48 protein-coding genes (2 of these 48 cut by a window edge) are annotated in these 57,671 nt (G+C 68.2%); 24 read left to right on the forward strand and 24 right to left on the reverse strand.

Annotation, left to right across the window (positions count from 1 at the left end; genetic code table 11):
- Positions 1-256: the 3' end of a ribonuclease HI gene (gene rnhA / locus FV217_RS02385; protein ID WP_147813913.1), read on the forward strand. Its footprint begins 422 nt before the window's first position; the window shows 256 of its 678 coding nt (coding positions 423-678); its start codon lies off the left edge, out of view; its stop codon occupies positions 254-256.
- An 8-nt stretch (positions 257-264) separates the two neighbouring features.
- Positions 265-822, forward strand: a complete 558-nt coding sequence (locus tag FV217_RS02390; RefSeq protein ID WP_147813915.1) for a DNA-3-methyladenine glycosylase — start codon at positions 265-267, stop codon at positions 820-822.
- A gap of 3 nt (positions 823-825) precedes the next feature.
- Here the strand turns inward: FV217_RS02390 and FV217_RS02395 are convergent, their stop codons facing one another.
- The 3 genes from FV217_RS02395 to FV217_RS02405 form a co-directional block, all read right to left on the reverse strand.
- Positions 826-1,437, reverse strand: coding sequence for a hypothetical protein (locus FV217_RS02395; RefSeq protein WP_147813917.1), 612 nt, complete (start codon positions 1,435-1,437; stop codon positions 826-828).
- Between the two features lie 109 nt (positions 1,438-1,546).
- On the reverse strand, positions 1,547-2,164 hold the full coding sequence (locus FV217_RS02400) for a DUF1214 domain-containing protein (RefSeq protein ID WP_246682704.1): 618 nt from the start codon (positions 2,162-2,164) through the stop codon (positions 1,547-1,549).
- 101 nt (positions 2,165-2,265) lie between these two features.
- Entirely contained in the window at positions 2,266-4,542 is a 2,277-nt protein-coding gene (locus FV217_RS02405) for a PBP1A family penicillin-binding protein (protein WP_147813921.1), read from the reverse strand.
- Between the two features lie 273 nt (positions 4,543-4,815).
- On the opposite strand from FV217_RS02405, the gene FV217_RS02410 reads away from it, so the two are divergent.
- The gene (locus tag FV217_RS02410) at positions 4,816-5,280 is read left to right on the forward strand and encodes a YcgN family cysteine cluster protein (protein ID WP_147813922.1); all 465 of its coding nucleotides are present in this window, start codon (positions 4,816-4,818) and stop codon (positions 5,278-5,280) included.
- Here FV217_RS02410 and FV217_RS02415 read toward each other — a convergent pair.
- From FV217_RS02415 to FV217_RS02430, 4 genes are all read right to left on the reverse strand, one after another.
- Positions 5,172-5,885 (reverse strand): GNAT family N-acetyltransferase, encoded by a 714-nt coding sequence (locus FV217_RS02415; protein ID WP_246682701.1) that lies wholly within the window; start codon positions 5,883-5,885, stop codon positions 5,172-5,174. The genes FV217_RS02410 and FV217_RS02415 overlap by 109 nt on opposite strands.
- 202 nt (positions 5,886-6,087) lie before the next feature.
- Positions 6,088-6,960 (reverse strand): DUF937 domain-containing protein, encoded by an 873-nt coding sequence (locus tag FV217_RS02420; RefSeq protein WP_147813924.1) that lies wholly within the window; start codon positions 6,958-6,960, stop codon positions 6,088-6,090.
- A 138-nt stretch (positions 6,961-7,098) separates the two neighbouring features.
- Positions 7,099-8,583, reverse strand: coding sequence for an MATE family efflux transporter (locus tag FV217_RS02425; protein WP_147813926.1), 1,485 nt, complete (start codon positions 8,581-8,583; stop codon positions 7,099-7,101).
- Entirely contained in the window at positions 8,576-10,468 is a 1,893-nt protein-coding gene (locus tag FV217_RS02430; protein ID WP_147813928.1) for a monovalent cation:proton antiporter-2 (CPA2) family protein, read from the reverse strand. The genes FV217_RS02425 and FV217_RS02430 overlap by 8 nt, the downstream gene beginning before the upstream one ends.
- A gap of 207 nt (positions 10,469-10,675) precedes the next feature.
- Between FV217_RS02430 and ispH the strand changes: the two genes are divergently transcribed.
- A complete protein-coding gene (gene ispH, locus FV217_RS02435) occupies positions 10,676-11,698 on the forward strand; it encodes a 4-hydroxy-3-methylbut-2-enyl diphosphate reductase (RefSeq protein WP_147813930.1) in 1,023 nt (340 codons plus the stop codon).
- A gap of 81 nt (positions 11,699-11,779) precedes the next feature.
- Positions 11,780-12,745 carry a homoserine kinase gene (locus tag FV217_RS02440; RefSeq protein ID WP_147813932.1) on the forward strand — a complete coding sequence of 322 codons (966 nt, stop codon included), beginning with the start codon at positions 11,780-11,782 and terminating at the stop codon, positions 12,743-12,745.
- Positions 12,746-12,787: 42 nt separating this feature from the next.
- Here the strand turns inward: FV217_RS02440 and FV217_RS02445 are convergent, their stop codons facing one another.
- Together FV217_RS02445 and FV217_RS02450 are read right to left on the reverse strand one after the other, a co-directional pair.
- Positions 12,788-13,069: an HdeA/HdeB family chaperone gene (locus FV217_RS02445; protein ID WP_147813934.1), complete on the reverse strand. Its 282-nt coding sequence runs from the start codon at positions 13,067-13,069 to the stop codon at positions 12,788-12,790.
- 278 nt (positions 13,070-13,347) lie between these two features.
- Positions 13,348-13,830 (reverse strand): peroxiredoxin, encoded by a 483-nt coding sequence (locus FV217_RS02450; RefSeq protein ID WP_147813936.1) that lies wholly within the window; start codon positions 13,828-13,830, stop codon positions 13,348-13,350.
- A 138-nt stretch (positions 13,831-13,968) separates the two neighbouring features.
- Here FV217_RS02450 and FV217_RS02455 point away from each other — a divergent pair, with 138 nt between their 5' ends.
- The 6 genes from FV217_RS02455 to FV217_RS02480 all read left to right on the forward strand — a co-directional run bounded on the left by FV217_RS02455 (position 13,969) and on the right by FV217_RS02480 (position 19,617).
- Complete coding sequence (locus FV217_RS02455; protein WP_147813938.1) at positions 13,969-14,601, forward strand: YqgE/AlgH family protein; 633 nt, start codon at positions 13,969-13,971, stop codon at positions 14,599-14,601.
- A 523-nt stretch (positions 14,602-15,124) separates the two neighbouring features.
- Complete coding sequence (locus FV217_RS02460; protein ID WP_147813940.1) at positions 15,125-15,874, forward strand: ABC transporter ATP-binding protein; 750 nt, start codon at positions 15,125-15,127, stop codon at positions 15,872-15,874.
- Positions 15,875-15,892: 18 nt separating this feature from the next.
- Positions 15,893-17,119 (forward strand): ABC transporter substrate-binding protein, encoded by a 1,227-nt coding sequence (locus tag FV217_RS02465; protein ID WP_147813942.1) that lies wholly within the window; start codon positions 15,893-15,895, stop codon positions 17,117-17,119.
- 38 nt (positions 17,120-17,157) lie between these two features.
- Positions 17,158-17,970, forward strand: a complete 813-nt coding sequence (locus tag FV217_RS02470; RefSeq protein ID WP_246682705.1) for an ABC transporter permease — start codon at positions 17,158-17,160, stop codon at positions 17,968-17,970.
- Between the two features lie 17 nt (positions 17,971-17,987).
- Complete coding sequence (locus tag FV217_RS02475; protein ID WP_147813946.1) at positions 17,988-18,536, forward strand: OsmC family protein; 549 nt, start codon at positions 17,988-17,990, stop codon at positions 18,534-18,536.
- A gap of 4 nt (positions 18,537-18,540) precedes the next feature.
- On the forward strand, positions 18,541-19,617 hold the full coding sequence (locus FV217_RS02480) for an acyl-CoA dehydrogenase family protein (protein ID WP_147813948.1): 1,077 nt from the start codon (positions 18,541-18,543) through the stop codon (positions 19,615-19,617).
- Positions 19,618-19,854: 237 nt separating this feature from the next.
- Here the strand turns inward: FV217_RS02480 and dinB are convergent, their stop codons facing one another.
- The 4 genes from dinB to FV217_RS22655 all read right to left on the reverse strand — a co-directional run bounded on the left by dinB (position 19,855) and on the right by FV217_RS22655 (position 22,816).
- Positions 19,855-20,895 carry a DNA polymerase IV gene (dinB, locus tag FV217_RS02485; protein ID WP_246682702.1) on the reverse strand — a complete coding sequence of 347 codons (1,041 nt, stop codon included), beginning with the start codon at positions 20,893-20,895 and terminating at the stop codon, positions 19,855-19,857.
- A 66-nt stretch (positions 20,896-20,961) separates the two neighbouring features.
- Positions 20,962-21,249, reverse strand: a complete 288-nt coding sequence (locus FV217_RS02490) for an MTH1187 family thiamine-binding protein (protein WP_147813952.1) — start codon at positions 21,247-21,249, stop codon at positions 20,962-20,964.
- Positions 21,250-21,274: 25 nt separating this feature from the next.
- Positions 21,275-22,471, reverse strand: coding sequence for a DUF2252 family protein (locus FV217_RS02495; RefSeq protein ID WP_147813954.1), 1,197 nt, complete (start codon positions 22,469-22,471; stop codon positions 21,275-21,277).
- A 159-nt stretch (positions 22,472-22,630) separates the two neighbouring features.
- Positions 22,631-22,816, reverse strand: coding sequence for a hypothetical protein (locus FV217_RS22655; protein ID WP_187272402.1), 186 nt, complete (start codon positions 22,814-22,816; stop codon positions 22,631-22,633).
- Positions 22,817-23,095: 279 nt separating this feature from the next.
- Here FV217_RS22655 and FV217_RS02505 point away from each other — a divergent pair, with 279 nt between their 5' ends.
- From FV217_RS02505 to FV217_RS02515, 3 genes are read left to right on the forward strand one after another with little or no spacing between them, the layout of a single operon-like run.
- Positions 23,096-24,190: a glycosyltransferase family 4 protein gene (locus FV217_RS02505; protein WP_147813956.1), complete on the forward strand. Its 1,095-nt coding sequence runs from the start codon at positions 23,096-23,098 to the stop codon at positions 24,188-24,190.
- 5 nt (positions 24,191-24,195) lie between these two features.
- Positions 24,196-25,287, forward strand: coding sequence for a glycosyltransferase (locus tag FV217_RS02510; RefSeq protein ID WP_147813957.1), 1,092 nt, complete (start codon positions 24,196-24,198; stop codon positions 25,285-25,287).
- The gene (locus FV217_RS02515; RefSeq protein WP_147813959.1) at positions 25,284-26,381 is read left to right on the forward strand and encodes a glycosyltransferase; all 1,098 of its coding nucleotides are present in this window, start codon (positions 25,284-25,286) and stop codon (positions 26,379-26,381) included. Before FV217_RS02510 ends, FV217_RS02515 begins: the two co-directional genes overlap by 4 nt.
- Here the strand turns inward: FV217_RS02515 and FV217_RS02520 are convergent.
- Genes FV217_RS02520 through FV217_RS02540 form a run of 5 tightly spaced genes read right to left on the reverse strand, consistent with a single transcriptional unit; the run spans position 26,358 to position 29,999 of the window.
- A complete protein-coding gene (locus tag FV217_RS02520) occupies positions 26,358-27,209 on the reverse strand; it encodes a galactosyltransferase-related protein (RefSeq protein ID WP_147813961.1) in 852 nt (283 codons plus the stop codon). The two genes, FV217_RS02515 and FV217_RS02520, sit on opposite strands and share 24 nt — an antisense overlap.
- Positions 27,206-27,811, reverse strand: coding sequence for an SAM-dependent methyltransferase (locus FV217_RS02525; protein WP_147813963.1), 606 nt, complete (start codon positions 27,809-27,811; stop codon positions 27,206-27,208). The genes FV217_RS02520 and FV217_RS02525 overlap by 4 nt, the downstream gene beginning before the upstream one ends.
- Positions 27,808-28,545, reverse strand: coding sequence for a PIG-L family deacetylase (locus tag FV217_RS02530; protein ID WP_147813965.1), 738 nt, complete (start codon positions 28,543-28,545; stop codon positions 27,808-27,810). Before FV217_RS02530 ends, FV217_RS02525 begins: the two co-directional genes overlap by 4 nt.
- A 4-nt stretch (positions 28,546-28,549) precedes the next feature.
- Positions 28,550-29,776 (reverse strand): acyl-CoA dehydrogenase family protein, encoded by a 1,227-nt coding sequence (locus FV217_RS02535; protein WP_348641945.1) that lies wholly within the window; start codon positions 29,774-29,776, stop codon positions 28,550-28,552.
- The gene (locus tag FV217_RS02540) at positions 29,706-29,999 is read right to left on the reverse strand and encodes a hypothetical protein (protein WP_147813967.1); all 294 of its coding nucleotides are present in this window, start codon (positions 29,997-29,999) and stop codon (positions 29,706-29,708) included. Before FV217_RS02540 ends, FV217_RS02535 begins: the two co-directional genes overlap by 71 nt.
- A 164-nt stretch (positions 30,000-30,163) precedes the next feature.
- Here FV217_RS02540 and FV217_RS02545 point away from each other — a divergent pair, with 164 nt between their 5' ends.
- From FV217_RS02545 to FV217_RS02555, 3 genes are all read left to right on the forward strand, one after another.
- Positions 30,164-31,039, forward strand: coding sequence for an SDR family oxidoreductase (locus FV217_RS02545; protein WP_147813969.1), 876 nt, complete (start codon positions 30,164-30,166; stop codon positions 31,037-31,039).
- A 132-nt stretch (positions 31,040-31,171) separates the two neighbouring features.
- Positions 31,172-32,059 carry an SMP-30/gluconolactonase/LRE family protein gene (locus tag FV217_RS02550; RefSeq protein WP_147813971.1) on the forward strand — a complete coding sequence of 296 codons (888 nt, stop codon included), beginning with the start codon at positions 31,172-31,174 and terminating at the stop codon, positions 32,057-32,059.
- Between the two features lie 51 nt (positions 32,060-32,110).
- Entirely contained in the window at positions 32,111-33,928 is a 1,818-nt protein-coding gene (locus FV217_RS02555) for a glycoside hydrolase family 15 protein (protein WP_147813973.1), read from the forward strand.
- Positions 33,929-34,073: 145 nt separating this feature from the next.
- On the opposite strand, the gene FV217_RS02560 is transcribed toward FV217_RS02555, so the two are convergent.
- From FV217_RS02560 to FV217_RS02580, 5 genes are all read right to left on the reverse strand, one after another.
- On the reverse strand, positions 34,074-34,946 hold the full coding sequence (locus tag FV217_RS02560; protein ID WP_147813975.1) for an efflux RND transporter periplasmic adaptor subunit: 873 nt from the start codon (positions 34,944-34,946) through the stop codon (positions 34,074-34,076).
- Positions 34,947-34,988: 42 nt separating this feature from the next.
- A complete protein-coding gene (locus FV217_RS02565; protein ID WP_147813977.1) occupies positions 34,989-37,022 on the reverse strand; it encodes a preprotein translocase subunit SecA in 2,034 nt (677 codons plus the stop codon).
- Complete coding sequence (locus FV217_RS02570; protein ID WP_147813979.1) at positions 37,015-39,162, reverse strand: PqqD family peptide modification chaperone; 2,148 nt, start codon at positions 39,160-39,162, stop codon at positions 37,015-37,017. Before FV217_RS02570 ends, FV217_RS02565 begins: the two co-directional genes overlap by 8 nt.
- Before the next feature lie 11 nt (positions 39,163-39,173).
- A complete protein-coding gene (locus FV217_RS02575; protein WP_147813981.1) occupies positions 39,174-41,033 on the reverse strand; it encodes an efflux RND transporter periplasmic adaptor subunit in 1,860 nt (619 codons plus the stop codon).
- Between the two features lie 117 nt (positions 41,034-41,150).
- Entirely contained in the window at positions 41,151-41,453 is a 303-nt protein-coding gene (locus FV217_RS02580) for a DUF3467 domain-containing protein (RefSeq protein ID WP_147813983.1), read from the reverse strand.
- 399 nt (positions 41,454-41,852) lie between these two features.
- Between FV217_RS02580 and FV217_RS02585 the strand changes: the two genes are divergently transcribed.
- The 5 genes from FV217_RS02585 (at position 41,853) to FV217_RS02605 (ending at position 47,781) form a co-directional block, all read left to right on the forward strand.
- The gene (locus FV217_RS02585) at positions 41,853-42,890 is read left to right on the forward strand and encodes a methyltransferase (RefSeq protein WP_147813985.1); all 1,038 of its coding nucleotides are present in this window, start codon (positions 41,853-41,855) and stop codon (positions 42,888-42,890) included.
- Positions 42,887-43,540 (forward strand): AAA family ATPase, encoded by a 654-nt coding sequence (locus FV217_RS02590; RefSeq protein WP_147813987.1) that lies wholly within the window; start codon positions 42,887-42,889, stop codon positions 43,538-43,540. The genes FV217_RS02585 and FV217_RS02590 overlap by 4 nt, the downstream gene beginning before the upstream one ends.
- A complete protein-coding gene (locus FV217_RS02595) occupies positions 43,540-45,909 on the forward strand; it encodes a tryptophan 7-halogenase (protein ID WP_147813989.1) in 2,370 nt (789 codons plus the stop codon). Before FV217_RS02590 ends, FV217_RS02595 begins: the two co-directional genes overlap by 1 nt.
- On the forward strand, positions 45,906-46,781 hold the full coding sequence (locus tag FV217_RS02600; protein ID WP_147813991.1) for a hypothetical protein: 876 nt from the start codon (positions 45,906-45,908) through the stop codon (positions 46,779-46,781). The genes FV217_RS02595 and FV217_RS02600 overlap by 4 nt, the downstream gene beginning before the upstream one ends.
- Before the next feature lie 79 nt (positions 46,782-46,860).
- Entirely contained in the window at positions 46,861-47,781 is a 921-nt protein-coding gene (locus FV217_RS02605; protein ID WP_147813993.1) for a radical SAM protein, read from the forward strand.
- An 11-nt stretch (positions 47,782-47,792) separates the two neighbouring features.
- Here FV217_RS02605 and FV217_RS02610 read toward each other — a convergent pair whose 3' ends face one another.
- Positions 47,793-48,803, reverse strand: coding sequence for a helix-turn-helix domain-containing protein (locus tag FV217_RS02610; protein ID WP_187272403.1), 1,011 nt, complete (start codon positions 48,801-48,803; stop codon positions 47,793-47,795).
- Positions 48,804-49,673: 870 nt separating this feature from the next.
- Between FV217_RS02610 and FV217_RS02615 the strand changes: the two genes are divergently transcribed.
- Together FV217_RS02615 and FV217_RS02620 are read left to right on the forward strand one after the other, a co-directional pair.
- Complete coding sequence (locus tag FV217_RS02615) at positions 49,674-50,477, forward strand: SapC family protein (protein WP_147813995.1); 804 nt, start codon at positions 49,674-49,676, stop codon at positions 50,475-50,477.
- Positions 50,478-50,659: 182 nt separating this feature from the next.
- Positions 50,660-57,671: part of an LEPR-XLL domain-containing protein coding region (locus tag FV217_RS02620; RefSeq protein ID WP_147813997.1), annotated on the forward strand (this coding region is incomplete at its 3' end). Its footprint extends 7,483 nt past the window's final position; the window shows 7,012 of its 14,495 annotated nt.

Here is a 57,671-nt window from a genome sequence, read left to right on the forward strand (position 1 = left end):
GCTGGGCGAGCGGGCGAAGCCCGCAAGCGCGCCGGCCAAGGCTCCTTCGCCGGCAGCGCCTGCGACGATCCCGATGATGGTCGAGATCGGGCTTGCCGGCGAGATCGCGCGGGCGGCCAAGCGCCTGGGGCTGTCCCAAGGCGCCTTGGTCGAGGATGCGCTCCGGCTCGCCCTGGAACTCGGCCCGGAGGGCGTCGCCCGGACTAGGAAGGCGCTTGCGCTCGACAGCGCAAGAGCCCCGGCCCAGGCGTCCTGACGGCGTTCGTGAAGGCGAGCTTCTTCGCCAGGCACGCGGCCGAGGTCGCCGCCGACCTGATCGGACACACGCTGCTGGTCGGCGGCGTCGGCGGCATCATTGTCGAGACCGAGGCCTACGACCGGCAGGATCCGGCCTCGCGCAGCTTTTCTGGTCCGACGAAGCGCAATGCGAGCATGTTCGGGCCGCCGGGCCACGCCTGCGTCTATCGCTCCTACGGCTTGCACTGGTGCCTCGACCTCGTCTGCGAGCCGGGCAGCGCTGTATTGCTGCGCGCTCTCGAGCCGACCGACGTTTTGGACGCGATGCATGCGCGCCGCGGCCTGAGCGAGTCCCGCCTCCTCTGCGCCGGACCAGGCCGTCTGTCGCAGGCGCTCGCCATCACCGCCGCCTACGACGGCTTGCCGATCGAAGCGGCACCGTTCGGATGGCGTCCTCCTTCCGCGCCGGTACGCGTCGAGGCCGGCGCGCGCGTCGGCATCAGCCGTGGCGTCGAGACGCCGTGGCGGTTCCTGCTCGTAGGCTCGCGCTTCGTCAGCAAGTCGCTGCCGCGAAGGACGGTCTGACGCTCAGCCGCCGGGTTTGGTGTTCGCGTCCGTCGGTTCTTCAGGGGCATCGATGGAGCACGACACGGCGTCGACCGCATCGTTGGCCATGGCGCTCTGGCTCGGCAGGGCCGCGATAACGCGCACGACGGCGTAGCCCTCGCGCTCCGGAGCGACGATGCGGACGTCGCGGTTGACCTGGTTCTCGTCCTCCGACGCGAGGGCTTCGTCGTACTGGGCACGGGTCATGATGACGAGGTCGAGGGAGCCGCGTACGGCCGCCTGATCGGTGACGGCGTAGAAGGCGCCCTTTCGGCTATGCACGGCGATCGACAGGGTGAGTGCCCCGGTACGTGCCGAGACACGCATCGGGCCGTCGTCGAGATCGTAGGCGCAGACGCCGACCGCCACCGCCGGATCGGGGATCGGCAGCCAGGCCTCAGCCGGGGCGGGGACTCCTGCGACGGCGAGGCTGTGGATGCGCAGGGGATGATCGAGGCTCTCGCTGCTGCGGGCGAGCGAGAACGCGTCGCCCTGCGCGAAATACGGAATCGCACGGACCGTGACGATATGGACGATCCCGGCGAGCACGAGCCCGCACAGCGTCGCGAGGATGAGGCGTCCGCGCGTGCTCATGCCAGCGGCCCTCGATTTCGATGCATCGAGGGGAGTCCGCGGCATCGGCGTGCACGCGCGCCTGCCGTCGGCCGAATGCCGGAAAAGTCAAATTCGACGTCCGCCGGTATCATCGGCTGCATCCGAGGCGCGTGATCGCCGGTAGAGTGTTACGGTCGAGGCTTCCCACGCTCGCGGCGACGGGGGTGTCGTATAGCCGGAGCGCGAGCCGGACCGGTCCCCTGGGACGCGGCATCGGCAGCCAGTTGCCGCTCTGGACGTCCTGGCTGATCGCGATGACGAAGCGGTCATCGGTGCTGCGCAGGACTTCCGTGGACGTGAAGCCCTCGCGCAGCCGGGTTTTCGCCGGGTCGGCCGCGCCACGGCCGGCAATGGTGAGGGTCCAGGCACGGGCCGGCGGCACCACGCCACCGATGGCGTAGCTGCAGCCCGCCTCCAGGGTGCGACCGCTGTCGTCGACGGCGGCAGTCAGCAGGAGGCCCTCTCCGATGGCGAGCGGGATCTCGCCGCGGCGGGAATTCACGGCGCGCGAATACGGGTCGGCATCTGCCGAGCCGGTCCTCGGCCAAGCCGTCCAGGCACCGATCGTGGTGCCGCCGAACGGGTAGCCGCCGCGCGTGGCGAAGTCGGCGCTGGCGAGGCCGAGCAGCGCGCCGAGGGCGAGGGCATAGAGCACGAACCCCGTCCGCGACGTCCGCCGCAGGAAGCCGCCGAGCACGCCACCGATGCGGGCACCGCGTTCCCGAAACGACTTAGGATCGGACGCGGAGGTGTGCTCGCTCGTGGAGCCGGTTATGATCCGAGTGAATGCGTTCACGACACGCCGCCTCAACGCGTCCCGAAGCGGCCGCCCTCGGCCAGTTCGACGGGAACGAGGCCGGGAGGCCGGACCTGATCAGGCCGGACCGCCCCGGACTTGAGCGGATCCGGCTTGGCCTGCCCGGCCTTCGCCGCCGCCCCCGAATCGACCGAGCGGAACAGGCCGTTGAGGCTCGACATCACCTCGAAGGAGCGCTTCGACAGCTTTCCGGCTGCACTGGCCGTCAAGTTGACGGGAGCCAGGCCTGGAACCGCCTGCGCGACCGGCCCCGGCTTGGTCTTGTCGCTGAGGCCGGGCAGCGGCTTCACCTCGATGCCCTGGTGGGCCGGTTCCATGATCTCGTGCCAAGTCATCGCTGGCAGGGAGCCGCCTGTCATCTTGTTGGTCGTGCTGTGGTCGTCATTGCCGAACCAGACCGCGCCGACGAGGGCGCCGGTGTAGCCGACGAACCAGGCGTCGCGGTAATTGTTGGTGGTGCCGGTCTTGCCCGCGACTTTCCAGCCCTCGATCTGGGCTTTGCGGGCCGTGCCCTCCTCGACCACCTTGTTCAGCATGAAGTTCATGTCGGCGGTGACCTTGGTCGACAGCACCTGCGGGGCCGGGTCGTCGGTCCGGCGATAGATCACCTCGCCGCTCGAATTGCGGATCTCGGTCGCGGCGAAGGCGCGGGCGTAGCGGCCGCCATTGGCGAAGACGGCGAAGCCCGAGGCCTGGTCGAGCACGGTGATGTCGTCGGCGCCGATCGGCATCGAGACCGTGTCCGGCAGCGGCGAGAGCACGCCCATGGCCTTGGCCGTCTCGGTGATCTTGTCGCGTCCGGCCTTCGCGGCCTTCCACTCGTTGGTGATGCCGAGCCCCTTGCCCAGCGCGATCGAGATCTTGATCGGGATCGTGTTGATCGACTTGGCGACGGCGAGCCACATCGGCTGGCGGCCCGAATACGACCGCCCGTAGTTCTGCGGACACCAGTTGCCGACGCAGACCGGCGAGTCGGTCACGATCGTGTCCGGTTTGAACAACCCCGAGGACAGGGCGGCCGCATAGACGTAGGGCTTGAACGAGGAGCCGGGCTGGCGCAGCGCGTCCACCGCCCGGTTGAACTGGCTCTCGCCGTAATCGGCACCGCCGACCATGGCGCGGACGCCGCCGTCGGGATCGGCGATCACCACGCCGGCCTCGTCGACGTTGTAGCTGTCGCCGAAGCGGCGCAGCACGTTCTCGACGGCCTGGTCGGCACTCTTCTGGATGCGGATGTCGAGCGCGGTTTTTACCGTCAGCACGCGGTCGTTGCGGAGCTTGCCGGCATCGGCGAGGCGCTTCACCTCGGTGAAGGCCCAGTCGAGATAGTAGTCGGCGGTGACGTCCTTGGCCCGCACCACCGGCGTCGCCGGATTGCGCAACGCCGTCTGGATCTGGCCCTCGGTGACGAAGCCGGCCTCGACCATGTTGTGCAGCACGTCGACTGCCCGGCCACGGGCCGCGGGCAGGTTGACGTTCGGTGAGTATTTCGTCGGCGCCTTGAACAGGCCGGCGAGCATGGCGGCTTCGGCCAGGGTCACGTCCTGCAGGCGTTTGCCGAAATAATAGTCGGCCGCCGCAACCGCGCCGAAGGTGCCGCCGCCCATATAAGCGCGGTCGAGATAGAGCTTCAGGATCTCGTTCTTGGAGAGGTGGTTCTCGAGCCAGAAGGCCAGGAAGGCCTCGTTGATCTTACGCTCGATCGAACGTTCGTTGGACAGGAACAGGTTCTTGGCGAGCTGCTGCGTCAGGGTCGAGCCGCCCTGGGTGCCGCCCTTGCCGCTGGAATTCGAGACCAGCGCGCGCGCCGTGCCGATCGGGTCGATGCCCCAATGCTCGTAGAAGCGCCGGTCCTCGGTGGACAGCAGCGCCTTGATCATGAGTTCCGGGAAATCGTCGAGCTTGAGCGAATCGTCGTGCTTGATGCCGCGCCGCCCGACCTCGGTGCCGTAGCGGTCCAGGAAGGTGACGGCGAGATCCTGCTCCTTCAGCCAGCCCTGCTCGCTGGTGAGGTTGAAGGCGGACTGCGCGAGAAACAGCACCAGGAGGGCGCCGGCGGTGCCGATGGTGGCGGCCTCGCTCGTCAGGTCCAGCGCGAAGCGCTTCCAGCCGCGGAAGGAGAAGACGGCCATCCGCTCGCGGAAGCGCTCGTAGGCCTCTCCCGAGGAGCGGCCGCCCTCGAACATGCTCGCATTGACCCAGGCATCGAAGCCAAGGGCCGCGCGGCTGATCCGGGTCTTGATCGAAGTGAGGCTGGGCAGGCGCACGGCTTGGTCCGGTCCCTCGGATGACCCGGTTGCGAGCCGGTTCCTCGCCTCAGGGCGCGGTCCACCGATCCGAACGTCGATCTTGTATCAAGGCTCGCGAGCCTGCGCGAGGTTTGCGATCACCTCGGTAACGCCGGGAATCGCAACCTCACGGCGTATTGCCATCGAAAGCTCCCGTTAACCTTGATGCATGAATGGGGCGCCCGGGTGGCGTCGACCGCCGCCCGATCCCCAGCCCTTGCCTGCCGCCCGCCCGTGCTGCACGAGCAGGCGATGTCGCAGAACACGTACAACCCCTTCTGGCGGACCAAGAGCCTCGACGAGATGACCTCGGCCGAGTGGGAGAGCCTGTGCGACGGCTGCGGCCGGTGCTGCCTCCTGAAGCTCGAGGACGACGACACCGGCGAGATCCACCACACCGATGTCGGCTGCACGCTGCTCGATGCCCATTCCTGCACGTGCCGCGACTACCGCAACCGGGCCAAGCGCGTGCCCGATTGCGTGCGCCTGACGCCGGAAGCGGTCCGCACCATCCCGTGGCTCCCGCCGACCTGCGCCTACCGGCTCGTGCGGGAGGGCCAGGACTTGCGTTCCTGGCATCCACTCGTGTCAGGCCGCAGGGCCAGCGTTCACGAGGCGGGCATCTCGGTGCGCGGACGCGTCGCAGGCAATGAGGAGGAATTCACCGAGGACGAACTCGTCGACCGCATCGTGCCGTGGCCGGACGAGGCGGCCTGACACCGGCCAATCGCCGCAGTCGTCAGGGCAAGGCTGAGATCGAGCGCTTCGGCAACCCCCTGCGACCAGAAGGAGAACGGCGTCGGCCGGTCGAGGTGGATCGCGCCATCCATCTCCGAACCGGCCGGGTTCAGTTCGGCGCCGTGTCTCAAGGCGAGCCGGCGCATCGGGCCGTTGCCGTTGAGACATCGTACGTGCAGATCGCCGACACCCCGGCCTCGGGCCGCCTCGACGATCCGTCGAAACAGGGCCGAGCCGAGCCCCTCGCGTCGGAAGGGATGCTCGACGACGAAGGCCGCCTCCGCCAGCGGAGCGAGTAGACATCCCGGCGAAGGCCGGCCCGCGGGGCGCAGCTCGCCGAGACCGCGCAGGATGCCGTCGACGAAACCCCCGATGACCAACCCTTTCGTAACGAGGGCGCGCTCGGCGTAAGCTAGAGCGGCCGCATCGCTGACGGCAGCCAGGAATCGGTTGGCCCGCGTCTCGGAATCGAGCCGCAGCACGAAGGCACGGACGGTGTCGACATCGCTCGGCCAGAGACGGCGGCAGAACATGCTGGTGTCGTTGCGCCGGTTGCGACGCAGCTCGCTAAGAGAATCGCTCATGGCGTGATGGTCTCCGGTTGAGCGCGGGACACGCGTGGTTCCGGACGAGACCTCCCCAGTGGCTCTGTCAGCCCTTTCCCGACATGGTCATCGTTCTTCGCGTCATTCTCTGGGCAGCGAAGCAGATACCGTAACTGGCACATCGACGCGCTGCCCGTGGCCCTGGCCGAGCGCGGCCCCGGGACCATCCCGTCCTGCCGGTCTACGGCTCCTTGCGGCGAGCCGTGCGCTTGCTCACCGCTGGATCCTTCGGGGCAGGATTGTCGGAGACGCCGGATTCCGGCTTCCGCGTCATCGGTTGCTCAGGCGGCTCCGTCGAAGTCTGCGGATCGTTCGGCGGGCTCCAGAAGGCTTCGAAGATGTCCTGCATGGCCTTGGCGTTCTGCTCCTGCACCTGAACGCCGGTCTGGAACATCTGCTGGAAGGCCTCGAACGGAGCCTCGTCGCCGCCCTCCGTCTTTGCCGAAGTGTCCTGCCGCTTCGAAAAATCCGGCGATGGGGCTTGGGGAGCCGGTCTCGGCTCCGGCTCGCGCGGGTTCCGGGCAGGCGCTGCGGTGTCGGGCGCGGCGATGAACTGGTTCATCCAGTCGTTCCAGAATGCGGCAACCGGGAAGCCGGCATCGGGCGCCGGCGGCGGCGCGGCCTGCCTATGGAGTTGGGGGGCGGGGGGCGGCTGGTTCACCATGACGTGAACGATGCCGGCCACCACCATGCCCGCCATCACCGGCAGCATCTGGCGCAACGCCTGCTGGCCGATGCCGCTCGTCGTGGAAGCCTGCTGAAGCACGGCCTGGCTCAGCATCGACGAGCCGAAGATCTGCCCGAGCAGGTCGGGCTGCGGGGTGGGCTGCGGCTGTGGCGGGGCGCCGAAATACGGGTTGGCCCCGGCCATGCCGAGCATCCGGCCGAAGCCCATCGGGTCGCTCGCCGCACTGCGTTGCAGACCGGCGGCGAGCGCCGGCAGAAGCGCATTCATCGCGCTCCGGCTCTGTTCCGGCGTCAGGCCGAATTGCTGTCCGATCGACTGCATGCCGGGGCCGGCTTGGCTCTGCAGGATATCGAACAGGTTGAACATGATACGATACTCTGGCTCGGACGCTCCGCTTCGGATCCGGAGGTTTCTCACCCGAATCTGTCGCATCCGCCGGCAATGTTCCAGCGTGAACGCTCGGCGTTGGTGATTATGTGCGGGAATTCTACCTCAGATGGCCACTCACACGAACATATCGTTCGCTTCGGCTGTCTCGACCGGCGACGTAGGGCCAGGAATCGACGCCGCTGGTTGAGGTTCCGCCGTCGCGGCGCGGCGTTCTAGCGTACCGATCGTGCGGATGGCCAGCGTGATGCCGACGAGTCCGAAGGCGAGGGACCCGATCCCGATTCCGGCGATGACGCCGCGCGGGCCATAGAGCGCCCCGCCGAGGAGGGCAGGTGGCATGGTCCCGAGTGTCGCCCGACCCCAATTCAGACCCGTCGACAGCAGCGGAAAGCCGAGATTGTTGAACGAGGCGTTCCCGAGGAAGAGCAGCCCGTTGCAGAACCAGATCGGGCCGCTGAGGAAGCAGAAGAAGACGAGAAGATCCGCGGCGACGCCGTCGAGTTCGAACAGGCGGGTCAGCGGCCAGGCACAGAGCGCCAGCGTCAGCCAGACCACCAGCACGTAGCCGGCGCCAACGACGGCGCCGTCGCGCAGCACGCCACGCATCCGGTCGAAGCGGCGGGCGCCCCAGTTCTGTCCGAGGATCGGACCGATCGCCCCCGACATGGCGAAAAGCCCGCAGAACGCCACCGGCGACAGTCGGTCGATCACGACGTTGGCGGCGACGGCCGTCGTACCGAAGCCCGAAAGGGCGTGGGCGACGAAGGCGCTCGCCACGGCCGGCGCGAGGTTGGTGAGGATCGCCGGGAGCGCGATGCGCCCGACCACCGGCCCGTCGTCGAGGACCTCGACCAGCTTCGGCGGCGACAGCAATCGGTATTTGCGCACCCCGATCCAGCCGATGACGACGAAGATCGCCCTGGCGAGACAGACGGTGATCGCGGCGCCGTCAACGCCGAGCCCGGCGGTAAAGATCAGGAGCGGGTCGACGAAGGCGGTGACGATGGCGCCGCCGAGGGTGACGTACATCGCCTCGCGCGCCGCCCCCACCGCCCGCAAGAGGCCGGTGAACAGCATGCCGGGCGCCATCAGCAGGTTCGAGGGCAGGGCGATCCAGAGGAAGCGCTTCGCGATCGGCAGGGTATGCGCATCGGCTCCGATCGCCCGCAACAGCGGGTCCAGCAGCGGCAGCAGCGCCAGGACGAGGAGCCCCGACACGATGATCGTATGGATCAGGATCGAACTTCCGATCCGCCGTCCCTGCGCTTCGTCCCCGGATCCTATGGCACGAGAGACCAGGGCGCCGGCTGCGATCATCAGGCCGATATTGATCGAGATCGCGAAGAACTGGACGATCGACGCGAACCCGACCGCTGCCGTGAGCGTCGGGTCGCCGAGCTTCGATACGTAGACGAGCGAGAGCAGGTCGACGAGGAAGATCGCCATCAGGCCGACTGCCCCGGTCGAGCTCATGACGACGACGTGGCGCAGGATGGAGCCCGAGACGAATCGGGCCGACCCCGGCGGCGGGGTGGCGGCCTCCCTACGTCCGTCGCTGTCGACCTGGGCGAGTGCGTGTGCGCTATGCTTGCTAACCATCGGCAGCGGCGTCGTGCGGCTCCAGCTCCCGCATCGCGGCTTCACGGCGCTCCGATTCCAGCAGGCCTCGCGTCTCCGCACTGAGCGCCCGGGACGGCCGCTGCGGCTCGGTCAAAGGCTCGGGCCGCAACTCGGTCGTCGCCCCGCGCATCCAGGCCGCCCCGTCGGGCAGGGCGCCGGCCTGCTGCAGCACCAGACGGGAGAGGTCCCGCTTCCTGACGTCCTCGACGCGGGCCAGGGCGGCCTGCTCGGAGAGCCCCAGGCCCTCGAGGGCGGCGCGGCCGAAGCGGAGGGCGGATTCGAGGGTTTCGCGGATCTGGAAGTCGACGTCGCGGTTCATCAGCTCGATGGCGTGGTTGCGGTCGTAGGCCCTCAGATAGGTCCGCACGCTTGCGAATTCCTCGTGCACGATGTCGACGATCTTGAGCGCGGCCTGGGCGTCGTCGATGCAGATGCAGAGCAGTTCAGCCCGCCCGATGCCGGCGGCGCGCAGCACGTCGAGCCGCGTCCCGTCGCCGTAATAGACCCGGAATCCGAAGCGGGCGGCGTTGCGGATCTGCTCGACGTCCTTGTCGATGACCGTGACGCTGACCCCCTCGGCCAGCAGGACCTGCGTCAGCAGATGCCCGAACCGCCCGAAGCCGACGACGAGGACGCGCGCCTCGGCGGATTCGATCGTATCCGCGGGCGTTTCAGTGACTACCGGTCTTCGCGCGAGCGCCGTGTCGAGACCCTTGGCGGCGATCGGGCCGACGATCATCGTCAGCGCCGCCAGCGCCACCGAGAAGCGTGTCGCAGCCGGATCGAGCAGGCGTAGCTCGCCCGCAGCCGGCAGGATCACGAAGGCGAACTCGCCGGCCGGCGCCAGCACCGCGCCGCCGCGCACCGCATCGAGCCACGACGAACCGAACAGCCGGAACAGTCCCGCCACCAGAACGACCTTGAACAGGATCGCGGCGGCCGTTGCGCCGAACAAGGCAGGCCAGTGCGCCTTGAGCAATCCGCCGTCGATCGACATGCCGACGCTCATGAAGAACAGGCCGAGCAACATGCCGCGGAACGGCTCGATGTCGGCTTCGAGCTGATGGCGGAAGTTCGATTCGGCGAGCATGACGCCGGCGAGGAAGGCGCCCATCGCCATCGACAGGCCGACCTCTTCCATGAGCAGCGCCGTACCGAGCACGACGAGCAGCGCCGCTGCCGTCATCACCTCGCGCCCGCCGGACGCGGCGAGCAGGCGGAAGAACGGGTTGAGGCCGTAGCGCCCCACCAAGATCACGGCGACGATGCTCAAGCCCGCGATGGCGGTGGAGCGCAGCGCGCCCTCGATCCAACCGCCCTCCGGCGTCGCCCCGGCCGAGGCCAGCAGAGGCAGCACGGCGAGGATCGCGACCACCGAGATGTCCTGGAACAGCAGCACCGCGAAGGAGCGGCTGCCATAGGCGCTGCCGAGATCGCCGCGTTCCTCCAGCAATTGCAGCGCCACCGCGGTCGCCGAAAGGGCGAGCGCGATGCCGATAACGGCCGCGGCCGCGACCGACAGCCCGAATATCAGCCCCGCACCGGCGAGAACCAGCGAACAAAGCGCCAATTGAGCTGCGCCAAGTCCAAAAATATCCCGCCGCATCGAGACGAGGCGGGATATCTCGAGTTCCAGCCCGACGATGAAGAGCAGCAGCACCACGCCGATCTCGGCGACGCTTGCCGCCGTCTCGGGCTCGGCGATCAGCGAGAAGCCGAACGGGCCGATCACCACCCCGGCCACGAGATAGCCGAGCACGGCGCTCTGTCCGAGCAACCGGAAGATCGGCACGCCGACCACTGCGGCCGACAGAAATGTCAGGACCGGCGGCAGGAAGCTCGCGTGCGTCGTTGCGCTCGCCATGGGGCTCCCGGGGCTGCGTCGTCCCGCGAGGGGAGGGGAAGCTGTCCCTTAGCCCGCGCAACCGCGGCATGCGAGCGTGATCCTGTGCCGTTCGACACGCGGGGGTCACGTCGGCGACGGATTGTGCTAGGGAGCCCGTGCTATCTCGGAATTCCCCCGCGACGCCGGTTGACAGCCCGCCCCCAGCCTCTCCACATCCGCGAGATCATGAGCGCCGATACCATCAACCTGACCGCGGATCCCGACCGGATCCCTCATCCCGCCATCAGCGGCGAGAAGCCGCCGCTGGAGATTTTGCTCTGCGCACCGCGCGGATTCTGTGCCGGCGTGGTTCGCGCGATCGATGTCGTGGAGCGCGCGCTCGCGATCTACGGGCCTCCGGTCTACGTCCGCCACGAGATCGTCCACAACAAGTACGTGGTCGAGACGCTGAAGCGGAAGGGCGCGATCTTCGTGCGCGAACTCGACGAGGTGCCGGATTCCGGTGCTCCGGTGATCTTCTCGGCGCATGGCGTGGCCAAGACGGTGCCGAACAACGCGGATTCCCGCGGCCTCACCACGATCGACGCGACTTGTCCGCTGGTGACCAAGGTTCACCGCGAGGCCGAGATCCATCACAAGCGCGGGCGCCACGTGCTCCTCGTCGGCCATTCCGGCCACCCGGAGGTCGTCGGCACCATGGGCCAGCTGCCCAAGGGGTCGATCACGCTGGTCGAGGATCTCGAGCAGATCGAGAATCTCGAAGTGGCGGACGCCAAGAATCTGGCCTGGGTGACCCAGACCACCCTCTCGGTCGACGACACCAAGCATATCGTCGCGGCACTCAAGACGAAGTTCCCGCTGATCACCGGGCCTCACAAGGACGACATCTGCTACGCCACCACCAACCGCCAGGAAGCGGTGAAGGAAGTGGCTCCGCAGGTCGACGCGCTGATCGTGGTCGGCTCCTCGAACTCTTCGAACTCGCAGCGCCTGCGCGAAGTGGCCGAGCGCGCCGGCTGCCCGATCACCCGCCTCGTGCTGCGGGCGGAAGAGATCGACTGGGAGGCTTTCGGCAACATTCGCCGGCTCGGCCTCACCGCGGGCGCCTCTGCGCCGGAGGTTCTGGTCGAGGAGATCATCGACGCCTTCGCCGCACGCTACGACGTCAGCGTCGATCAGGTTTCGGTGACGGTCGAAGACATGTCCTTCCCGCTGCCGCGCGAATTGCGCAGCGAAGCCGCCGAGTAATCCGGCACGGACACGACGACGGACAAGGGCGCCTCGACGGGCGCCCTTTGTTTTGAGCGCGAAGCGAGAGGCAGGCACTCCTTGGCCGTCTACACCGAGGTTTCCGACGAGGCGCTCACCGCCTTCCTGGGCGAGTACGATCTCGGCTCGCTCCTGTCCTACAAGGGCATCGCCGAGGGCGTCGAGAACACGAACTTCTTCCTGCACACCACGGCCGGCTCCTATATCCTCACGCTGTACGAGAAGCGCGTGCGCGAGGAGGACCTGCCGTTCTTCCTCAACCTGATGGGGCACCTGTTCCGCGCCGGGCTCTCATGCCCGCAGCCGGTGAGGAACCGCCACGACACCGCGCTCGGCGCCCTCTGCGGCCGGCCCGCCGCGATCATCAGCTTCCTCGACGGCGTCTCGGTGAAGCGTCCCACCGCCCACCATTGCCGCGAACTCGGCCGGGCGCTCGCCGGTTTTCACGAGGCCGGTCGCGATTTTCCAATGAGCCGGGCCAACAGCCTATCCGTCGAGGCTTGGCGGCCGCTGTTCGAGCAGGCCGGCACCCAGACCGACACCGTCGCACCAGGACTCGCAGAGCGGACCAGCGCCGATCTCGCACTGCTCGAAGCCAACTGGCCACGCGATCTGCCCAGCGGTGTTATCCACGCCGATCTCTTCACCGACAACGTCTTCTTCATCGGGGACGATCTCTCCGGGATCATCGACTTCTACTTCGCCTGCACCGACGCGCTCGCCTACGATCTCGCGATCTGCCTCAACGCGTGGTGCTTCGAATCGGACGGCCGCTACCAGCGCGAAATGGGCGCCGCGATGATTGCCGGCTACGAGGAGCGTCGCCGCCTAGAGCCGGCCGAGGTCGACGCGCTGCCGATCCTCGCACGGGGCGCGGCGATGCGCTTCATGCTGACGCGCCTCGTGGACTGGTTGAACGTGCCGCCCGGCGCGCTGGTGCAGCCGAAGAACCCGCTGGAATACGATCGCCGGCTCGCCTTCCATCGCACGGCGGGCCATGCGCGAGACTACGGTTGGTCGCGTTAGAGCAACGCGTTCGCCGATCGGCGGGGCCGTCCGAGATCGCTGCTACTTCCCGAGCGCCTTGTCGGCTGCGGTGATCAGGCCGAGGGTCGGGTTCTTGGCGCAAAATTCGCCCAGCTTCTTGCTGTTGGCCACGAGCTTGTCCGTATCGATCACAGGCGGGTCGTCCTCGTCCTTGTAGTATCCGTCGAGCCAGGTGAGCGTGGTCTTGATGCCCTCTTCACCGCTTTCGAGGAACTGCTTGCAGGTGGAGGTCGACAGATCGATCTGATCCGCATGGACAGGTGATGCGAGCGCAAGCGTACACAGCAGAACGAGACGCTTCAAAACGACCTCCCTCGGACCTGCGACCGCGCTACCCGCGGAAGCTGTATTGCTTGAAATTTAGAATATCTAGGTTGGTCGCACCGATCCTGATGTATCGAGAATCTAAAATATTGCCCGGCCGACTCGTAGATTGAAAATATCTACGCTGGTCGCTGCCGAGGTGTCCAAGAAAATCGCGGGAATGCCGTGGACCGAAAATGCGCGAACTCTCGCAAGCGGACGCAAAAAAGCCGGGGACATGCCCCGGCTTCTTGCGCGTCCCATTCCCTGCGACGGCTTCAGATCACCTTGAGCAGAGCCTCGGCGCTGGAGACCTCGGCCTTCGAGGGCGAATCCTCGACGTTGAGCACGCGCACCACGCCGTCGTCGACGAGCATGGCGTAGCGCTGCGAGCGCGGGCCGAGGCCGAATCCGCTGCCGTCGAGTTCCTGGCCGATCGCCTTGGCGAACTCGGCATTGCCGTCGGCGAGGAATTCCAGGCTCTCGGCGCCGGTGGCCTCCTGCCAGGCGTTGAGCACGAAGACGTCGTTCACCGCGGTGATGGCGATGGCATCGATGCCGCGGGCGAGGATCTCGTCCTTCTTGGCAACGAAGCCGGGCAGGTGGTTGCGGTGGCAGGCCGGGGTGAAGGCGCCGGGTACGCCGACGAGCACGACGCGGCGGCCCTTGAACACGTCGTCGGTGGTCTTCGCCTGCGGGCCGTCCGGGCCGTTCACGCGGAAGGTCGCCTGGGGCAGGTGGTCGCCAACCTGAATGGACATTCGTTCCGTCTCCTCGATCGTGCGGCAGCGTTAGCGTGACGAGATGACGGTGTCGAGGCGATGGGAACGGCCCGCCCGTGGATGGATGCCGCGTCATTGCCTTATGGACAAAGCCCGCCCCGGGGCTAGCATGGGGCCATGCAGCGATTTCCGCAGTCATCCGACGAACCCGTACCTGTCGAAGACGACGGGTCGGGTTATCTCGATCGTCAGTTCCTCGTGGCGATGCCGGGCATGGGCGACGAGCGCTTCGCCCGCTCGCTGATCTACCTGTGCCACCACTCAGCCGACGGGGCGATGGGCATCATCGTCAACAAGGCCGCCACCGACCTCACCATGCCGGACCTGCTGATGCAGCTCGACATCGCGCAGGAGACCGACGCGATCCGCCTGCGCGAGCAGGTTGGGCACATGCCGGTGCTGATGGGCGGTCCCGTCGACGCCAAGCGCGGCTTCGTGTTGCACTCGTCCGATTTTCGCATCGACCAGTCGACGCTTCTGATCGACGACGGCGTCTGCCTGACCGCGACGGTGGAGATTCTGCGCGCGATCGCCGAGGGATGCGGTCCTTCGAGCGCCATCCTGGCACTCGGCTATGCCGGCTGGCAGGCAGGACAGCTCGAGAACGAGATCATGGCCAACGGCTGGCTCACCTGCGCGGCCGACCCGGAGCTGATCTTCAACCCCACCCTCGACGACAAGTACGATCGTGTGCTGCGGATGAACGGGATCGATCCAGCCATGCTTTCGCCCATCGCGGGTCGGGCATAGCTCGTATCGGGAGCTGCGCATCGTATTCAGAACGGCGCGACGCCCCATGTGAGAGCCGACGTTCCGCCTTCCGAAAGCCTTGGAACGACGTCGGCCAAGCGTTTTGCTGCCATCCGTGGCTTGCGGACGGCAGGACGCGATGGCTCGGGCCGGCGCGGCGCATGTCGAATCGATCGGTCCATTCCAGGGTCGCGACTTCGACGTTCGCGGCCCCCGCCGATGGATCACCTTGGAGAAATTCTCGCAGCGGCATCGCGCCGGGTTGGTGATCGGCTCGCCCTCAAAACGTTGCGCGAGGTCCTGAAATCCGGTGGCACATCGGTGCCGTGCGATGAAATGCGATAATTTTCTATTCATGATCCCACAGCAGAAATTTTCTCCTAAATTGCAAAGTTCTTTGGCTTGAGCGTCCATTGACGCCGTTCGTAGGAGCAAACACTCTCTCGATCACTCGGCGTCTTGCAGGCGTTCGATGGTCATGGGGCAGTCGACGTGCCGGGCCGCGCCCAATCCTACAGGATCGATGTCCTTCACCGAATCTCGCATCACCCTCGACAGCGTTGCCTTTCGGCACGGTAGGGTTCCGGTGCTCGCGGATGTCGCCTTTCGTGTCCGCTCGGGCGAACGCGTCGGTATCCTCGGCCGGTCCGGCGTGGGGAAGTCGACCTTGCTGCAGATCGTCGCCGGCTTGGTCTCGCCCTCGGCCGGACAGGTGCGGATCGATGGCAAGACCGTCCGCGGACCGGTCCCGGGCTGTACGGTGATGTTTCAGCGCCCGGCCCTGCTCCCCTGGGCGAGCGTGCTCGACAACGTCCTGCTTCCGGCCCGGCTGTCCGGGAGACTTCGCCGAGACCGCTCCGGGGTGACGGTCGAGGCCCATCGGATCCTCCGGGAGATCGGGCTTGCCGACCGCTCCGACGCCAGGCCGTCCGAGCTGTCGGGCGGTCAGCAGCAGCGTGTTGCGCTGGCCCGTGCGATGGCGAGCGACCCGAAAATCCTGCTTCTCGACGAGCCGTTCTCGGCGCTCGACCCCGAGATGCGCGGCGCGTTGCGCGCCGACGTCTTGCGGCTGACGCGCGAGCGCGGGCTGACCCTCGTCATCGTGACGCACGATCTCGCCGACGTCGCCGCGCTCGCGGAGCGCGCCATCGTGCTTGGCGGCCGGCCGGCGGGGATCGTCGCCGACTTTCCCCTCGGAGCCGACGCCGAAGCGGAGTTGCGCCGCCGCGTCGGCTCCTACGAACCTCGCGACACCAACCGCCAAGCGGCCTGATCCTCGACTGGACACCCGATGACCGCCCCCGACGATCTCTCCGCCCTGTGGACGCACGAGTGGACTCGCGCCGACTGGACCCGGCGCAACACCCTCGACGCGCTGGCCAAGGGCGGCCTCGCCGCTTTGCTCGGCGGCGGGGCGCTGGGCCTGTCGGCCGGGGCGGTCCATGCCGCCGACGACGATACCGTGCGCATCGGCTACCTGCCGATCACCGATGCCACCGCGCTTCTCGTCGCCCACGCCAAGGGCTATTTCGAGGAGGCCGGCCTGAAGGTCGCCGACCCGACGCCGGTGCGCTCCTGGTCGGCGCTGGTCGAGGGGTTCGCGGCCGGCAAGTTCAATCTCGCGCACCTGCTCAAGCCGATCCCGGTCTGGATGCGCTACAACAACAAGTTCCCGGTCAAGATCCTGGCCTGGGCGCACACCAACGGTTCCGGCATCGTCGTCGGGGGCAAGAGCGGCATCACCGACTTCAAGGGGCTGGCCGGCAAACGGATCGCGGTGCCGTACTGGTACTCGATGCACAACGTCGTGCTGCAATACGCGCTGCGTGAATCCGGCGTGACGCCGGTGATCCGGGGCGAAGCAGGCGCGAACGAATGCGCCCTGCAGGTCTTGCCGCCGCCGGAGATGCTGGCGGCGCTCGCGGCGGGGAAGATCGACGGCTACATCGTCGCCGAGCCGTTCAATGCGCTCGGCGAGATCAAGGCCGGCGCGCGCATGCTGCGCTTCACCGGCGACATCTGGAAGAACCATCCCTGCTGCGTCGTCGTCGCGCATGAGCGGCAGGTCGCGGCGCAGCCCGAATGGACGGGCAAGGCGGTCGATGCCATCGTGCGCGCCCAGGCCTACATCGTGAAGAACCGGGAGGAAGTCGCCCGGCTGATCTCCAAGGATGGGCGCGGTTACCTGCCGATGCCGGCCGACGTGGTGATCAAGGCGATGACCGATTACGGCGCGTCCTACGAGGACAGCGGCGCGATCCGCCACCGCGACTGGGAGGGGCAGCGCATCGACTTCCAGCCCTGGCCCTATCCATCCGCGACCAAACTGATCGTCGAGGCGATGGGCAAGACGGTCGTCGAAGGCGACGCCTCCTTCCTCAAGGGTCTCGATCCCGATTTCGTGGCGCGGGATCTCGTCGACGACCGCTTCGTGACCGCCTCGCTCAAGCGCTATCCCGAATGGCCGGGGGCGGCGGATGCGGCCTCGCTGACGCGCCAAGAGGTTCTCAGCCTGTGAGCGGCGGTGTGATTCCGGTCGGCATCGCCGACCCCGCGGTGGAGGCCGCGCCGCCCGAGCGGCAGCCCGGTAGGGCGGGCGCTCTCGGTCCCTGGCTCGACCGGATCGCTCCGCTGATCGGGCTCGGCGGGCTGCTGGCGCTCTGGTTCGTCGCCGGCCTCGTGCTGGAGAGCATCCCGGCCTATTCCGCCTTCGTCGGCTTCGCGCCGGGGCCGGCACTGGCCTCCTTCGCCGACCTGCTGAGCACGGGCGAGGCTTGGCGCGCGGCGGCGCCAAGCCTCGCCCGCATCCTGCAGGGGCTCGGCCTCGCCTTCGTGCTCGGCGCGCCGCTCGGCCTGCTCATGGGCTCGTCGCTGCGTCTGGAGCGCATCCTTCAGCCGCCGTTCCAGCTGCTGCGCATGATCTCGCCGCTCGCCTGGATGCCGGTGGCGACCCTGGTGTTTCCGAGCTGGGACGGCGCCATCGTCTTCCTGATCGCGGCCGCCGCGATCTGGCCGATCCTGTTTTCGACCGCCGCCGGCGTGAAGCGCGTCGATCCGGTCTGGCTGACGCTCGCGCGCAACCTCGGTGCCGGCGGGCTCGCCACCCTGCGCACCATCGTGGTGCCGGCCGTGACGCAGGACATCCTGACGGGGCTTCGCCTCGCGCTCGGTGTCGCTTGGATCGTGCTGGTGCCGGCCGAGTATCTCGGGGTCACGAGCGGGCTCGGCTACGCCATCAACGACGCCCGCGACACGCTTTCCTACGATCGCCTCGCGGCCCTCGTCCTGCTGATCGGCCTGATCGGCTACGCCCTCGACAGCTTGCTCGGCCGCTTGGCGGCCCGCGCCCGCTGGGTTCCCGCCACCTGAAGAACGGAAAAGACTGCATGTCCTCCTCCGCCGCCACCCGCGAGATCGTTCAGACTTTCGAGCCGATCGATCGCGACGCGCTCACCGCTCTCTCCGAGAGGGGCCGGTCCGACCCCACCGTCGTCAAGACGGTTCGCGCCCGCACGGTCGCCGAGGGCCGCCGGTTCCGGCACCTGACCTACGTCCGCAATCTCGAGGCCCACGTCGTGGACGAGCCGCCGGCGCTCCTCGGCGACGACACGGCGCCGAACCCGACCGAAGCGCTGCTCGCCGCGCTGGGCACCTGCGTCGCCGTCGGCCTCCAGGCCAACGCGATCGCCCGCGGATGGACCGTGCGCGGCATCGAGATCGAGAGCGAGGGCGACATCAACATCACCTCGGTCTGGGGCACGGGCGACCTGTCGGAGAAGGCCGTGGGCCTCACCGCCGTGCGGCTCAAGGCGCGTCTCGACATCGAGGGCGCAACCCCGGCCGAACTCGACGAACTGGTGGCCCATGCCGGACAATGGTCGCCGGTGCTGAACACCGTGAAGAACCCGGTCTCCGTCAGCCTCGCGCGGGTCTGAGTCGATGGCCGCGACCGCACGGATCGAGATCACGCGCGATGTCGCGGCCATCGTACGCGACGACCTGCATCCGCAGGCCCAGGCGATCGATGCCGGGCTCTACCCGGAGGATGTGCTGCGCAGTCTCGGCGCTGCCGGCGCTTACGGCCGCCATGTGGATGGATCGGCCGCGGGGCTCCTCGCCGCGGTCGAGGCGATGACGCTGGCAGGCGAGGCCTGCCTCTCCACCGCCTTCTGCGTCTGGTGCCAAGACGCGCTGGTCTGGTACCTCGCCCGCTCCGAGGAGTCTGGCCCGCGCCGTCTCCTCGCCGGAGTCGCCGAGGGACGTCTGCTCGGCGGCACCGGCCTGTCGAACTCGATGAAGGCGTTCTCCGGCATCGAGCCGCTGGCGCTGACGGCGCAGCGCGAGGCCGGCGGATACCGCGTGCGCGGACGCCTGCCCTGGGTCTCGAACCTCGCCCCCGGGCACGTTTTCGCCGGCATCTTTTCGCTGCCCGACGGACGCCGGGTTATGGGCCTGTTCGAGGCCGGAGCCGAGGGCGTGGCGATCTCGGCCAATGCCCGTTTCGTCGCGCTGGAAGGCACCGGCACCTACACGGTGATGATCCGGGACGCTTTCGTCCCCGATCTCGATGTGATCGCGCATGACGCGGCCGCTTTCGTGCCTCGCATCCGCAACGGCTTCGTCCTGCTGCAGACCGGCATGGGTCTCGGGCTCGCTCGGGGCGTCGCGGCGCTAATGCGTGGGGATACGCGTGGACGCGAACAGGCGGAGCACCTGCCCCTCGGTCCGGCTGTCATCGAGGACAGGGCCGCGGCCCTTCTCGCTCGGGTGGCTCAGGTGGCCAGGGCACACGCGGAAACCGATCGCGCGACCTTCCTCGAAACCCTGCGGCTGCGTCTCGACGTCTCCTGGCTTGCGCTGGAGGCGGCGCAGTCGGCCATGCTGCATTTCGGCGCGCGCGGTTATCTCGAGGGTGCGGAGGCGTTCCGACGCCTCCGCGAGGCCCAGTTCGTAGCGATCGTCACGCCGTCCGTGAAGCATATCACCGCCGAACTTGCGCGATCGGACGTATCCTGAACGTCATTCACAGGGTATCCGGTTCGCCGACTTTGTCCCTCGGAATGCGCCCGCTCTGAAGCAAGGCTCCGTCGAAACGAGCGATGGATGATCGAGATGAGGCAGTCAGCGAGGAGCAAGGAGGCGACCTTCCGGTGACCGAGGTCTGCCGCCGGATGGCTGTCGTACGACCTCAGCACAGGTTGCTTCACGCCGATGGCGGCCGAGTATCGAGGCAGTTGCGGCCTTTCTCAGATCTCAAAGACCGAAACCGAGCTGCTCAGGCGCTGTCTGCGGGCCATGCTCCAGGGCCGATAGCGAGACCCCGACGAGCCGTACGCTGCGGCGAAGCGGAAATGCCTCGCGGAGCAGACCGAGGCTGATCGCTTCGAAGGCCGCGCGATCCGGAACGCAGGCCGGGACTGAGCGCGCGCGCGTGATCTGCTCAAAATCCGAGAACTTCAGCTTCAGCGTCACCGTCCGTCCGCGCACGGCCTTGAGCGTGCTCGACGTCCACACCTTGTCGATCAGCGGCTGCAAACGCTCGGCGAGGGCATCGAACTCCGAAAGGTCTTCGAAGAAGGTAGTCTCGGCGCCGATGGATTTCCGGATCCGGTGCGACCGCACCGGCCGATCGTCGATGCCCCGGGCGACCCCGTAGTAATAGGAGGCGTGGCTGCCGAAGGCGGCGGCGAGTTCGTCCAGCGAGCGCGCCTTCAGGTCGCCACCGGTATGGATGCCGAGCCGCTTCATCTTCGCTTCGGTAACTGGGCCCACTCCGTGGAACCGGCCGATGGCGAGATCCTCGATGAAGCGTGGCCCCATCGCCGGAGTGATCACGAACAATGCGTCGGGCTTCTTGAAGTCCGAGGCCACCTTGGCCAGGAACTTGTTGTAGGAGACCCCGGCCGAGGCGACGAGGCCGGTCCGCGCCAGGATGCTTGCGCGGATGGCCCGCGCCACGTCCGTCGCGGTCGGCAGGCCCTGCAGGTTCTCGGTGACGTCGAGATAGGCCTCGTCGAGGGACACCGGCTCGATGATCGGCGTGTGCTCGGCGAACACCACGCGGATTTCCTCCGAGATCGCGCGGTAGGCGTCGAAGCGCGGCTTCACGAAGACGAGGTCCGGGCAGAGCCGGCGCGCCGTGACCGAAGGCATGGCCGAGCGCACCCCGAAGACCCGCGCCTCGTAGCTCGCCGCCGCCACCACGCCGCGCTCCCGCGATCCGCCGACGGCGATCGGCCTGCCGCGCAGAGCCGGATCGTCGCGCTGCTCCACGGACGCATAGAACGCGTCCATGTCGATGTGGATGATCTTGCGGACCGGAGAGTCCTGCCGGTTCTCGGTCGTGGGTGCCTCCGAAATCTAAGAAACGGCAGCCAGCTTGTCGGCCATCGATTGATCCTTGTCGCGGCGCGACGAGAAGGCCATCGTGAAGAACACGCGTTGGACGCCAAGTTCGCTGAGCTTTTGCTCGCACAACTCGACAAGACGGCAGATGTCGCTCAGCTCACCCTCGATATTGGTGCCGTTGGCATGCATCTCGGCGTCGAGATCGCTCGCATCGATGATGGCCTTGATCGCCCGGACATAGCCGGAAACCGAAGGGCCGACGCCCATCGGCACGATGCACAGATCCGCGACCACCTTCATGAATTCGATCCTTCGGTCCGATCGCCTACGCCGCCTCCTGCTCGGCGGCGTAGCGCCGGCAATGTTCCAGATAGCCGACCTCGTGGCGTCCGGCGAGTTCGACCACGCTCGACCAGAGCCATGACGGCGTGGCCGAACTGCCGCCGGCGAGATCCCGGCGCCAGGCTTTGGCCGACGTCTCTTCCATCTGCCTGCCATGGGCCCGACCGACCACATGGGCAAGGTAGTGCGCCGCGCGCACGGCCTCGCCTTGCGAGAACTGGTCGACGTCGAGCTTGAGGTCCTGCGGCCGCAATTCGCGCATCACCACGGGACGGTCCAGCAGGCGCACCGGCAGCATGCGCTCGCCGAGGTTCGGCGACAGGGCGCGCGCGCCGGCGACGACCCGCTCGGCGTGGTCGGCCGGCATTTCCGCGCACGGGGCCGCCGGCGCGACTGCCGCGACGGCTTCCTTGAGGTCGACGAGGGCGAGCTTGCGCTTGCCGTCGGACTCGGTGATCCGCACGAGCGCCGCGTAGCGCAGGTGACCGAGCGAACTGCAACCCTTCATCCAGTAGGCGGCATCGAGCAGACGCATCTCGGCGCCCTCGCGACGGCTTTCGAGGCTCAGCACGAGGTTCTGTACGCGCGTCTCGCGAAACAACTCCTTGAGGGCATGCCATTCCGCGTCGTCGAGCGCCCAGAACTTGCGGCCGAGTGGGATCGCAGGCTCGACATCCTTGAGGCGCTCGCGGGCGAGATGCTTCCAGTGCCGCCCGAGCGCCCGTCGGCGCACGCTGCGCACCACGTCCGGCTCTGCCGGCCCGTCTCCCATCGGGCCGCCGAGGCCCGAGGCGTAGCCGCGCATCATGCCGTCCAGCATCCGTGCCGTGACGGCACCCGGTAGATCGGAGCCGCGGGCGGCGCTTGCCAGCGAGAGGCCGAGCCGCACGAGATCGTGCGCCGGGTTGCCGATGACGGTCTGGTCGAGGTCGCGGATCTGAACGTCGACACGGCCGTCGGCATCTGCGAGCGGTCCGAGATTGCCGAGGTGGCAGTCGCCGCAGATCCAGACAGGAGGACCTTCCGGCAGCGTGCCGCGGTTCAGGCCGTCCAGCCAATCGTAAAACGTGCTGGTATTGCCGCGGACATAGGCATGCGCCGAGCGCGCCATTTTCAGGGTGCGTTGGCGCTCCAGCACCAGGGCCCGTTCGTCGAGATCGAGCCGTCCGGTTTCGCGCATACGCCACCACCATCGATCGGGCAGCGTCCCGACACGAGACCGCTGCCCTGCTTCCGGCCCAACAACGCGCATGGCCTCGCCTGCACCACGCGGCGTTTCGTCTCCGCTGTGGATGAAGCGGGCGAAGGTGAGCGTGTGGCGCAGGCTCGGGCCGTGCCGTTAGATCCCGGCATACCAGGGTCGGCCGAGATCGGAGATCATGCTGCCGCGGCCGTGCCCGAGCCCGTCGATGCAGGCCGCAGCCCCATCCCGTCTGATCGAGGTTTGCCGGCAATGGCGGCACGATCCAGGCCGCGCCAGCAGGATGCCTGTGCCACCGACGACGAGGGCCAGAAATGCGACCACGCCAACCCAATAAGTCGTCCGCACCCGAAAGGCGTGACGCGCCGGATCCGCGCAGAAATCGTCGCCCTTCAGCTCATCGTGTGCCGTGCTCGCATCCACACTTGCGCCCCTCGCAAGATAGTCGCATGCGACCTTTCGTCGATGCACGCGAGGCCAGGAACTCGTTCTACTGAGGCGAGGTTGTGCCGGAACTGAAGTGGGATCGGTACCGGCATTCGCGACATTGCGAAGCACATGCCTGTACGATTTCGAGAACTGACATCGACGAACTGGACAAGCGTGAAGATCGCAATCCTCGCCCATCTGAAACATCCGATCGCTCAGCCCTATGCGGGCGGCCTCGAAATGCACACGCACCTCCTGACGCGGACGCTGCAACGGCGTGGTCATACCGTCACACTGTTCGCCGCGCATGGATCCGATCCGGCGCTCGATCTTCACACCGTCTGTACGCCCACCGGCGAAGCCTTCGCCGATCCGGTCAAGGCCCTCGCCGTCGATGCTGCGGAGTTCGCGGCCTACACGGAGATGATGGCGGCCGTGGCACGGGGCGGGTTCGATCTCGTACACAACAACAGCCTGCACGACCTGCCGCTACGGGCCAGCCGCGGTCTTGGGGTACCGATGGTTACAGCACTCCACACGCCGCCCTTCGCCTCGCTCGCCGCCGGTGTCGCGGCGGCTTTTCCGCGGATGACTTTCGCGGCCGTCTCCAAAAGCCTCGCGCAGGAATGGCGGGTGCTGGTGCCGCACGCGCATGTCATCGGCAACGGCATCGATCTCAGCATCTTCCGCTTCCGGGCCGAGCCGACGGAGCCGCCTTACGCCTTCTGGAGTGGCCGGATCGTTCCGGAGAAGGGCCTGCATCTGGCGATCGACGCCGCACGCCTCGCCGGACTGCCGCTGACCTTTGCCGGGCCGCGCACCGACATCGCCTACTGGACGAAAGACATCGCGCCTCGCTTGGGGCCGGACCTGACCGATCTCGGTCACCTGTCGCATGGTGCGCTCGCCGAACATCTTGGCCGGGCCACCGTCGCCCTCGTCACGCCGCGCTGGGAGGAGCCGTTCGGCCTTGTCGTTGCCGAAGCCCTCTCTTGCGGGACGCCGGTGGCGGCCTTCGCCCGCGGGGCGCTGCCTGACCTGATCGCGCGAAGCTGCGGCCGCTGCGCCCGCGCCGACGACGTCGCTGATCTCGCACGCGCCATCGGCGAAGCGATCCGGCTCGACCGTCAGGCCTGTCGGGCCTGTGGCGAAGCGCTGTTCGACGTCGAGACCATGACGGATCGCTACGAAGCGCTCTACCACTCCATCCTCGCCGCTGCGCCCGCGTGCGAGCAGCCGGGGCGCATGCTCGACGCCGTCGCGGTCTGACCGCGATGAGCGACCCTAGAGGATCGGCGGCCGTGGTCTGCGTGCCGGCGCGGGACGAGGTCGAGCGACTGCCCCGCCTGATCCGATCGCTCGCGGCTCAGGACGGTTTTCCGGAGGACGCGGGACTGCGCGTCGTGATCGCAGCCAACAATTGCAGTGATGGCACCGTGGAGGCTGTGCGGGCGATGATCGCCGGCGGTGAGACTGCGGCCCTCGACGTGCGCCTGATCGAGACGACGCTCGCCCCCGCCGAGGCGCATGTCGGCACGGCACGTCGCCTCGCGCTCGAGACCGGCGCGGACTGGCTGGATGAGGAGGGTTGCGAGGATGGCGTCCTGCTCACCACCGATGCCGACGCCTGGCTTCCGCCGGATTGGGTCGCCGCCAACCTGCGCGCCCTGTCCACGGCCGAGATCGTCGGCGGCCGCCTCATCATTGCACGCGAAACCGAGCTGGACCCTGCAGTCGCAGGCCTGCATGCCCGGATCGAACGCTACTGGCAGGCTGTCCGCGCACTGGAGGACAGGCTCGATCCGCCCGTCCACGACCCGGCTCCGCGCCATGGCGACCATACCGGCGCGAGTCTCGCCCTGCGGGCGGCCCTCTATCGCGCCGTCGGCGGATTGCCGGCGCTGCGCCGAGGCGAGGACAACGCTCTGGTGGGCCGCGTGCAGGAGCAGGGCGGGCGGCTGCGGCATTGTCCTGCCGTCAGTGTCCATGTCTCAGACCGAGCCCATGGGCGCGCGGAGGGTGGCATGGCGGTCGAGATGATCCGGCGCCTTGCCGTCGCGGGCGGTGGGGACGCCTACCGGCTGCCGTCGCCCGCGCACTGGTGCGCCCTGATCCAGCGCCGCGCGGCCTTGCGCCGGCTTTGGCCCGAGATTGCTGTTGCGGGAGGCTGGTCCTGCGTTGCCGAAGAAATCGGGCTCGACCACGAGGATCGCTCCGCCATCGCCCCCGAGACCTGTCCGAACGCCATCGCCTTCGTCGAGCGGGCAAGCCGGTGGCTCGACGCCCGGGCGGCCCCGGCGGTGCTCCAAGATCTCGAGCCGGCCCTCGCGGAATTCGATGTGCTGCTTGGCGAGGATGCGGCGTGACTCGGCCGATCGGCATCTACGTCCACCATCAGGGCGCCGGGCACTGGCAGCGCGCCTGCATGATCGGACGGGCGCTCGACCGGCCCTGCACGCTGATCGGGACGTTCTCCGAACGCGATCCGGGGAACGCGCCGGGGCCGTTCGTCGATCTGCCGGACGACCGGATCGCCGGCTTCGACGGAGACGATCGCGAGGTCGACCGCCCGACAAGCCTGCACTACGCGCCGCTCGGCCACTCTGGCATCCGCGCACGAATGGCGCGGATCGCGGCCTGGATCGCCGAAGCGGATCCGGTTCTGGTCATCGTCGACGTCTCGGTCGAGGTAGCCCTGCTGTGCCGCCTCCTGTCCGTACCGACGCTCGTCGTGCGGCTTGCCGGGACACGAACCGATCTGCCTCATCTCGAAGCATTCCGGAGTGCGAGACGCCTGATCGCGCCGTTTCCCGCTGCTCTCGATGGCGGGGAGATGCCGGATTGGGTCCGCGCCAAGACGTTGTTTTCTGGGTTTCTCGGAGCGGCTCCAGCGCCGGCAGCGGCCGAGGACGGCCGGATCGTCGTCGTCTTCGGGCAGGGTGGCGAGGGCGGCCGGCTCGCGCTGCTGGCTGACGCAGCCGACGCCGTACCGGATCGCGCTTGGCACGTCCTAGGCCCGGTTCATGGCACGAGCGCCGCATTATCGCTGCCTGCGAACCTGCATCTGCACGGTTGGGTCACTGATGTCGGCGCGCATCTCGTGGCGGCCTCCCTCGTCGTCGGTGGCGGCGGTGACGGCGTCGTGGCTGCGGTCGTAGGGGCGGCCAAGCGCTTCATCTGTCTGCCCGAACCGCGCCCCTATGACGAACAGGCGGCCAAGGCCGAAGCGTTGGCCCTGCTCGGGGCTGCCGTCGTCGTCTCCGACGGTTGGCCGGCCGCTGCGGAATGGCCGGATCTCGTCCGCCGGGGGCTCGCGCTCGATCCTGCGATGATCGCCGGCCTCGCCGAGCCGGATGCGCTTACGCGAACGGTGTCCGAGATCGAAGCGATGGCACAGGAGATCGAAGACCGGCGACGTCCCGGCACCTGGACGTCCTCAGAAGGCTTGGTCCGGCGATAGCCGCGCCGCGGCGATCTCGTCCGGCGTCGGCACGCGCCGAACAGCGAGTCCATCGCTCCGATCCCACGCGATCAAGCCGCGTTCGCTAAAGGCCTCGAGCCAGCCCTCCATCGGCCAGAGGCCGTGCCGCGCGTGGAAGCGGCGGGCGCTGCGGACGATGTCAGAAAAGTGTTGGAGCGGTGGGTCGCAGGACGGGTGGTGCTGGTGCCAGGCGCGTGGTCCTGCAGCAAAGAGCACCGGTACGCCGAGTTCGGAGGCGCGGAAGGCAAGATCGGTGTCCTCGGCGCCGTAGCCGTCGAAGCCCTCATCGAAGCCACCCAGGCGATCGAAAGTCGTCGCGCGCACGGCGAAGGCGAGCGACCAGAACAATCCCGGTTTGTCTGCCGCCACGATGCCCCGCGCTGGAAATACACGTGCTGGATGCCGCAGCCCAACCCGGTCGAGACCCTCCTCCGTCCAGCCATCCGTCACCGCACCGAGCGGCAAATAGCGGATCTCGCAGCAGACGAGGCCGTCGTGCTCCGCAACCGCCGCAGCGAGGCCCGCGACGAGATCTGCGGAGGGGATGCAATCGACATCGAGAAAAATCAGCGTCCCGCCCGAGGCTGCAGCGCGTCCGGCGTTGCGTGCTGCAGCCAGCGGCAGACCCTCGCTCGGCAGATCGACCCGATGCAGCGGACAACCGGGATCAGGCAATGCAGCCGTGTCGCCACCCATTTCCACGACGATGCAGTCGGCCGGCGCTGGTCCGCGCGATAGCCCTTCGAGCAGGCGCAGGAGGTGGGGACGGCGGCTCTTGTTCAGCGTGATGACGCTGACGGTGCTCACGCGACTGCCACCTCAGGGACGGCCCTCCGGAGAACGTCGAGCCGATACTCGGCCGTCCGCGACTGGGCGAGAATCTCAGCGAAGCCGGCGGAGCCCTGGATGAAGCCGTCCGCCGCCGCGTCACCCGAGAGCGGGTAGTCGGTCTCGCCCAGATAGTGGACGAGGACGATGTCCCCGCCGGGCAGCAGAGCCGTCTCCACGCAGGCGACGAGGCGGGCGAGGTCGGCCCGGTCGAGGTAATACGCGATCTCGGAAAGCAGGATGAGGTCGTAGCGCCCATCCGGCCAGTCGCCGGGCACGGCAGCCTGCAGGAAGCGGATCTGGGTTTGGTCGGCACAGGCGACACGCGCCCTTTCGAGCACGGAGGACACCACGTCGAGGGCCGTCAGAGCCCCGCAACGGGACCCGAGCTGGCGCGTCAGCACGCCGATCGAACAGCCGACCTCCAGAGCCGAGGCATAGCGGGGCCGAGGCAGGGCCGCCAGCGTCGCCGCGTACTTGGCACGCTCGTAATCGCTGGTTGCGAAGCGCCATGGGTCGGGATCGTCGGCGTAGAGACCGGCGAAGTATGCTGGCGACAGCGAGGTCGGGTGACGGGTCATGCAGGCACCTCGATGAAGGCTTCGTGAGGGCCGCAGAGCCGGTCGATCATCGCGGCTTCCAGGCGGAAACCCTCGGGATCGTCGGCGATGAGCGCTGTGGTCTGCGAGGCGTGCGCTGCGATGGCCCGGCGTTTCGCCGCGCTGTTGTCCGTCACATCGAGCCGAACGCCCTCGGGTGCCGGGCCGACCTCGGTTTCGGGCGGCAGGGTCCAGCCCCAGACCGGGTAGGCGAAGACGCGTGTGGTTCCAAGGCGCGGCCGGGCCAGGGCAACGATCGCGGCGGCGGCCTGATGATCGCAATGCGGGTCGTGGCCCCACGTGACACAGACCGTGCCGTACACGCAGGCACAGGCCGCGTCGGCGATCACCAGAGCCGCCGCTTCGGCTTCCGGTCCCGTGCTTGGCACTGCGGCGTCGGGGAGGCGAAGGAAGCGCACGTGCTCGGCGGCGAGCCCGAGCTCGGCCACAGCGTTCAGTGTCTCGGTCTCGCGCAGATCGCGCAGGCGCTCCGGCGGATAAGTGCGGGAGTGGGTGTGTGAGCCGCAGCCGTCGCTCAGCACCACGAGCCGCACCCCGCGTCCCGCCGCGCAAGCCGACGCGATCAGACCGCCGCAGCCGAGGCTTTCGTCGTCGGGATGAGGTGCAACCACGACAAGGCCGCCCGCACCGAGCATCGTGTCCAGAGTTGCGACAGGCATCTGCTCCAGGGCGGCGAAGAAAGCGTCGGCGCGCATGGCGTCACGGCCTTTGCCAGAGCGCGTGGAACGGCCCTGGTGCATCGAGAATATGGCCGGCGGCCGAGGCGAGGGCATAGTCCGGGGCCGGCTGGCGCAGATAGGTGGCGAGGTCGCGCACGCGCCGCTCCAGCGGATGCGCTTCGAGGAAGCCCGACAGGCCGACGGAGCGCTGAGCCAGCTCGATCACGTCGAGCCCCGCCCGCTCGACCACCCCGCGCGCGAGATTGACGTAGGCGACCGCGCCCTCCGGATCGGCCTCGGCATGCGCTGCAGCTTCGGCCGCGCCGGCGACGAAAAGGCGCGCGGTTTCGACCGCTGCCGCTGCCTTGCCGAGCCGGGCACGCTGGTGCGGATCGCCGCCCCGGCCCGTTTTGAGGAGGTGTGCACGGTGCGCCTCGAATACCGATGCGATGCCGCCGCACTGGACGGCAAGAAACCGCCACGCTCCGCATGAAAAAAACGGTTGGCGGAAGTAGTCGTCGGGCTCGCCGATCACTGCCTCGGTGTCGATGCGCAATCCGGAAAACTCCACCGTGCCGGTGGCGGTGGCGCGCATGCCGTGCACCCGCCATGCCGTCGCATCGGAGCGCGTACCGGGCTCGAGCGGCGCCACCAGCATCAGCCGTCGGTCGTCCTCGGTGCGCGCCGTCACCAGCGGCCGGGTGACGTAGCCGGCACCCGAGGCATAACTCTTCATGCCGCCCAGCTGCATCACGCCGTCCGCTTGCATCAGCGAAAGGCCGCCCGGATCCGGCTCGGTGTTCCAGACTCCGAACAGGTGCCCGTCCCGCGCATCCTGCGCGAAGTGCTCCCGGCTCTCGGCGCTGCCGTAGCGGAGCACGAGCGCGAGCGCATTGACGTGGCCCTCGTAGAGCCGCCCGAGCACGAGACTGCCACGTCCGACCAGATAGAGAACTTCGCGCAAAGCCGCGACCTGCTCGGGTTCGCATAAGCCGACACCGCCGGCCGCCATCGGAAGAGGCCCCTTGAGTAGACCGCACTCCCGAAAGTGGTCGATGGCCTCCGTCGGGAATGCATCGTGCCGGTCGAGGTCTGCGCTCAGCGGAGTGACGCGTGCGACTGCAGCTTCGGTGATCGAGACGAAGGCGGAAGCGCCTTCTCTCGACGCGTGAGCGTCCGATCCGTCGAAGAGCCTTCTATCGATTGCCAAGTGACGGACCTCCCGCGGCACCGCCGGTGCCGGGCGGACCACCCGTCGTCGTACCACCGATCGACGTCCCCGGCGTCGTGCCGGAGACGGTGGAATTACCCTGCGAACCTGATGCTCCGGCGGGCACGCGGGTGTCGATCTGGTTCGACCGGGGACCGGCGCTCACGCGCGGCGTCGGACGATCCGCAGCGCCGCCCGCCGAGATGCCGGTGCTTTGCCCCAGGGCGGCGCCGGCGATGGTGAGGCTCAAGGCCGTGGCGATGACGAATGCCGTGCGCATGGTCGTTCTGTCCGAGACGGTGGGATCGGCAACGCAACACGCCGCATCGGCCGATGTTCACATGAATCGGCCCGCGGGCACCGGATGCCGCAGCCGGGCGGTCCGATCCCTCGGAACACCCACCCAGGGGGATGGTTGTCGCGGCATTCAATCGGAGGCCTTTGATGACCACAAATCCGCTGCACAAATATCCGCGCCCGCCCTTCCCGGGTCAGCCCCAAAGCTTCCCGGGCAAGACGGACAAGATGACTCCGGAGCCGGACCACGGCGAGGAGAGCTACAAGGGCTCGGGCAAGCTGGCCGGTCAGGCCGCACTGATCACCGGCGGCGACAGCGGCATCGGCCGGGCCGTCGCCATCGCCTATGCCCGTGAGGGCGCCGATGTTGCGATCTCCTATCTGCCCGACGAGCAGAAAGATGCCGAGACGGTCGGCGCTTGGATCGAGAAGGCGGGCCGGCGTTTCCTTCTGCTGCCCGGCGACATCACGGATCCGGCCTATGCCCGCGAGCTCGTTGAGCGGACGGTCTCGGCCTACGGCCGCCTCGATGTGGTCGTGAACAACGCCGCCTTCCAGCAGCCGAACCAGGGGCTCGACGCCATCGAGGACGCGATCTTCGAGAAGACCTTCCGCACCAACGTGTTCGGTCCATTCTACGTGACCAAGGCGGCGCTTCCGCACCTGAAGCCCGGCGCCTCGGTGATCTTCACCTCCTCGGTGAACTCGAAGCATCCGATGCCGACGCTCGTGGCCTACAGCGCCACCAAGGGCGCACTCAGCAACTTGGTGCTCAGCCTGTCGCAACTGCTCGCAGAGAAGGGCATCCGCGTGAACGGCGTGCTACCGGGCCCGATCTGGACGCCGTTCATCCCGAGCGGAATGAGCGAAGATGCGGTGAAGAGCTTTGGCGAGCAGGTGCCGTTCGGGCGTCCCGGTCAGCCGGCCGAACTCGCCTCGGCCTACGTGATGCTGGCCTCGGGCGAGAGCAGCTACACCTCGGGTGCCCTCATCACGGTCGCCGGCGCCATGCCCGTTCTCTGAGACGGGCAGCCCGACCGCTCCACGATGTTCCTCGGTTCAACCTGCGTCTGCTGCGTCATACCGGCAGGCGCGGGATGATCCGCGTGCCTGACGCGTCAGGGTATCAACGACGAACCTTCGCCCAGGACAACCATGCCGGCACGGGACGCCATCCAGATTCTCGACGCGCCGCGCTGCCATCTCGGCGAGGGGCCCTGTTACGATCCGGGAACCGACACGGCGTGGTGGGTCGATATCCTGGAGCGCCGCCTGTTCGCGGCGTCCCTCGCTTCGGGACGGGTTCGCGAGCACGCTCTGCCGTTCATGGCGAGCGCCGTCGCGGCAGTCGACGGCGAGCGGCAATTGCTGGCAGGCGAAAACGGGCTCTATCTGCGCATCATCGCCGACGAAAAGCTTTCGCTGCATTGCCCCCTGGAGGCCGACGATGCGGGCACCCGCTCCAACGACGGACGTGTGCATCCGAGCGGCGCGCTCTGGATCAGCACCATGGGTCGCAACGCCGAGGCTGGACGCGGCGGGATCTATCACGTGGTCGGCACCCGCGTGACGCGGCTCTATGGCGGCCTCACCATCCCGAATGCGATCTGTTTCTCACCGGACGGCGCCACCGCCTATTTCGCCGACACCGACGACGACCGGCTCAAACGCGTCGCCGTCGATCGACGCACCGGCCTGCCGACGGGCGAGCCCGCCACCCTCTACGACCATCGCGGCGGCGAGGGCGGCCTCGACGGCGCGGCGGTCGATGCCGAGGGGCTGATCTGGAGCGCACGCTGGGGTGCGGGCTGCATCGACGCCTACAGTCCCGAAGGCGAGCGTGTCCGCACCATTGCCGTGCCGGCGAGCCGCCCGAGCTGCCCGACCTTCGCCGGACCCGCCCTCGACCGCCTCCTCATCACCAGCGCCTACGAGGGCATGACCGACGACGAGCGCGCCGCCGACCCGGACCACGGCCGCACCTTCCTGCTCACGGTCGGCGTTCGCGGCCTTCTAGAGCCGAGCTTCCGCCTTTCGGCATGAGCGGCAGCATCGGCGTCGCTGCCTTCATCACCCATAGAGAACAGCACACGCATGACCGGATCCGACGCGCGTCCCTACCAGCGCATCGAGGACTACGCCCTTCTCGGCAATTGCCGAGGCAGCGCGCTCGTCGCGCGGGATGGCTCGATCGACTGGGCCTCCCTGGAGCGGTTCGACGCCGAGCCGGTTTTCTCCCGGCTGCTCGACCGCAATCGCGGGGGTTATTTCACGATCCAGCCGGACGAGCCTTTCGAGAGTCGCCGGATCTACCTCGCCAGCACCAACATCCTCGAGACGACCTTCACCACACAGTCCGGCGTACTCTGCCTGCACGACTTCATGCTGGCGCCGGAGGGTGGGCATCCGACCCTGGTGCGGTTGGTGACGGGCGTGTCGGGTGCGGTGCCGGTGGTGGCGATTTATCGTCCGCTCGCCGGGTTTGCCGACAGTTTTGCAGATCTCGTGATCTCGGAGGGCCGCGTCACGGGGGAAGGATTGCCTTGCCTCGTCTCCGAGGCCCGGTTCGAGCTGGAACATGGCTGCGCCGTCACCCGCTTCACCCTGGGCGGCTTGGAGGATTGCAGCTTCGCGCTGTTCGAAGCCGGAGCCGGCAGCTTCGAGGCGTTGCCGGCTCGCGAACTGATGGAAACGGCACGGCGCGCCTGGGTCGGATGGGCGGCAGGCGCGGCCTATGACGGCCCACTCTCCGACGAACTGATCCGTAGCGCGCTGACCTTGAAGGCACTGACCTACGAGCCCTCCGGCGCCATCGTCGCCGCGGCCACGACCTCGCTGCCCGAAGAGATCGGCGGGGTCCGCAACTGGGATTACCGCTTCTGCTGGATCCGCGACGCCTGCCTGTCCTTCTACGTGCTGAAGAAGTTCGGCATGGTGGCCGAGGCGGAAGCGTTCTTCGGCTTCGTCTGCACGCTGTCGGATCGTGAGGGCGGCGGCCTCAAGCCGCTCTACGGGGTGGGCGGCGAGACCAGGCTGACCGAGCGCGAGATCGCGCATTTCGAGGGCTGGCGCGGGTCGTCTCCGGTCAACCACGGCAACCTCGCCGCCGAGCAGCACCAGAGCGACGCCTACGGCCAGGTGCTCGACCTGTTTTACCTCTACCACCGCCTCGGCGGCACGATCTCGGAAGCCGCGCAGGCCCAGGCGATCCAACTCGCCGACTTCTCGGCCCGGCACTGGCACGAGAAGGATGCCGGCCTGTGGGAGCCGCGCAAGCCCGAGGAGCACTATCTCCACGCCGCGATCATGAACTGGGTCGCCCTCGATCGGGCGATCCGGCTGTTCGGCGAGCGCCCCGACTGGTGTGCCGAGCGCGACCGGATCGTCGCCCGGGTCAACGGCGAGGGCATCCATGCGGAGGGCTACTATCCGCAGTTCCTCGGCAGCGACGACGTCGACGCCGCGCTCCTGATCGCACCGATGGTGGGGTTCCCGGTCGATGAGACGGCCTTCGCGAAAACCGTGGACGTGATCGTCGAGCGCCTCGGCCATGGGCCGCTGGTCTACCGCTACCGCAACGACGACGGCCTGCCGGGCCACGAGGGCACTTTTCTGATCTGCGCCTTCTGGCTGGTCGACGCGTTGGCCTGGCTTGGCCGCATCGAGGAGGCGCAGACGCGCTTCACGGCGCTACGTGCGCTTCAGAACGACGTCGGACTCTACGCCGAGGAAATCGACGAGCGGGACAACAGCTTCCTCGGCAACTTCCCCCAAGCCTTCAGCCATCTCGCCTTCGTCCACAGCGCTCTGGTGCTGGATCTAGCCACCCACGGCGGTCGTGAAGCGGTGAAGGGCACCTACGCCGACAGGACCCTGCGCGAAACCGCGGCGCGTCGCGTGCCGACGATGTGAGCCCAGCAGACGACGCTTGAGTCTTGCGGGTCGAAGCAACGTCGAAGGCCGGCGATGATCACCCGTCAGTTGCACCACCCCTGGCGCCAAGATCGGTAGGATTGGGTTGCCGGACAGTACCGATAAGTCCGTCGGTGTGTCTTCCTTATCGGCCGAAGGGCACGGCCGTCGCGAGGGGGCCCTTCTGAGGTAGGGGGAAGCCGACCTTGCAGCGCTGGCCGCCGGGTAGTTTGAAATCCGGGTTCGGCAATTCGAGGCGTACGCCGAAGGTGCCGCTCGCAGCGTCGAAGACGTGATCGACGACCGTGACCTTGGCCTCGTAGGTACCGCCGATCGGCTGGTCGAGTTCGACCGTCGTCGCCATCCCGAGGCTGATCTCCTTCCAGCGCGAGACCGGCAGATAAGCTTCGACGTAGAGCGGATCGAGTTGGACGAGGGTGAAGATCGCGCTGTCCTGGCGCACGAACTCGCCCGCGGACATCAGGCGCTCGGTGACGATCCCCCGGATCGGGCTGCGGATCATGCGCAGTTCGAGCTGCGCCTCGGTACGCATCAGCTCGATCCCCGCGAGCTTGCGCTTGAGGATCTCGGTCTGCAGGTCGCGCCGGCCGATCTCGTAATCGGCCTCGACCTGATCGAGCCGTTCCTGTGTGACGATGCCCTTGGAAAGCTGGCTCTGGCGGTCGAGGCGCCGCTTGTAGAGTTCAACGCGGGTCTGCTGGGCCTCGATGGTGGCGACCGACTCGGCCTGCGCCCGCGAGAGCGCGACGTTCGCCTCCTCCACGCTCGAATCGAGCCGCGCGATGACGTCGCCGGCATTGACGGTCGTACCGCGGTTCACCGGCACGCTCTTGAGGATGCCGAGCGTGGCGCTGCCGATCTTCAGCTTTTGCGCGGGCTCGACCACACAATCGACGCGGGTCTCCTGCGCCTGTGCGACGCCGGCCGACGTCGCCATCCATGCTGCCAGGAGCGAGAGTGCGAGCAACTGCGTGTGGCGTACGGGCCGAGACGTCATCACGGGGTCCTCATTCGGCGGAGTTCTCATTCGGCAGAGTTCTCATTCGGAATGGCCGGCGAAGGCCAGGATGCGATCCTGCATCTGATCGGATCGCAGAAGGTCGGCGCGCATGCGCGCATGCAGACGCTCGGTCCGGAACTGGGCGAAGCGCAGCAGGCGGCAGCCGAAGGCCTGCCCCCGCTCGTGGCCGAGCAGGGCCATGATGCGCCGGGCCGCACCGCTCTTGATCAAGCCCCCGGCAAGCAGCGGGTCGTCGAGGGAGAGGATCGCCTGGAAGCAGCCCGGCTCGCCCTGGCGGCCACTGCGGCCGGCGAGCTGGTCGTCGATCCGGCGTGCGTCCTGGCGCTCGACCATGATGACGTGCAGGCCGCCGCGTTCCGCCACGCCCGGCCCGAGTTTGATGTCGGTGCCGCGCCCGGCCATGTTCGTCGCCACCGTAATGCGACCCAGCTGCCCGGCCTCGGAGACGATCGAGGCCTCCGCATTGTCCTGGGCGGCGCTCAGCACCGTGTGCGGCAGGCCGGCCCCGGTCAGGTAGGCGCTCGCCCGGGCGGACGCCCCCACCGAGCGCGTGCCGACGAGGACCGGGCATCCCCGCGCGTGCAGCTCGGCGATGCGCTGGGTCACTCGCTTCCACTTCTCCGCCTCGTCGGTGAGCATCTCGTCGGGAAGATGCGCACGCTTGAGCGGCCGGTGGGTCGGGATCCGCACCACCGGCAGCCGGTAGACCGTCCAGAACTCGGCGGCGACGCCACGGGTCGTGCCGGTCATGCCGGACAGCCGGGCATAGCGCCGGAAGAAGCGCTGGTAGGTCATGCGGGCGAGCGTCGTGCGGGCGCTCGACAGCGCGCAGCCCTCCTTGTGCTCGACCATCTGGTGGAGACCGTCGCTCCAGGTCCGGTCCGGCATGACCCGGCCCGTGTTGGCGTCGACGATCACGATCTTGCCGTCGCGCAGGATGTAATGCTCGTCGCGGTGGAACAGGTGGAGCGCCGACAAGGCTTGACGCACGAGCCCTTCGCGGACGACGCGGCCACGCCAGGCCGCCCCGTCGCCCGAGACTAGGTCCGCGATCCGCGCGCGGCCGGCCTCGGTGAAGACGACTCGGTGCTCGGAGGCTTCGATCGCGTAGTCGCGCGGGCTCGCCAGTGTCTTGGCGATCTCCATAGCCCGCGACAGCACGTCGTCTGCAAATTGCGAGCCGGCCTGCGCCGAGATGATCAGCGGCGTGCGGGCCTCGTCGATCAGCACGCTGTCGGCCTCGTCGACGATCGCGAAGTAGAGGCCGCGCAGGCGCAACTGCCCGAGCCGGTTTACCGCGGTGTAAAGGCTTTCCAGCTTCAGCCGTACGTCGCTCGCCCGCTGGCCCAGCGCGATGCGGTCGCGAAGGTAGTCGAAGGCGAGGTCCTTGTTGGTGCAGTAGGTGATGTTGCAGGAATAGGCCTGCGCCCGCTCGGCCAGCTCCTGCTTCTCCTTGATCACGCCGACTGTCAGACCGAGGGCGGCGTAGAGCGGGCGCATCAGTTCGGCGTCGCGCTCGGCGAGGTAGTCGTTCACGGTGACGACGTGGACGGGGAGCCCGGCCAGCGCCGCGGTACCCGCGGCGAGCGTCGCCGTCAGGGTCTTGCCCTCGCCTGTCGCCATCTGGGCGATGCGGCCGTCGAGCAGGGCGGCGGCGCCCATCATCTGCACGCCGTAATGGCGCTGGCCGCTGACCCGGCCCGAGACCTCGCGGATCAGGGCGAAGGCGTCGGTGATGTCGGCATCGCGAAACGTCGTGCACCCTCGCAGGCGTCCGGCGAGACCGCGAACCCGCTCGCGGAGCGTCGCGTCGGACAACGCGTCGATCGCCTGTGCCTGTGCCAGGGCGTCGTGTGCGATGCGTCCATAGCGGCGCGCACTCACCCCTGCGAGACCCGCGCGCACCAGACCGACGACCTGGGCCACGGCCTGGTCGAGGCGGTCGGGCTTCAGGGGTTTGCGCTCGGTATAGGCCCGTGCCTGTGGCAGCCGCCAAGCGGCCTCGGCCGGCGCGATCTGCGACGGGGCCAGGGCGATCAGCGGCTCAGACACGGAACTGGCTCAGGAAGACCTGGCGGAGGCTGCGCAGAACACGCCATGCCACAGGTTCCGATCCGTGGTCGAAGCGGACGTAGACACGCTCGCCGAGCACGTTGAACGGCAGGCCGCCGGCGAGCTGCACGTCGAACACGAAGATGCTCTGGAGCGCGATCGGCTTCTGCGGGTTGCTCGCGTCGACGGCGATGGTGCCCCCGCCCTGCGTGGCCAAGGCGAGGCTTGGGATCTCCTGCTGGGCGCCCGGCACCTCGCGGCGGATCGCGCCGACGCGCACCTCCTCGGGACGTTCCGCCAGTCGCGCCGCGACGCCCTGCGTGCGGTTGCGGATCAGGTCGACGTCGGTCTGCGGCACGACCACCCGCACGACCGGGTCGTCGGCGGTCAGCACGTAGCCGATGCGCTCGCCGCGGCGCAGATAGCGCCCGGGCAGGTCGACGGCGCCCGGAACGATCAGGCGCCCGGCATGCTCGGTGCGCACCGTGAGGCCGGCATGACGCTCGCTGTAGACGCGCAGGATCTCCTGCGTGCTGGTGATCTGCTCCTGCAGGATCTGGGCTTGGACCCGGTCGCCGAGCCGCGCCGCGTCGTAGCGCAGGCGCAGCTCCGCAAGTTGCGCCTGCAGGACTGCGACGCGGCTGTCGAGGCTCGGGTCTTCGAGCTTGGCCAGGGCCTCGCCGGCCTGGGTGTCCCGGCCGGGCTGCACGAGGAGGTTCGTCAGGATTCCGTCGGTCCGGGTACGGATCTGCGTGTCGTCGGGCACCCAGACGACGCCCTGCGCCATCGTGGTGTAGGGCAGCGGGATCACGAACAGGATTGCGAACGCTGCCAGTCCCGCAGCGCCCGTGACGGTCATCGCGAGCCGGCGGCGCCCGTTCAGTTTCGGGTCCGACAGGATGAACCTGATGCCCTTCACGAGCGGGCTCACGACGGTGCCCACGAGCGCCAGCAATGCGAGCATCACGCCGAACACGAAGTACTGCGTCGCGATGAAGCTCGCGATCGCGATCGAGACGGTTGTGCGGTAGACGAAGGCACTTACCGCGTAGAACAGCATCCACGGCCGTTCGCCGTTCGCGGTGACCGGGCTCTTCGTCCCCTCGATCTTCAGGACATAGCGCTCGATCAGATAGAAAAAGTAGCGGTTCGACCGCGAGCCGAGATTGGGGATCTCGATGAGGTCGGCGAAAATGTAGTATCCGTCGAAGCGCAGCAGCGGGTTGCCGTTGAACACCAGCGTCGAGATGCTGCCAATCACCATCACGTTGAAGGCCGCCGCGCGCACGAGGCCCGGCTCGGCCAGCGCCCAGACGATGGCTGCCGCCCCCGCCAGGAAAAGCTCGACGAAGATACCGGCCGCGGCCACCATCATCCGCTGCCACTTGCTGGGGAACGCGGCGGAGCTCGAGGCGTCGACGTAGGGCGCCGGAAACAGCACGAGCAGCATCATCCCGACCTCATGCACCTCGCCGCCCCAGGCCTTAGCGGCGACGGCGTGTCCGGTCTCGTGCAGGGCCTTGATCACGGGATAGAGGCATAGCATCAGCGCGACGTTCTGCGCCGAGAGCATCTGGTTGGCGACGTCGCCGGTCAGCTCGCCCCAGTGCAGGGCCGCGACGACGAGGCCGGCGATGACGACGGCGAGCCAGACGGCGAGGCCCCAGAGCGAGAAGATCGGCCGATAGAACGGTGCGAGACGGTCGAGGATGGCGTCGGGATCGAACAGCGCGAAACGTAGCGCCAGAGGGTTCTTGACCCGGGCCATCAGCGTGCGCCGGGCCGTCGATTCCGCGCGTTCGGCGAGTTCGGCGAGGTCGGGCGGCAGGTCGCCCTGCAGCAGGTCCGAGCCGTGCAGCTGCGAGATCAGGCGGATCGTGTCGTCCTGGGTCGGCGGGTCGTCCTCATTGCGGCGGGCCGCCCGCTCCCAGATGTCCTGCAGCGTGCGGCGCCCGTCCATCAGGCAGAGGATGAGGTTGGCCGAGGGCGAGAGCCGGTGGAAACGTCCTGTCTGGTGGTCCTGCAGGACATACCAGATCTCGCCGCGGAAACTCTGCCGGTGGATCTCGGCGTGGCGGCGCAGCCGCGGGCGCAGGGCCGCGACCCGGTACCAGGATTGGCTGAAGAGAGACTGGGACATCCCTCACGCCCTCACGGCCACCAGTGCCAAAGGGTCAGGCGCAGCCAGTCGACGATCGGTCGTGCCCAGACCCAGACGAGGAGGCGCCGGTCCACATCGACCTTGGCGATGCCCTCCATGCCCGGCCGCAGCCGGGTGGCGCCATCCGTGATCCGGCCCTCGACGCGAAAGAGGTTGCGGCCGTTCCTGGCCTCGGCCACCGGTGTGATCGTCTGGATCGTGAGCGCCTGCGGCTGGTCGGGCAGCGAGGTGGCGAGCACGTGCCCGGTCTGGCCCTCGCTCAGGTCGGCGATCAGGCGCTCGTCGACGCTGAGCACGACCCGGTAGCTGTCGAGCGGCGCGATCTCGAACAGGACCTGTCCGCGGCTGATCGAGCCGCCGATCGCCTGGGAGAGATCGCCCGAGACGATCAGGCCGTCGAAGGGCGCGTGGAACTTCGAGCGCGACAGCTGCTCGTCGAGGAGGCGGATCTGCGCGTCGGCCTGGTCGATCTGGCTCTTGACCACATTGATCGTGGCCGGCTGGCGCGTGGCGAGAGCCTTGTCGTATTCGTAGGTGCGCTGCTGGCGCTCGGTCACCCAGCGCAGGCGCTCTAAGGCGAGGTCGCGGTCCTCGAGCGCGGCGAGGAGATCGCCCTTGCGGACCGTATCGCCGGCCCGGTGCTCGGCCGTCTTCAGGTAGCCGTCGTATGAGGCGACCACAGAGCGCCGGACCAGTCCCTCGATCCGGGCGTCGGCGGTCACGCGATAGTCGATCTTGATCGCCGACAGCGCGAGGATCGCCGCAACGACGCCGGCGATGCCGAGCTTCAACCCGGTCCGATTCGGGCCGACGACCAGCCGCATGCCGTTCATGACCGACTCGGCTGCCTTGGCGGCGAGCCAGCGGTCGTTCTGGCGCTTCTCTTCGAGCACCGGGCCGATCGCCGCCGCGCAGGCGCTGATCTGTTCGATCGTATCGAGAGTGAAGGGCTGGTCGGCCGGCCGCTCCAGCGTGAGAGCGCCGACGAAGCGGTCGTCCACCAGCATCGGCACGGTGAGCACGCGGCCGCCGTATTGCAGGCGCGCAAGGTCCTCGTGTGCCGTCGTAACGTAGACGTCGCCATCGGTGGCGGGGAACAGGATCAGGCTGCGCTGGTCGACCGCCTCGTTCATGCAGGCGCCGAGCCGGCGCACCAGGTTCATCTCGCGGCCGAACTGGGCGGAGTGGGAGATCGCCTTGATCCGGGCGGTGCCGCGCCGCATGAAGCCGATCGCTGCGCGCTGGCAGCCGAAGGCGATCGCGAGGTCGGTGACGGCGGCGGTACAGGCGGCGGAGAAGCGCGACTGCTCCAACACGCCGGCCAGGAGCCCGAGGACCGAGGACGAGCGCGCCAGGGTCTTCTGGTTACCGCGCCCGATCAGCTCGGCCTGCTTGGCCACGAGCCAGGCGCTGCCCCACTGGATTTGGCGGATCGCGCTGCGCAGATCGTCCTTGTCGCGGCCCTCGATCGCGAAGGCCGTCACGGCGAAGCGCTCGCCGTCCAGCACGACCGGCAGGGCGATCCAGGCGCCGGTCCCGCTTTCCTCCATGGCCTGCACGACGGGCCGGTTCTCACGCAGCGCGGCCTCGGCCGTCTCGCGCAGGCCGACCTCGCACTCGGTCTGGATCGGGAACACCGCGATGGGCGCGAGCCCGACCGAGGTCCCCGGGATGAGCACGCAGGCGCGCGGCGCCCCCAGCATCGGCGCCTGCAGCATGAGCCAAGCCTCGGCCGCCGCCTGCAGGGTCTGGGCGGTCTGGAGAACCTGCCAGAGCGCGGGCTCGACCAGAGGCAGGCGCGCAGCCGGCCCGGCCGTCGACGCAATCTCCGCCGCCAAACGCTCGCTCATCGCCCCTTGGCCCCCTTCGTGACGAAGTTCTGCTTGCGGACCTGAGCGAACCCGCTCAGGTTGCTGCTGAACAGCAGTTTCGGCCGCAAAGCCACGACCCGTTTTTGCTGAATCTGCTCAGGCGTCGAGATCGAGACGGCCGTGGCGATTCTCGTATTCGGTCAGGACGCCGCCGAGGACCGAGTGGAGGCGCTTGGCCGCGAGCGGCGTAAGGATGATGCGGTTCGACAGGTCGACGACGACATTCGCCGTCTCGGCGAGATTCCAGGTCCGGTTCGTTCCGAAGAACAGATCCACCTGTTCGCGGGTCCCCTGGACGTTCACGACGTTGGCGAACTGGGTCGCCATGTCGTTTTCACGCCACTCGATGGCCCGTACCTGATCCGCAGCGCCGCCCTTGGCCTCGTTGGTCTCGCTCACGACTGTTCCCCCGTTGACGCTAAACACCCGGACCCCGATCCGCGCCGCCGGATACGACCTGCACGGCGTGAAAGACCCTAGTCCTCGGCAAGACGTTTCACGAATAAAGCCGCCATGGAACTGGCGGCTTGTCTCGTGCCCTCAGCACATTCCCGTTGCCTTGCGCTTCCGCGAGACGACGCACTAGGAGTTATTGCACGGTCTGTGCGGTCCGATCACGAATGGAATATGGCAAGTGCGACGACCGCGCAGGATTTTGCGTTGATCCAGCGTCTCAGAATTCGCATTCCTTCGCGGACACCCGGCCCGCGATCTTGCTCCCGTGCCGGCGGTCCCGTCTCACGCTGATGCCGGCCAGCCAGGACGGTGCATGGGCCGAAGAGATGTCGGAACCGTAACGTGGACGTAGACGATTTTCCGCGGGTCGACCGCTTTCTCGAAAGCGAGGTCGTCGCCCACGCCCTCACTTTCGCGTTCGAGAAGGGTCTGATCGACCGCCTCGACCGGCAGGCGACGGCCGCGACTGATGCGCTGGCCACCACACTTCGCCTCGATCCGGCGCGATTCGATTGCCTCGCCGGCCTTCTCGTCGGCGGCGGCATCCTCGAAGAGCCCGGCGCCGGCCTCCTGGCACTCGCCGCGGCCTTTCGCGCAGTGCTGCCGCACCGCGACCTGATTGCGGCAAAGCTCGGCTTCGCTGCCGCCGCCGCGGAGGACCTGCGCCGCTGCTTTCCTGCTTTCATCGCGGATCTTCCGGCCTTCATGGCAGCCTCGCGCACCTTCGAGCTGTTCCGCTACGACCGCTGCTTCGATGTCACCCCGGACAACCTGGCCGCGACCCGGCGCTGGGTTTCCTACACGACCTGTCTGACGCGCTACGAGGCCGGCCCCGGCCTCGACCGAATCGACCTCGGGGGCCATCGGCGTCTGCTCGATCTCGGCGGCAACAGCGGCGAGTTCGCCGCCCAGGCCTGCCGGCGGGCTCCGGAGCTCGCCGCGACGGTGTTCGACCTGCCGGTGGTCTGTGCCCTCGGCCGGGAGAACCTTTCGGGGCGGCCGGAAGCCTCGCGCGTCACTTTCCAGCCCGGGGATATGCGGCGCGATCCGCTGCCGGAGGGGCACGACCTCGTCACCTTCAAGTCGGTCCTGCACGACTGGCCGCCGGACGAGGCCCGCGCTCTCCTCACCCGCGCCGCGCAGGCCCTCGCACCGGGAGGCCGCCTCGTCGTCTACGAGCGGACGCCCGTGCCGCTCCGCGGCCGTCCGGCCGGTTACGTCCAGGCGGCCGACCTCGTCTTCCAACCGTTCTTCCGCGAGGCCGGGCTCTACGCCGAGACGCTGATGGCACAGGGTCTCACCGAGATCACCGTCGACCGCATCGACCTCGAGACGCCGTTCCACCTGATCGCGGCGCGCAAGCCTGGGGGCCGGTCGTGAGGCCGGCGCTGGTGGTGGCCGTCGCCGGCCCGCCGGGGAGCGGGAAGACGACCCTCTGTCGCGCCCTGGCGGAGCGTCTCGGCGCGCCCGTGCTGTCCTACGATTCGTATGAGGAAATCACTGGCTGGCCGCCGGAGCGCGTGTCGGCGTGGCTGGCGCGCGGCGCGCCGCTCGACGAGATCCCCGTGCCGGGTCTGGCCGGCGACCTCGCACGGCTGCGGAACGGTGAGCCGGTCAGGGACCGTGACGGCGGCGGCACGCTGCGCCTGCCCGGGACCGGCGCAGGGCGGCCCGTCATCGTGTTCGACACCCTGCTCGGCCGCGCCCATGCCGAAACCGGGCCGCTCATCGACCACCTGATCTGGCTCGACCTGCCACTCGACATGGCGCTCGCGCGCAAGCTGCGCAGCTTTACCACGGAGGCCCGTCGCGATCCGTCGGCGGCGTCCGGCTTGCTGCACGCCCTCGACGCCTATCTCGGCCGCTACGACACCCTGCTGCGCCCGACTTACACCCTTCAGCGCGACCGGGTACGGCCGGGAGCCGATCAGATATTGGGGTCCGGAAATCTCCCCGACCACATCGCAGAGACCCTCGGCGCCCTGACGCCGCTCGGGGTCCCAGCGACTTTATCCCTGGAGCCGCGTTGATGCTCGAGCCTTCCCGTACCGCGCCACCGCGCCTCGTGATCGCCGGCGGCGGCCTCGCGGCCTGGACCGCCGCCGCCTACCTGCGGCGCATGCTGCGCCGGGTCGGCTGGACGGTGACGGTGGTCGGACCGGTGCCGCCGGCCGGACCGTCCGTCGGCCTGGCGACGCGTCCGATCCTCACCCGCTTCCTGCGCGGCCTCGGCATCGACGAGGCCATCTTCATGCGCCGCTGCGGGGCGACCTATCGGGTCGCCAGCCGCTTCGACGACTGGTTCGAGGCGGGGCAGGGGCACTGGCACCCGTTCGGGGTCTGCGGCCCACGCATCAATGGGCGCGATCTGTTCCACTACTGGCTGAAGCATCGCAACGAGGGCGGGTCGGGGGCTGCGTACGCCGATTATGCGCCGCAGGCGCTGATGGCGGCGGCCGGGCGCGGTCCACGCAACGAAACGGGCGTCTCCTCGGCCGTAGAGGCCGGCAGCTACGGCTACCATCTCGATCGCACCGCCCTGGTCCGCTTCCTGCGCGAGATCGCGCTCTCGGAAGGCGTGCGGGCCGTCCCGGCGCGCGTGCTCGGGGCGAGCCGTGACTTCTCCGGCAACATCCGCTCCCTCGATCTCGAAGGCGGCGCCAGCGTCGAGGGCGACCTGTTTCTCGACTGTACCGGCGCGGCGGCGCTGCTGATCGGCGAGACGCTCGGCGAAGCCTGGATCGCGGACAGCGCCGCCTGCGACAGCCTCGTCAGCCTGTCCCTACCGCCCGCACCGGATCCGCCGCCCTTCACGACCTATGCGGGCCTGCCGGAGGGCTGGACCGCGTCGCTGCCGCTCGCCGGCCGCACCGAAGCCGTGCTGGCCTATGACGGCGAGACGACCACGCCGGAGGCGGCCGAGGCGGCCCTGCAGGCGGCGTTCGGCCTGGGCGAGCACATCGTCCACCGCAGCCTGCCCAGCGGTCGGCGCAATCCCTGGCTGCGCAACGTCGTCGCCCTCGGCGCCGCGGCCCGCGCCGTCGAGCCGCTGGCGGGCTTCGGCCTCGATCTCGATCTCGTCGCGCTCGAAGCCTTCGTCGCGCATCTGCCGCGCGGGGAAGGGGCGGAGATCCTGAGCCGGTCCTACACCGCCCGGATGAACCGCCTGCACGACGACGCGCTGGAAGCGCTTGCGGCGCATTATGTGCTCGGACGGAGACCCGAACCGGTCTGGGCTGCGGCGCGCGCCAAGCTCCCCGAGGGGCTTGCCGACCGTCTCGATCTCTACGAAGTCGCCGGCCATGTCGTGCCGCGCGAGGAAGCGGTGTTCGGTGAGACCGACTACTACCTGCTGTTCACCGGGGCCGACTTCCTGCCGCGCCGGGCCTTCGCACCGGTCGATGTTGCAGATGGCCGCGAGATTGGCGGATACCTCGCCGAGATCCGGGCACGCGCTGCGCAGGTCGCCGACGCGACGGCGTTGCACGCCAGCCTCCTCGAACCGTTGCACGGGACGGCACCCGCCGCCGGGCCGGTCGCTCGCATCACTGTGGCCGCGACTGCATCCGGGCCGGCGAGCCTGCGCCGGACGCCTGAAGGTACGCGACTCGCCGATCTCGTCGCCGGCCTCGGCCAACCCTACGGCTACGAGCGTTCCGTGAAGGCGACGCCGGGCGGGCTCCAGGTCGAACGCTTCCTCGTGAGTCTCCACCGCACCAGCCTCGGGCTACAGCCCGGGCAGACCCTGGACACGCTGGCGGAAAAGCTCGGCCTGCCAGAGCGGGAGCGCGCGGAGGCCGCCGGCCTGATTGGCGAGGCCGACGTGCTGCATCTCGGCTACGAGGACGGTCCCTCCGGCGCCCTCTACAAGCTCTACGTCGAATGGTCGGCCGACACCGACACGGCCTGGCAGAAGGCGGAGACCAAGGGCGAGCCGCTCCTCGTCCACCGGGCCTACAAGTGGAGTTCGCACGCGGCGACGCCTCCGGTGGTGACGCTCTACCATTGGCCGCGCGTGCGCGCGGCCGCCGAGATCGGGGCCCGGTTGACGCGGATGGGTGCGGATTGGGGCGAGGCTGGGTCGGGCGTGATCGGCCTCGCCCACGCCGTGCTCGGGCTGGCTCAGGAGCGGGGGCGGGGCGCCATCCACTATCTCGAAGCCCGCGAGGAGCCCGGGCCCCGCCTGTCCTACGATCTCAATCTCTATGCCTGCGGCCTCATGGTGGCGGACGTGGAGCCGCTGCTCGCGCCGGCCTTCGCGGATCTCGGCATCGCGCCGCAGGCGGTCGCGGCGGTCTTGGGCGAGCGCCGCGACGAGGCCCTGGGGCACGTGGCCGGCGGCCTCGGGCGCGACGGGCGGCCCTTCCTTACCGTCTATTCCGGCATGGCCGGCTCATGACCGGCCTCGACCCGCCGCGCCTCGAATACGCCGCGCCGGGCGACCGCTACGCCGATTACTGCTTGTGGGACTACGAGCCCCTCGGACCCACGGCCGGCCGGCTGCGCCAGTCCAGCCTGCTCTGGCACTCCCTGACCGCGGCCGGCGCGGATCGCCGTCTCTTCGCGATCTGCGACGCGCTGCGGGCTGGCTTGGGTCCCGGCCGCAGCGTCTGGGGGGCCAAGTTGCGCGACGGCGTCACCACCTGGGAGTTCTACTTCTACGACTACGCCCGGCTGGAGCGCAGCGTCTCGATCGAGCGCGTGCTCGCGATCCTCGCGCCCTTCGCGCCCTGTGGCCTGCACTATCCCGGCGCGCGCCCCTACTTCATGTTCTCCCTCGACCTCGACGACGCCCTGGCGCGCGGCACGCGGAGCCTCGACCGGCTCAACGTCTATCTCGGCAATCCCGGCAGTAGCGTCTCCTCCGGCCTGTGCTACGGCCTAACCGCTCAGGGCCTCGTCCTCGACAACCTCTACAGCTTCTTCGAGACCGCGACCGAGCGGGAGGCCATCGCGGCGAAGACCGCCTGCTCGGCTCATCTCGACCTGCCCGGCCTCGACCGCGACGCGATCCTCTGGCCCGAACTGATGCGCTGCGGTGTCGTGGTGGTGGCCAACAAGCGCCTCTGCGACGGCGTCTACTTCTCGCGGATCGACGTCGACGGGCTGCTGTATTTCCTCGACCGTCTCGCCTATCCGGCCGAGATTCGCGACTTCGTGCGCGCAGAGCGTCGGCGTCTGTCGCATCTGCTCTTCGATCTCGGAATCGACTATGCCGTCGTCGATGGACGGCTGACGGTCACGAAGAGTGCCTATTACGGCCTTCTTTGAATCTCTCTGCCCACGATAACAGTCGCCTCCGACCCGCTCTCACGAGCACCGCACCGAAGTCTTCGCAGCGAAAGACGTCATGGGACGCTACGATCACGCAGCCTACGTCTCCCTGACGATGGAATTCCGCTGCAATCTCAAATGCGTCCACTGCATGATCGAGGGCACGATGGACCGGCTCGCGCCGGAATCCGACGCCCATTTCGAAGCGCTGCTGGCGCTTAACGCACGCGAAAAGCGCTGGATCGGGCTGATCCTGACGGGTTCCGAGATCACCCTGCGGCGCGACCTGCCGGATCTGGCGCGCCGGGCGCGGGCGAGCGGCTTCCGGCATGTCCGCATCCAGACCCACGGCATGCATCTCGGCCAGGCGAGCTATTGCCGTCGCCTCGTCGAGGCCGGCGTCGACGAGTTCTTCGTCTCGGTCGCCGGCAGCGACGCAGCAACCCACGACGCGCTGACCCTCGTGCCGGGATCGTTCGAGCGTGCGCTGCGGGGCCTCGAGACCCTCGACGCCATGGAGGGCGTGGCGACGCTCACCAACACCGTCGTGACGGAGCGGAGCTATCGCCTCCTGCCCGATCTCGTCGATCGACTGAGCCATCTCCGGCGCCTGACCCAGATGGAATTCTGGGTCTATTTTCCGATGTCCGAGCGCGACGAGAAGGGCCTCGTCCCGCGTCATGGCGACGTGCTGCCCTATCTACGGGAAGCGGTGTCCCGCGCCCGTGCCCAGGGACGCGCGGTCGAGATCAAGAATTTTCCGGAGTGCCTGCTCGGCGACCTTGGTGACGCGCTCGTCAACGGCCAGCCGGAACTGCACATCGACCCGGATTTCTGGACGGAATTCGCGCGCAACGGCTTCTACCAGTGCGTGCATCGGGATGTTTGCGCCTCTCGCGAATGCCTCGGGCTCAACACGGCCTACATCGAAAAATTCGGCCTCGAGGCCGATCTGCTGAAGCCGATCGGGCGCCGCTGGCAGCGGCCGTCGGCCTGAGGACGGTCGCGTCAGCGTACGGCGCCGAGTCGATCCCACCACAGTGTCAGGACGTCGAGGCCGGTCCGTTCGGATTTCCGGGCCGAGGCCACCTGCTCGGCCCGGAACTCGCTCGCGGTGACGCCGAACTGCGCGCGGAAGGCACGGCTGAAATGGACCTTGCCGCGAAAGCCGAAATCGGTCGCAAGCCGCGAGAGGCGCCGCGTCTCGAGCGGATCGCTCAGGGCCGCACGCACCGCGAGCAGGCGGCGCTCCTGGACCGAACGCATGATGCCGCCATGGGGCGCGAACATCCGGTAGAGCGTGGCGCGTGACACGCCGATCTCGTTGGCGATCAGTTCCGGCGAGAGGTCGGGCGAGGCGAGATGGTTGCGGATCGCTTGCTCGGCGAGGGCGACATAGCAGGTCTCGAACTCCTGCTCCTGCTGCGCGAGGTCCTTCGACCGCACCGGGTCGAGGAGCGCCTGCAGGAAGTCGGCCGTATGCTCCACGACGCCCGCGACTTCCGATTCCTGGAGGAACAGGCTGCGTTCGCGCAAGGCCATGAGATGTGCAGCCAGCAGGCGGTTGCGTGCCGGATCGAGTCGGGGTGGCAACGGGCCGCCGGCGAGGTTGGGCAGCAGCGCGCGCGGGACGATCAGCGAGACCGTATCGGAGGAGGTCGCGAACGTATCGACTTCGAAGCCAAGGTCGATAATCGCGACCTGCGACGACCACAGCGTCGTCTGGTGGCCGCTGATCAGGCCGTTGAAGCCGCCGACATTATAGAGGTGGAATAGGATGTGATCGGGCGTCCGGGCAACGAGGTCGCGATCACGCCGAAAGCTCTGCGCACCGAAGACGACGCGCGCGACGATGATATCGCCCATGACGACGCCACTCGCGGAGCCGGTCGGCAGGCGTTGGTTCGGGTGTACGACGCGTGGCTCGAACAGGGTGCCGACGACGCCCTTCCAGATTTCGTGCGCCTTCTCGTTCGGCAGACCTGTCGAGAGGTAGTCGAGGCGCTGGAGGATCGGCACGCGGACGGAGGCTTCTACGATAAGGGCAGGGGAAGGTTTCGGTGTCGTCAGGGGTCTGTCAGACGCAGCGCCGCGCCCTCGTCGTGCGACCGAAGACGTCGAGGCGCCGACGATCAACTTGCAACCGTGAATTATTTCTTATCCCGGCTTGGAACGTGATTTGATTCTGGGACCGATCTTGCTTTTTCAGTCATATGCGACGCTTCAACAACAGAAGCTGCGAGCAAGCTAAAGGCACCGCTGCCGCTTTCAAGAGGCTCAGCGTCCCATTCGCTCACGTCCGAATTCCTGACTCGTCTAATGTCGATCAAGATAAAATTTCGTGATATTTCTATATTGGCGATTGGAGCGATCGATGCTGTCGAGACATCGTTTGCTTAACTGCTTTTACTTCTGGTCGATAAAAGGCGGAAATTCAGAGTGAAATCCTATTTCAATAAAATTAAAATGATATCGATAAATTTATCTGTCCAAAGAATGTTTTTTTGAGGAATTTTAATAAATAGCGAAGGGAGCGACATTCGTATTCTGTCGAAAGGACCGGCCAGTGCATCGGCTTTCGGTTCGCTTGCCGGCAATCGGATTGCACGCACGACCAGTGCCGCGGGGCTGAATATTTTATTAATACTTGAAGGCGACTGTCGGCGATCGCAGGAATGTTCGCGCGGGCGGGCTCATGGCGCTCGACATCGTCCGTGGTGGCTGTTGTGGCTGGGCCGCCGTCGCCCGCATCCGCACTCCAGCACCCGAAAACTGAGACGCTGGATCAATCGAAAAGCCGTGCAATCCCTCCGCAAATCGGGCCTTAGCTGGTAGCTAGCGGAACGCAAAGATGCGGGAAGCGCACATGCGTGGCAACGTGGGGTCAGAATGAGTAAGCAGCTTCTCATCTACGAACGTGCGGTTCCGGTGACCCGGCAGCGGCACGGCGGCTGGTCGGTCAAGGCCGGCACGACATTCGAATTCGCCCGTGGCGTGAACTCCGTGCCCCTGATGGTGGCCGAGTTCCCGAATGCCGGGGCCGAGTATACGATCGTGTTCGGCGGAGCCGACGACGAGATCATCCCGGTAGCGCTCCTCGGGATCCGGGACGGCGAGAACCTCTACGTGAGCGAGGCGGGCTCCTGGTCCGGCGCCTACGTTCCGGCCTTCCTGCGCCGCTACCCGTTCGTGTTCTCCAGCGACAACGCGAACGACCCCGACGCCACCTTCACGCTCTGCGTGGACGAGGATTTCTCCGGCTGCAACGACGATGGTCGCGGCGAGCGTCTGTTCGATGCCGACGGGGACCGCACGCAGTATCTGCAGAACGTGCTCGGCTTCCTGCAGGCCTACCAGACGCAGTTTCAGCGCACCAAGCTGTTCGTGAAGCGTCTGCAGGAGTTCGACCTGCTGGAATCCATGCAGGCGCAGTTCACCCTGCGCACCGGCCAGCGCTCGACCCTGTCGGGGTTCAGCGTGGTCAACCGCGACCGGCTCAAGGCGCTGTCTGCCGACAAGCTCGCGGAGTTGATGCAGGCCGACGAGATGGAGCTGATCTATCAGCACCTCGCCTCGCTGCGGAACCTCACGCCGATCGCCGAGCGCATCGGCGTTCCGGTCGAGACGGCTGCGCAGGAAGCCGAGACGGCCCCGGCTTCCCCGGCCGATTTCGAGACCACCGGCAACGCTTGATTTGGCCGTCGGCCTCGTCCGCGGCGAGCGGACGAGGCCCGCGACAAGGATCGGCGCGCGCCAGCGGGTGCCGGTCGGATTTTCAGACCGCCTTTAGACGATCCGGCAGCGCCCTATCGCGCCGGGTCACTTGATGTGTGCGTGCCGAATGCGGCACGCCCTGCCCGGTTGGAGAGAGCGTCATGGCTTTTCCGTTCAAGTCGGAAGGCTTCTGGGGACCGTTGTTCCGCCGCCGTGACCGGGCGCGCAGCGTTGACGTGCCGCGGGCTGGGCGCCCGTCGAAGCGCCAGCTCGTGCTGCACCTCAAGGCGAAGGCCGACCGGATCTTCAACCGCGACCGGCTGATCTTCGATCCGCTGGAGCCGCGCGTCCTGCTCAACTCCGACATCACCTACGCGATCGGCACCATCCCGGCCGATCCGCCGGCAGCGGAGCACCAGCTTCTCGTCAAGCTGATCGAGCGAAACGAGGACACGGCGCATCCGGAGACCAAGGTCCAGCGCATCCAGGTTTATGATTACACGAACGGCCAGCAGGGCACGACGGCGCTGCATACGTTCGGCGCGATCGATGCCAACGCCAACCAGACATTCACCATCCAGGGCACGGCCAACAAGGACGTCATCACTGTCGATGCCGATTCCTTCAAGCTGCTGACCGGGGCCTATACGCACACGCTGGCGTTCAGCGATTCGAGCAGCGCCGATGGCGATACGATCGCGCTCCTCAATAAGCCGACGGGCCTAGGCAAGCAGGGTGCAGACTTCGCACTGACAGGGCCGGATGCGGGCAAGATCACCTCCGGCAAGTTCGAGGGCAGTTTCTCAAGCGTCTCCAACCTGATCGGCGCGGCAGCCGCCGACGACAAGCTGACGATCGGGGCCGGCGCCAGCCTGAGCGGCTCCTTCGACGGCGGCAAGGGCAGCCTCCAGCTCGATCTCTCGTCCACGGTGGCGGGCAGCATCGATGCGACCCTGTCGGCCGTCTCGGGCAAGTACACTCTGGCGAAGACCGCGAATTCCAGCGCCGCGAGTTTCGGCAGTCTCGCCTTCACCGCCCCGACGACGAGCCTCGGCGTGATCTTGGGCAGCGGCGACGATACGCTGCACCTCTCCAGCCTGCCGCCCGCGCGGTCCTTCACGGTCAGCGGTGGCGCCGGCGCCGACAGAATCGTCTTCGATACCGATCTGATTCTCGCCAGCGGCGACCTCGGCATCACCTTCGACGGCGGTTCCGGCGACGACCGTATCGACATTGCCGCCAATCTCAGCGCAGTGGCCGGCAATATCGGCATCACCTTCCAGGGTGGCGCCGGCGACAACAGCCTGACCGTCGCCCAGGGCAAGACGATCACCGCAGGCGGCAGCGTCGGCATCGCCGCGGACGCGACCCTGACCCCGGCTCTCGTCACGGTCGGCAACGATCGTTCCGCCGCCGCTACGGCACGCATGGGCATCACCGTCAACAAGGACGCCGTCATCACCGGCGTCGGCGTGGCGATCGCCGTACGCAGCAGCGTCACGGTCAACGACGTCGCGCCCGCCGACACGCAGACCCTCACCGTCACGGCCGACGGCCTCGCCGGGATCACCCTCGATGGCCGGATCAATGCGAAGACGGGCGATGCCGCGCTGACGACCGACGTCGTCGACAGCATCACGCTGACCTCAACGCTGACGTCGCAGCTCAAGCGCGTCACGCCGACCCTGACCAACAGCTCGACGATCGTCGTCGGCGCGAACGGCGGCGTGAACGGCGGTACAGTCAAGCTCGCCGCCAACACGCGCGCCACCGTCGACGTGAAGGTGCTGGGGCTCGTCCTGCCCGGCCTCACGACGTTCACCGATGCCGCGTCCGGGACGGCCGACACGATCAAGTCCATCGTCAAGGGCGAGAAGAGCCTGAGCGACGTGTTCACGCCCGCGGAGCTCGCGGTCGAGGGCGTGATCAAGAAGTCGGAGACGACGATCACCAGCAAGGCCCAGGTGACGGTCGCCACCGGCGCGCAGATCACCCAGTCCGGCGCGGCGACGATCGCCGGCGCCGATCCCGCCGTCTCGGTCCAGATCTCGGCCGAGGACCGCACCAACGCGACCACCACCCTGGTGGCGAAGGACGGGACAGACATCCCCGTCCTCAGCAGCCTCCTCAACCTGTTCGCGCTGACCGCGAACCAGAACCTCACGCGCGTGACGAGCGTCGATCTCGGCGTGCCCGCGACCGGCTCGCTGCCGGTCGGCGCACCCGCCGACGGTGCCACCGCGCTGATCGCGGCCGACGGCAATGCCGCGATCCAAGCCTCGAACAGCGGCGCGCTGCAGGTTCGCATCCGCGCGGCCACCGACGCTCCCGATCCTGCCGATCCGAGAAAGACGGTCGCGGGCGACGGCGAGGAAGACGGCTCGCTGCCGGCGCCGATCAAGGCCGGCGCCGCGCAGATCACCGTCAACGACACCGTGCGCGTGGCCGTGCGCGGCGTTCGCGTCGTTGCCGCGTCGCTCACTGTTGCCGCGACGAACGACACGCGCATCGAGAGTCGTGCCATCCAGGCGCGCAACCTGCTCACCGGCTCCACCAGCGCCGTCGTCGAAGCGTCGCGCCTGAGCGCGAGCGCGGGTGCCGTCTCCGTCGTGGCGATGGATGCCACCGCGGCGAGCGCCATCGCCGTGCCGATCGGCACCGGCAGCCTGGAGAATGAGACCGACACCCAGAAGACCGATCGCGAGCTCATCGGCGTCGCGCGCGGTTCGGCGGTCAACACCTCGGAACGCGACATCACCGCCGCGTTCACCGATTCCGTGGTCGGCGCCGCGACCGACGTCACGCTCACCGCACAGAACGCCCTCGACCTCACCACCGAGGCCAAGGCGGCGGTCGCGTCGAGCAAGCTCGGCGTCGCCGGCTCCTACGCCGTCAACATCGTTCTCGGCAGCACCACGGCGACCGTCCTGCGCGGCAGCGTGACCGCCGGCGACGTCACCGTGAACGCGGCGGACGTGACGAACATCGATTCGCGGGCGCAGACCACGGCCGAGGGTGCCGCAACCTCCGGTGGTGCCGCCGTCGGCAGCACCGCCAGCGGCAACAATGCCATCGGCGGCGCCGCGGCCTTCAACATTGTCGGCTACCGCGCCGACGGCGTCACCGGCACGGACAAGCTCGCCGACAAGATCGTCGGCATGGCCCTCGACACCGTGCTCGGCACCGGTTTCTTCACGGTCGCCGCCACCCAGCAGATCCGCGCCCGGATCGATGCCGCCAGCGTCACGGCGACCACCGGCCGCGTCGGCGTGAACGCCGCGAGCGCGGGCACCGTGAACGCCACGGTCAGCAATACCGTGACCACGCGCACGCCGGAGCAGACGCGCGCCGACCTCGCGAAGGCCGAGGCGCGGCAGACGGCGCTCAACAGCGCCCGGACGGCTCTCGGCAAGAACGCGTTGACCGGGTCTGCCGGCACCGTCACCAATGCGGCTTCCCGCAGCATTGGCGGCCTGATCGCCACCAACCGCATCAACCGTTCGGCCACGGCCGACGTGGTGAGCGGCGCGACCATCACGGGTGCCGGCGAACTCGGCGTGCGCGCCGCCGACATGTCGACGATCAATGCCAACGTGAAGCTGGTGGCGTCCAGCCAGGCTGCGAGCGATGGCGGCCTTTCGGGCAAGCAGCCGCAGATCAAGTCCGACTTCAAGGCGAATGCCAGCCAGCCGGTGGAGATCAAGCTCGGCCAGCGTGTTGCGGTCGACTTCGCCAATGGGCTGGGCATCGACCCGATCCGCACGGTGAGCACCACCGACGCGATCAAGTCCAAGCTGCCCGCGACAACCAAGGACGCGAAGGCCGGCGCTACCGCCGCCACCGCGACCCCTCGTACCATCAAGACCGGCGACGTCGTTCTCGTCAGCCCCGGCCACCCGTCCGGGAAGGGTGAGGTCGGCTCCTACTACCGCTACGTCAAGGCGACCGGCACGCCGACCGTGCCGGCCCCACAGGATTCCATCGACCTCTCCAAGGCCGACTTCACCGACGCCACACGCTGGAAGCTCGTCGGCGAGAAGGGCGCCGTCTACGCCTATATGGGCCCCGACAGCACGGCCGCGACTAAGCTCGACCTGAAGACGGCGGACTTCACGAACCGCGACCTCTGGCGCCGCGTCGGCGAGAGCGGGGCGGCCCCCGCCAAGACCACCGGTTCCGCGGGCATGTCGGCCGGCGGCATCGTCGTGCGCAACGAGATCAAGGGTGGCGTCGTCGCGTCCATCAGCGGTTCGGCCACCCGGGTTACCGCGGGCAGCGTCGCCGTCGCGGCCGAGCGCAGCGCGACGATCACGTCGAAAGCCGACGCCACCGTCGAGGCGATCGCGACGATCCGCGAGCAGACCGGGGAGAAGGCCGACGGCACAGCCGACACGGCCGGCACCGCAAGCGACGTTCCCGGCAAGACCTCAGCCTTCGACAAGGCAGCACCTGCGGCGCAGTCGGGCCAGCCGAATACGGCGAACCAGTCGCGCTCGAGCGCGCTCGCCATCAACGCGGTGATCGCGACCAATACCATCCAGTCGGCGGCCGACGCGTCGATCACCGATGCCACAGTGACCACCCGAGGCAGCGGTGGCGACGGTTCCGTCGCGGTCACGGCCAAGACGGCCGGCGTGATCGAGGCCGAGGTCGAGGCTGCGATCACCGCGGCCACGAGCGGCCCGTCGGGCTCCGAAGCGGCGACGACCACGACCGGCTCCGGTCAGGCCAAGCCACCGACCACCTCAGCGCGGGCGGCCGGCATCCAGCTCGCCTTCAACGCCATCGGCTACGAGAGCGGCAATCTCGGCTTCGAAACCCTCGACGCCGTGGTCGGCACCAACCTGACCAACCCAGCCACGGCGCAGGCCAGCGCCCGCATCAGCAACAGCACGGTGACAGCCACGGGCGCGATCAGCGCGACGGCCGAGTCCTCCGGCGCGATCACGTCGACGCTCAGCAACGAGGTCACCGCTTCCGCTGCGGCCGCCAGCGTCAACGCGCTGGCGGTGTCCGGCCTCGTCGCGATGAACCGCGTGAGCGGTGCCGCGCTGGCGCTGATCGATGCCGCCGGCAAGACGGTTTCGGGCACGGACATCACGGTCTCGGCCGTTGATTCCGTCAGCATCGAGGCAGAGACGGCCGTCGCCGCCACGGCCACTGCCGAAAAAACCGGCGAGGTCGGCGGCACCTCCAAGGGGGCCGAGGCACTGCTCGGCGAGTACACCTACACCACCGCCTCCGGCGCGCGGCAGGTCAAGTTCGGCGAGAAGATCCGCCTCGGCGACACCTGGGCCGGACCGGCCACGCGGGGCGAGAAGGGTGCCGTGTACCAGTACATGGGCACCGACTTCGCCGCCGCGGTCGATCTCGGCAGCACGACGGACGCCAACCTCAACTTCGCCGACTTCGCCCTCTGGAAGAAGCTCGACGCGACCAACGTCCTGTCCGGCAGCACCAACGGTGCGGAGCCCCCGACCGGCAAGATGTCGGCGACCGGCCTCGGCGGGATTTTCGCCCGCAACGACGTCTCGGGGAAGGCCGAGGCGAAGATCGTCAACACCACCCTCGCCGCGAGCGGCGACGTCACCGTCAGCGCGGATTCGACTGCCTCGATCAACGCGACCGACGAGAGCGAAGTCGAGGCCGAGGGCGGCGCGGCTGCCAACGGCGTGCTCGTCTCGAACAACGTGCAGAATGGGGCGCTGGCCTACATCAAGGACAGCACCGTCACGAGCAGCGGCGGCGGCGTCAGCGTCTCGGCGGTCAACGCGTCCAGCATCGAGGCCAGCGCCGCAGGCTCGGTCTCGGGCGAAGGAACGGCCCTCGGCTTCACGCTCGCCTTCAACACCGTCGGCTTCAAGCAGCAGAACCCGCTCTTCGCCGCCGTCGACACGATCGCTGGCGATCCGCTGATCGCCACCGCCACCAATGCCGAGAACCCGGCCGGGGCGAAGGCCTACATCACCAACAGCACCGTCACGGCCGAGCGGGACGTCTCCGTCACCGCCGAGAGCCAGGCCACCATCAAGGCCGAGGCCGGCAACAAGGTGAAGCAGGCGGATTCCGAGGAAACCGTCCACAAGGCCGAGACCGGCGCACGCGGCATCTCCGCCGGTGCCGTCCTCGCCCTGAACAAGGTCAGCGCCCGCGCCGAGGCCTTCATCGGATCCGAGGACGCGTCAGCCGCGGCCCCGGCACAGCCTTCCGCGACGGTCACCTCGACGGCTGGGTCGATTCTCGTCTCCGCAAAGAACCAGGCCGGCATCGAGTCCGAGAGCACGATGATCGGCTCCTCGGCCGTGTCGGGCGGCGTGGCCGAGCTCGCGAGGAAGGCGGTCGCGACCGCCCTCAACATCTACGACTACACTTCGAAGTCTGGGACGAAGGCGCTCAACGCGGGCGATCGGGTGAGGCTCGCGGCTGACTTCAGCGAGAATACCGCCGCAAGCACCGATGCAGATCGGAAGGAGAAGCCTCGCCTGGCAGGGCGTGTGTTCATTTTCGTCGGGGCTGCCGACGCCTCCGTCAATCTTGCCAGCGAGGACTACACGAACGCGGCCCGTTGGTTCGCGGTCGATGACGGTGCGATCGTCTCCACGAAGCCTTCCGGCACTCCCGCCGCGACGAGCCCCACGAACCCCGACAAGGACACGACGACCGTCACGACGGCGGCCGGCACCACGACGATCGCGCGCAACAAGGCTCGCTACTCGTCGAACGACGGGTTCCAGTTCATGATGGCCGGCCAGGGCGTCCTGCTCTCGCGCGCCGACACCACCTCGAAGGGCGAGAAAGGCACTGTCTACATCTGGCGCGGTGCGGACAACACCAAGGTCACCCTGAAGGGCGCGGACTATACCAGCGACAACTGGATCCCGGCCGCGGCCAAGACCGTGATGCCGCAGATCGACAAGGTGGCCGATCCTGCCCCGGCGGCGGCGCCCGCCCAGGGCGATCCCACCCCGGTCGCGCGCACGCCCGCCTCGTCCTCCAAGGCCTTCGGCGGCCTGATCGTCTTCAACGAGGTGAACGGCGGGTCCACGGCTCGCATCACCGACGCGGCGGTGACGTCGTATCTCGACCTTGCGGTCCGGGCCGAGGACGCCGCCGACATCTCGGCGACGCTCGTGAGCACCGTCACCTCTTCCGGCGGCGCGTCCTTCAAGTCGC

This window comes from Methylobacterium sp. WL9 (assembly GCF_008040035.1).
Classification (GTDB): Bacteria; Pseudomonadota; Alphaproteobacteria; order Rhizobiales; family Beijerinckiaceae; genus Methylobacterium; species Methylobacterium thuringiense.

Bases quoted from the DNA above. Each gene is read 5' to 3' on its own strand.
- FV217_RS02605 (WP_147813993.1), top strand. From the start codon at position 46,861: ATGGGACGCTACGATCACGCAGCCTACGTCTCCCTGACGATGGAATTC.
- FV217_RS02525 (WP_147813963.1), bottom strand. From the start codon at position 27,811: ATGACCCGTCACCCGACCTCGCTGTCGCCAGCATACTTCGCCGGTCTC.
- FV217_RS02555 (WP_147813973.1), top strand. From the start codon at position 32,111: ATGACCGGATCCGACGCGCGTCCCTACCAGCGCATCGAGGACTACGCC.
- FV217_RS02465 (WP_147813942.1), top strand. From the start codon at position 15,893: ATGACCGCCCCCGACGATCTCTCCGCCCTGTGGACGCACGAGTGGACT.
- FV217_RS02595 (WP_147813989.1), top strand. From the start codon at position 43,540: ATGCTCGAGCCTTCCCGTACCGCGCCACCGCGCCTCGTGATCGCCGGC.
- FV217_RS02540 (WP_147813967.1), bottom strand. From the start codon at position 29,999: ATGCGCACGGCATTCGTCATCGCCACGGCCTTGAGCCTCACCATCGCC.
- FV217_RS02460 (WP_147813940.1), top strand. From the start codon at position 15,125: ATGTCCTTCACCGAATCTCGCATCACCCTCGACAGCGTTGCCTTTCGG.
- FV217_RS02395 (WP_147813917.1), bottom strand. From the start codon at position 1,437: ATGAGCACGCGCGGACGCCTCATCCTCGCGACGCTGTGCGGGCTCGTG.
- FV217_RS02570 (WP_147813979.1), bottom strand. From the start codon at position 39,162: ATGTCCCAGTCTCTCTTCAGCCAATCCTGGTACCGGGTCGCGGCCCTG.
- ispH (WP_147813930.1), top strand. From the start codon at position 10,676: ATGAGCGCCGATACCATCAACCTGACCGCGGATCCCGACCGGATCCCT.
- FV217_RS02455 (WP_147813938.1), top strand. From the start codon at position 13,969: ATGCAGCGATTTCCGCAGTCATCCGACGAACCCGTACCTGTCGAAGAC.
- FV217_RS02560 (WP_147813975.1), bottom strand. From the start codon at position 34,946: ATGACGTCTCGGCCCGTACGCCACACGCAGTTGCTCGCACTCTCGCTC.
- FV217_RS02410 (WP_147813922.1), top strand. From the start codon at position 4,816: ATGTCGCAGAACACGTACAACCCCTTCTGGCGGACCAAGAGCCTCGAC.
- FV217_RS02615 (WP_147813995.1), top strand. From the start codon at position 49,674: ATGAGTAAGCAGCTTCTCATCTACGAACGTGCGGTTCCGGTGACCCGG.
- FV217_RS02545 (WP_147813969.1), top strand. From the start codon at position 30,164: ATGACCACAAATCCGCTGCACAAATATCCGCGCCCGCCCTTCCCGGGT.
- FV217_RS02425 (WP_147813926.1), bottom strand. From the start codon at position 8,583: ATGGTTAGCAAGCATAGCGCACACGCACTCGCCCAGGTCGACAGCGAC.
- dinB (WP_246682702.1), bottom strand. From the start codon at position 20,895: ATGGACGCGTTCTATGCGTCCGTGGAGCAGCGCGACGATCCGGCTCTG.
- FV217_RS02550 (WP_147813971.1), top strand. From the start codon at position 31,172: ATGCCGGCACGGGACGCCATCCAGATTCTCGACGCGCCGCGCTGCCAT.
- FV217_RS02450 (WP_147813936.1), bottom strand. From the start codon at position 13,830: ATGTCCATTCAGGTTGGCGACCACCTGCCCCAGGCGACCTTCCGCGTG.
- FV217_RS02430 (WP_147813928.1), bottom strand. From the start codon at position 10,468: ATGGCGAGCGCAACGACGCACGCGAGCTTCCTGCCGCCGGTCCTGACA.
- FV217_RS02600 (WP_147813991.1), top strand. From the start codon at position 45,906: ATGACCGGCCTCGACCCGCCGCGCCTCGAATACGCCGCGCCGGGCGAC.
- FV217_RS02475 (WP_147813946.1), top strand. From the start codon at position 17,988: ATGTCCTCCTCCGCCGCCACCCGCGAGATCGTTCAGACTTTCGAGCCG.
- FV217_RS02575 (WP_147813981.1), bottom strand. From the start codon at position 41,033: ATGAGCGAGCGTTTGGCGGCGGAGATTGCGTCGACGGCCGGGCCGGCT.
- FV217_RS02415 (WP_246682701.1), bottom strand. From the start codon at position 5,885: ATGAGCGATTCTCTTAGCGAGCTGCGTCGCAACCGGCGCAACGACACC.
- FV217_RS02420 (WP_147813924.1), bottom strand. From the start codon at position 6,960: ATGTTCAACCTGTTCGATATCCTGCAGAGCCAAGCCGGCCCCGGCATG.
- FV217_RS02480 (WP_147813948.1), top strand. From the start codon at position 18,541: ATGGCCGCGACCGCACGGATCGAGATCACGCGCGATGTCGCGGCCATC.
- FV217_RS02495 (WP_147813954.1), bottom strand. From the start codon at position 22,471: ATGCGCGAAACCGGACGGCTCGATCTCGACGAACGGGCCCTGGTGCTG.
- FV217_RS02490 (WP_147813952.1), bottom strand. From the start codon at position 21,249: ATGAAGGTGGTCGCGGATCTGTGCATCGTGCCGATGGGCGTCGGCCCT.
- FV217_RS02530 (WP_147813965.1), bottom strand. From the start codon at position 28,545: ATGCGCGCCGACGCTTTCTTCGCCGCCCTGGAGCAGATGCCTGTCGCA.
- FV217_RS02510 (WP_147813957.1), top strand. From the start codon at position 24,196: ATGAGCGACCCTAGAGGATCGGCGGCCGTGGTCTGCGTGCCGGCGCGG.